General features: G+C 61.7%; 52 protein-coding genes, 1 tRNA gene and 5 pseudogenes (2 of these 58 only partly in view). 28 read left to right on the plus strand and 30 right to left on the minus strand.

Annotated features, from left to right (window positions below):
- The 3 genes and pseudogenes from ELX51_RS16260 to ELX51_RS16270 all read left to right on the plus strand — a co-directional run.
- Positions 1-907 carry the 3' portion of an aldehyde dehydrogenase family protein gene (locus ELX51_RS16260; RefSeq protein WP_127754498.1) on the plus strand. It extends 593 nt beyond the left edge of the window, so the window shows 907 of its 1500 coding nt (coding positions 594-1500); the start codon falls outside the window, past its left edge; it ends in the stop codon at positions 905-907.
- A gap of 9 nt (positions 908-916) precedes the next feature.
- Entirely contained in the window at positions 917-2284 is a 1368-nt protein-coding gene (locus ELX51_RS16265; protein WP_127754499.1) for a VOC family protein, read from the plus strand.
- 93 nt (positions 2285-2377) lie between these two features.
- A pseudogene (locus ELX51_RS16270) lies at positions 2378-3245 on the plus strand (LysR family transcriptional regulator).
- Positions 3246-3359: 114 nt separating this feature from the next.
- On the opposite strand, the gene ELX51_RS16275 reads toward ELX51_RS16270, so the two are convergent.
- The 8 genes from ELX51_RS16275 to ELX51_RS20100 all read right to left on the minus strand — a co-directional run bounded on the left by ELX51_RS16275 (position 3360) and on the right by ELX51_RS20100 (position 10826).
- Positions 3360-4352, minus strand: a complete 993-nt coding sequence (locus ELX51_RS16275; protein ID WP_127754500.1) for a succinylglutamate desuccinylase/aspartoacylase family protein — start codon at positions 4350-4352, stop codon at positions 3360-3362.
- A 12-nt stretch (positions 4353-4364) separates the two neighbouring features.
- The gene (locus tag ELX51_RS16280; RefSeq protein ID WP_127754501.1) at positions 4365-5342 is read right to left on the minus strand and encodes a succinylglutamate desuccinylase/aspartoacylase family protein; all 978 of its coding nucleotides are present in this window, start codon (positions 5340-5342) and stop codon (positions 4365-4367) included.
- Positions 5343-5384: 42 nt separating this feature from the next.
- Positions 5385-6242: an ABC transporter permease gene (locus ELX51_RS16285; RefSeq protein ID WP_127754502.1), complete on the minus strand. Its 858-nt coding sequence runs from the start codon at positions 6240-6242 to the stop codon at positions 5385-5387.
- Positions 6235-7086, minus strand: coding sequence for an ABC transporter permease (locus tag ELX51_RS16290; protein ID WP_164854900.1), 852 nt, complete (start codon positions 7084-7086; stop codon positions 6235-6237). The genes ELX51_RS16285 and ELX51_RS16290 overlap by 8 nt, the downstream gene beginning before the upstream one ends.
- Positions 7076-8158 carry an ABC transporter ATP-binding protein gene (locus tag ELX51_RS16295; protein ID WP_127754504.1) on the minus strand — a complete coding sequence of 361 codons (1083 nt, stop codon included), beginning with the start codon at positions 8156-8158 and terminating at the stop codon, positions 7076-7078. Before ELX51_RS16295 ends, ELX51_RS16290 begins: the two co-directional genes overlap by 11 nt.
- Positions 8159-8192: 34 nt before the next feature.
- Positions 8193-9275 (minus strand): extracellular solute-binding protein, encoded by a 1083-nt coding sequence (locus ELX51_RS16300; protein WP_164854901.1) that lies wholly within the window; start codon positions 9273-9275, stop codon positions 8193-8195.
- A 38-nt stretch (positions 9276-9313) separates the two neighbouring features.
- Entirely contained in the window at positions 9314-10102 is a 789-nt protein-coding gene (locus tag ELX51_RS16305) for an IclR family transcriptional regulator (RefSeq protein ID WP_248305364.1), read from the minus strand.
- Between the two features lie 553 nt (positions 10103-10655).
- Positions 10656-10826, minus strand: coding sequence for a hypothetical protein (locus ELX51_RS20100; protein WP_164854678.1), 171 nt, complete (start codon positions 10824-10826; stop codon positions 10656-10658).
- A gap of 72 nt (positions 10827-10898) precedes the next feature.
- On the opposite strand from ELX51_RS20100, the pseudogene ELX51_RS20505 reads away from it, so the two are divergent.
- From ELX51_RS20505 to ELX51_RS16320, 3 genes and pseudogenes are all read left to right on the plus strand, one after another.
- Positions 10899-10991 (plus strand): annotated as a pseudogene (locus tag ELX51_RS20505) (IS3 family transposase); the annotation flags it as partial.
- Positions 10992-11173: 182 nt separating this feature from the next.
- Positions 11174-11452, plus strand: a complete 279-nt coding sequence (locus ELX51_RS20370; RefSeq protein WP_248305365.1) for a hypothetical protein — start codon at positions 11174-11176, stop codon at positions 11450-11452.
- A gap of 169 nt (positions 11453-11621) precedes the next feature.
- Positions 11622-11992: pseudogene (locus ELX51_RS16320) on the plus strand (transposase); the annotation flags it as partial.
- A gap of 453 nt (positions 11993-12445) precedes the next feature.
- Here the strand turns inward: ELX51_RS16320 and ELX51_RS16325 are convergent.
- Positions 12446-13378 carry a LysR family transcriptional regulator gene (locus tag ELX51_RS16325; RefSeq protein ID WP_127755343.1) on the minus strand — a complete coding sequence of 311 codons (933 nt, stop codon included), beginning with the start codon at positions 13376-13378 and terminating at the stop codon, positions 12446-12448.
- Positions 13379-13498: 120 nt separating this feature from the next.
- Here ELX51_RS16325 and ELX51_RS16330 point away from each other — a divergent pair, with 120 nt between their 5' ends.
- The 3 genes and pseudogenes from ELX51_RS16330 to ELX51_RS16340 form a co-directional block, all read left to right on the plus strand.
- Positions 13499-14878 (plus strand): VOC family protein, encoded by a 1380-nt coding sequence (locus ELX51_RS16330; RefSeq protein ID WP_127754508.1) that lies wholly within the window; start codon positions 13499-13501, stop codon positions 14876-14878.
- 10 nt (positions 14879-14888) lie between these two features.
- On the plus strand, positions 14889-16181 hold the full coding sequence (locus tag ELX51_RS16335; RefSeq protein ID WP_127754509.1) for an FAD-binding oxidoreductase: 1293 nt from the start codon (positions 14889-14891) through the stop codon (positions 16179-16181).
- Between the two features lie 4 nt (positions 16182-16185).
- Positions 16186-16792: pseudogene (locus ELX51_RS16340) on the plus strand (histidinol dehydrogenase); the annotation flags it as partial.
- Between the two features lie 324 nt (positions 16793-17116).
- Here the strand turns inward: ELX51_RS16340 and ELX51_RS16345 are convergent.
- Together ELX51_RS16345 and ELX51_RS16350 are read right to left on the minus strand one after the other, a co-directional pair.
- Positions 17117-17623 (minus strand): ester cyclase, encoded by a 507-nt coding sequence (locus ELX51_RS16345; RefSeq protein ID WP_127754510.1) that lies wholly within the window; start codon positions 17621-17623, stop codon positions 17117-17119.
- The gene (locus ELX51_RS16350; RefSeq protein ID WP_127754511.1) at positions 17620-18498 is read right to left on the minus strand and encodes an SDR family oxidoreductase; all 879 of its coding nucleotides are present in this window, start codon (positions 18496-18498) and stop codon (positions 17620-17622) included. The genes ELX51_RS16345 and ELX51_RS16350 overlap by 4 nt, the downstream gene beginning before the upstream one ends.
- 88 nt (positions 18499-18586) lie before the next feature.
- Between ELX51_RS16350 and ELX51_RS16355 the strand changes: the two genes are divergently transcribed.
- The gene (locus ELX51_RS16355) at positions 18587-19489 is read left to right on the plus strand and encodes a LysR family transcriptional regulator (RefSeq protein WP_127754512.1); all 903 of its coding nucleotides are present in this window, start codon (positions 18587-18589) and stop codon (positions 19487-19489) included.
- 294 nt (positions 19490-19783) lie between these two features.
- Here ELX51_RS16355 and ELX51_RS16360 read toward each other — a convergent pair whose 3' ends face one another.
- Genes ELX51_RS16360 through ELX51_RS16385 form a run of 6 tightly spaced genes read right to left on the minus strand, consistent with a single transcriptional unit; the run spans position 19784 to position 25252 of the window.
- Positions 19784-21043, minus strand: coding sequence for a TRAP transporter large permease subunit (locus ELX51_RS16360; protein ID WP_127754513.1), 1260 nt, complete (start codon positions 21041-21043; stop codon positions 19784-19786).
- The gene (locus tag ELX51_RS16365) at positions 21040-21573 is read right to left on the minus strand and encodes a TRAP transporter small permease subunit (protein ID WP_127754514.1); all 534 of its coding nucleotides are present in this window, start codon (positions 21571-21573) and stop codon (positions 21040-21042) included. The genes ELX51_RS16360 and ELX51_RS16365 overlap by 4 nt, the downstream gene beginning before the upstream one ends.
- Before the next feature lie 14 nt (positions 21574-21587).
- Entirely contained in the window at positions 21588-22592 is a 1005-nt protein-coding gene (locus tag ELX51_RS16370; protein ID WP_127754515.1) for a TRAP transporter substrate-binding protein, read from the minus strand.
- A 50-nt stretch (positions 22593-22642) separates the two neighbouring features.
- Positions 22643-23602, minus strand: coding sequence for a transketolase family protein (locus ELX51_RS16375; RefSeq protein WP_248305156.1), 960 nt, complete (start codon positions 23600-23602; stop codon positions 22643-22645).
- A 38-nt stretch (positions 23603-23640) separates the two neighbouring features.
- Positions 23641-24495, minus strand: a complete 855-nt coding sequence (locus ELX51_RS16380) for a transketolase (RefSeq protein ID WP_127754517.1) — start codon at positions 24493-24495, stop codon at positions 23641-23643.
- 4 nt (positions 24496-24499) lie between these two features.
- The gene (locus ELX51_RS16385) at positions 24500-25252 is read right to left on the minus strand and encodes an SDR family NAD(P)-dependent oxidoreductase (protein ID WP_127754518.1); all 753 of its coding nucleotides are present in this window, start codon (positions 25250-25252) and stop codon (positions 24500-24502) included.
- Between the two features lie 159 nt (positions 25253-25411).
- On the opposite strand from ELX51_RS16385, the gene ELX51_RS16390 reads away from it, so the two are divergent.
- The 5 genes and pseudogenes from ELX51_RS16390 to ELX51_RS16410 all read left to right on the plus strand — a co-directional run bounded on the left by ELX51_RS16390 (position 25412) and on the right by ELX51_RS16410 (position 32913).
- Positions 25412-26290, plus strand: a complete 879-nt coding sequence (locus ELX51_RS16390) for a LysR substrate-binding domain-containing protein (protein WP_127754519.1) — start codon at positions 25412-25414, stop codon at positions 26288-26290.
- Positions 26291-26725: 435 nt separating this feature from the next.
- Positions 26726-27793, plus strand: coding sequence for an HlyD family efflux transporter periplasmic adaptor subunit (locus tag ELX51_RS16395; protein WP_127754520.1), 1068 nt, complete (start codon positions 26726-26728; stop codon positions 27791-27793).
- On the plus strand, positions 27790-30549 hold the full coding sequence (gene rbbA / locus ELX51_RS16400) for a ribosome-associated ATPase/putative transporter RbbA (RefSeq protein WP_127754521.1): 2760 nt from the start codon (positions 27790-27792) through the stop codon (positions 30547-30549). The genes ELX51_RS16395 and rbbA overlap by 4 nt, the downstream gene beginning before the upstream one ends.
- Entirely contained in the window at positions 30546-31655 is a 1110-nt protein-coding gene (locus tag ELX51_RS16405; protein WP_127754522.1) for an ABC transporter permease, read from the plus strand. The genes rbbA and ELX51_RS16405 overlap by 4 nt, the downstream gene beginning before the upstream one ends.
- A gap of 227 nt (positions 31656-31882) precedes the next feature.
- Positions 31883-32913: pseudogene (locus ELX51_RS16410) on the plus strand (IS110 family transposase).
- Positions 32914-33270: 357 nt separating this feature from the next.
- Here the strand turns inward: ELX51_RS16410 and ELX51_RS16415 are convergent.
- A complete protein-coding gene (locus ELX51_RS16415) occupies positions 33271-33942 on the minus strand; it encodes a hypothetical protein (protein WP_127754523.1) in 672 nt (223 codons plus the stop codon).
- A gap of 371 nt (positions 33943-34313) precedes the next feature.
- Positions 34314-34403, minus strand: a tRNA-Ser gene (locus ELX51_RS16420).
- A 269-nt stretch (positions 34404-34672) separates the two neighbouring features.
- On the opposite strand from ELX51_RS16420, the gene ELX51_RS16425 reads away from it, so the two are divergent.
- The 7 genes from ELX51_RS16425 (at position 34673) to ELX51_RS16455 (ending at position 41508) form a co-directional block, all read left to right on the plus strand.
- Positions 34673-35131 (plus strand): GNAT family N-acetyltransferase, encoded by a 459-nt coding sequence (locus ELX51_RS16425; protein WP_248305157.1) that lies wholly within the window; start codon positions 34673-34675, stop codon positions 35129-35131.
- Positions 35132-35133: 2 nt separating this feature from the next.
- Positions 35134-36159 carry a beta-N-acetylhexosaminidase gene (nagZ, locus tag ELX51_RS16430; protein WP_127754525.1) on the plus strand — a complete coding sequence of 342 codons (1026 nt, stop codon included), beginning with the start codon at positions 35134-35136 and terminating at the stop codon, positions 36157-36159.
- A gap of 36 nt (positions 36160-36195) precedes the next feature.
- A complete protein-coding gene (locus ELX51_RS16435) occupies positions 36196-37848 on the plus strand; it encodes an ABC transporter substrate-binding protein (RefSeq protein WP_206524760.1) in 1653 nt (550 codons plus the stop codon).
- Positions 37849-37929: 81 nt separating this feature from the next.
- The gene (locus ELX51_RS16440; RefSeq protein ID WP_127754527.1) at positions 37930-38907 is read left to right on the plus strand and encodes an ABC transporter permease; all 978 of its coding nucleotides are present in this window, start codon (positions 37930-37932) and stop codon (positions 38905-38907) included.
- 11 nt (positions 38908-38918) lie between these two features.
- On the plus strand, positions 38919-39797 hold the full coding sequence (locus tag ELX51_RS16445) for an ABC transporter permease (RefSeq protein WP_127755344.1): 879 nt from the start codon (positions 38919-38921) through the stop codon (positions 39795-39797).
- Positions 39794-40612: an ABC transporter ATP-binding protein gene (locus ELX51_RS16450; RefSeq protein ID WP_127754528.1), complete on the plus strand. Its 819-nt coding sequence runs from the start codon at positions 39794-39796 to the stop codon at positions 40610-40612. Before ELX51_RS16445 ends, ELX51_RS16450 begins: the two co-directional genes overlap by 4 nt.
- Complete coding sequence (locus tag ELX51_RS16455; RefSeq protein WP_127754529.1) at positions 40609-41508, plus strand: ATP-binding cassette domain-containing protein; 900 nt, start codon at positions 40609-40611, stop codon at positions 41506-41508. Before ELX51_RS16450 ends, ELX51_RS16455 begins: the two co-directional genes overlap by 4 nt.
- Before the next feature lie 10 nt (positions 41509-41518).
- Here the strand turns inward: ELX51_RS16455 and ELX51_RS16460 are convergent, their stop codons facing one another.
- Positions 41519-42343 carry an NlpC/P60 family protein gene (locus tag ELX51_RS16460; protein WP_127754530.1) on the minus strand — a complete coding sequence of 275 codons (825 nt, stop codon included), beginning with the start codon at positions 42341-42343 and terminating at the stop codon, positions 41519-41521.
- A gap of 242 nt (positions 42344-42585) precedes the next feature.
- Here ELX51_RS16460 and ELX51_RS16465 point away from each other — a divergent pair, with 242 nt between their 5' ends.
- On the plus strand, positions 42586-42816 hold the full coding sequence (locus ELX51_RS16465) for a hypothetical protein (RefSeq protein WP_127754531.1): 231 nt from the start codon (positions 42586-42588) through the stop codon (positions 42814-42816).
- A gap of 26 nt (positions 42817-42842) precedes the next feature.
- Here the strand turns inward: ELX51_RS16465 and ELX51_RS16470 are convergent, their stop codons facing one another.
- Both ELX51_RS16470 and ELX51_RS16475 read right to left on the minus strand, forming a co-directional pair.
- On the minus strand, positions 42843-44072 hold the full coding sequence (locus ELX51_RS16470) for an FAD-dependent oxidoreductase (RefSeq protein ID WP_127754532.1): 1230 nt from the start codon (positions 44070-44072) through the stop codon (positions 42843-42845).
- A gap of 20 nt (positions 44073-44092) precedes the next feature.
- Entirely contained in the window at positions 44093-44812 is a 720-nt protein-coding gene (locus ELX51_RS16475; RefSeq protein WP_248305158.1) for a GntR family transcriptional regulator, read from the minus strand.
- 272 nt (positions 44813-45084) lie between these two features.
- Between ELX51_RS16475 and ELX51_RS16480 the strand changes: the two genes are divergently transcribed.
- The 3 genes from ELX51_RS16480 to ELX51_RS16490 all read left to right on the plus strand — a co-directional run bounded on the left by ELX51_RS16480 (position 45085) and on the right by ELX51_RS16490 (position 48206).
- Positions 45085-46119, plus strand: coding sequence for a proline racemase family protein (locus tag ELX51_RS16480; RefSeq protein WP_127754533.1), 1035 nt, complete (start codon positions 45085-45087; stop codon positions 46117-46119).
- 10 nt (positions 46120-46129) lie between these two features.
- Positions 46130-47143, plus strand: a complete 1014-nt coding sequence (locus tag ELX51_RS16485; protein WP_127754534.1) for an Ldh family oxidoreductase — start codon at positions 46130-46132, stop codon at positions 47141-47143.
- A 100-nt stretch (positions 47144-47243) separates the two neighbouring features.
- The gene (locus ELX51_RS16490; RefSeq protein ID WP_127754535.1) at positions 47244-48206 is read left to right on the plus strand and encodes a dihydrodipicolinate synthase family protein; all 963 of its coding nucleotides are present in this window, start codon (positions 47244-47246) and stop codon (positions 48204-48206) included.
- 93 nt (positions 48207-48299) lie between these two features.
- Here ELX51_RS16490 and ELX51_RS16495 read toward each other — a convergent pair whose 3' ends face one another.
- From ELX51_RS16495 to ELX51_RS16525, 7 genes are all read right to left on the minus strand, one after another.
- Positions 48300-48488 carry a 2-hydroxymuconate tautomerase gene (locus ELX51_RS16495; protein ID WP_127754536.1) on the minus strand — a complete coding sequence of 63 codons (189 nt, stop codon included), beginning with the start codon at positions 48486-48488 and terminating at the stop codon, positions 48300-48302.
- 2 nt (positions 48489-48490) lie between these two features.
- Positions 48491-49531: a proline racemase family protein gene (locus tag ELX51_RS16500; protein ID WP_127754537.1), complete on the minus strand. Its 1041-nt coding sequence runs from the start codon at positions 49529-49531 to the stop codon at positions 48491-48493.
- Complete coding sequence (locus ELX51_RS16505) at positions 49531-50643, minus strand: cis-3-hydroxy-L-proline dehydratase (RefSeq protein ID WP_127754538.1); 1113 nt, start codon at positions 50641-50643, stop codon at positions 49531-49533. The genes ELX51_RS16500 and ELX51_RS16505 overlap by 1 nt, the downstream gene beginning before the upstream one ends.
- 26 nt (positions 50644-50669) lie before the next feature.
- Positions 50670-51392 carry an amino acid ABC transporter ATP-binding protein gene (locus ELX51_RS16510; RefSeq protein WP_127754539.1) on the minus strand — a complete coding sequence of 241 codons (723 nt, stop codon included), beginning with the start codon at positions 51390-51392 and terminating at the stop codon, positions 50670-50672.
- Positions 51385-52038, minus strand: coding sequence for an amino acid ABC transporter permease (locus tag ELX51_RS16515; protein ID WP_127754540.1), 654 nt, complete (start codon positions 52036-52038; stop codon positions 51385-51387). Before ELX51_RS16515 ends, ELX51_RS16510 begins: the two co-directional genes overlap by 8 nt.
- Before the next feature lie 10 nt (positions 52039-52048).
- Positions 52049-52714, minus strand: a complete 666-nt coding sequence (locus ELX51_RS16520; protein ID WP_127754541.1) for an amino acid ABC transporter permease — start codon at positions 52712-52714, stop codon at positions 52049-52051.
- 105 nt (positions 52715-52819) lie between these two features.
- A complete protein-coding gene (locus ELX51_RS16525) occupies positions 52820-53635 on the minus strand; it encodes a transporter substrate-binding domain-containing protein (protein WP_127754542.1) in 816 nt (271 codons plus the stop codon).
- A gap of 365 nt (positions 53636-54000) precedes the next feature.
- On the opposite strand from ELX51_RS16525, the gene ELX51_RS16530 reads away from it, so the two are divergent.
- Together ELX51_RS16530 and ELX51_RS16535 are read left to right on the plus strand one after the other, a co-directional pair.
- Positions 54001-54444, plus strand: coding sequence for a GyrI-like domain-containing protein (locus ELX51_RS16530; RefSeq protein WP_127754543.1), 444 nt, complete (start codon positions 54001-54003; stop codon positions 54442-54444).
- A gap of 101 nt (positions 54445-54545) precedes the next feature.
- Positions 54546-55847: a hemolysin family protein gene (locus ELX51_RS16535; RefSeq protein WP_127754544.1), complete on the plus strand. Its 1302-nt coding sequence runs from the start codon at positions 54546-54548 to the stop codon at positions 55845-55847.
- A 37-nt stretch (positions 55848-55884) separates the two neighbouring features.
- Here the strand turns inward: ELX51_RS16535 and ELX51_RS16540 are convergent, their stop codons facing one another.
- Positions 55885-56639: the 3' portion of a sugar kinase gene (locus ELX51_RS16540; RefSeq protein ID WP_127754545.1), read on the minus strand. 145 nt of this gene lie beyond the right edge of the window; the window shows 755 of its 900 coding nt (coding positions 146-900); its start codon lies off the right edge, out of view — the gene reads right to left on this strand; the stop codon is at positions 55885-55887.

The following is a 56639-nucleotide window of genomic DNA, read 5'->3' on the forward strand; positions in this document are numbered from 1 at the left end:
CGATGCCCCGGCAGACTTGCTGCAGCTCGCCATCGGCGAGCAGGAGGTCGGTGAGGTGCTGGTGAAATCGAAGGATGTGCCGATCGTTTCGGCGACGGGCTCGACCCGCATGGGCCGCGCCATCGCGCCGATCATCGCCGAACGCTTCGGCCGCAGCATTCTTGAACTGGGCGGCAACAATGCCATGATCGTTGCCCCCTCGGCCGATCTCGACAATGCAATTCGCGCCATCGTCTTTTCCGCCGTCGGCACCTGCGGCCAGCGCTGCACCAGCCTGCGTCGCCTCATTGTGCACGAAACCAACCACGACAAGTTGGTCGAGCGTCTGCGCGGCGCCTATGCTGGCCTGCCGATCGGCAATCCGCTCGAAGCGGGGCGCTTGGTTGGCCCGCTAATCGACGAACATGCTTTTTCGGACATGCAGAAAGCCCTCGATGCTGCCCGCCAGCAGGGCGGCGCCGTTACCGGCGGCGAACGCGTCACTCCGGAAGGCATTGCCGGCGGGTTTTACGTCAATCCGGCGATCGTCGAGATGCCGGGCCAGACCGCGATCGTTCATCACGAAACCTTTGCGCCCATTCTCTACGTCATGAAATACAGCACGCTCGACCAAGCCATTGCCCTTCAGAACGAGGTGCCGCAGGGCCTTTCGAGCTGCATCTTTTCCACCGATGTGCGCGAAACCGAGACCTTCCTGTCTGCCGTCGGTTCCGATTGCGGCATCGCCAATGTCAATATCGGGCCTTCCGGGGCTGAAATCGGTGGCTCCTTCGGGGGCGAGAAGGAAACCGGCGGCGGGCGCGAAAGCGGCTCGGATGCGTGGCGCGGCTATATGCGTCGCCAGACCAACACGGTGAACTATTCCAGCAAGCTGCCGCTCGCCCAGGGCATCCAATTCGACTTCTAGGAGCCTGTTATGACCACCTTTGCCGATCCCAATGACATCCGCGCCCGCTTCTGCCGCGCCATGTCCGAGATGTACCGCCAGGAAGTGCCGCTTTATGGCGATCTCGTCGACCTCGTGGAAACGACCAATGCGGCAGCGATTGCGGCTGACCCGGCCCTGAGGACGCGCCTTGAAGCCACCGACGGGCTCGAGCGCATTTCCGAGGAACGCCACGGCGCCATCCGGCTTGGCACGGCGGAAGAACTCCACACCATGTGTCGGCTCTTTGTCGTCATGGGCATGCACCCGGTGGGCTACTATGATCTTTCGGTTGCCGGGATCCCGGTGCACTCCACCGCGTTCCGCCCGGTCGATGCGGATGCCCTCAAGCACAGCCCGTTTCGCGTCTTCACGTCCCTGCTCCGTAGCGAACTGATCAGCGATCCGGAGCTGCGCGCAGAAGCCGAAGCGATCCTCGCCGACCGCGACATTTTTACCCCATTGGCACGCCAGTTGATCGACAAGCATGAGGCCGAGGGCGGCCTCAGCCTCGAAGATGCCGAGCGTTTCATCGAGGAAGCGCTCGAAACCTTTCGCTGGCACGCCGATGCCCGGGTTTCTGCCTCGACCTATCAGCGCCTGCATGACGCCCACCGCCTCGTGGCAGACGTCGTCTCGTTTCGCGGGCCACATATCAACCACCTGACGCCCCGCACGCTCGATATCGATCAGGTGCAGGCCGACATGCCGGCTCGCGGCATCACGCCAAAGGCGGTCATCGAAGGCCCGCCGCCGCGTCAATGCCCGGTGCTGCTGCGGCAGACAAGCTTCAAGGCGCTCGAAGAAGAGATCGCCTTTGCCGGCGACGACACGCGCGGCAAGCATACTGCCCGTTTCGGGGAGATCGAACAGCGCGGCATTGCCCTTACGCGCAAGGGCCGCGCACTCTACGACGAACTGCTCGATCGCGCCCGCGGGCTGGCCCAACCCAAGGCCGATGGCTCCAATGCGGGCGACTATATGCGCGCCCTGTCTGACGTGTTCCGGCCCTTGCCGGACGACTACGCGCAGTTGCGCGACCAGGGCATGGCGTTCTTTCACTATTCGCCTACCGGCAAGCCTTTGGACAACCGGACCGGCGTCACGATCGATGAGCTGATCGCTTCGGGCCACGTGCGCTTCGACCCCATCGTCTACGAGGATTTCCTGCCGGTCTCTGCAGCAGGCATTTTCCAATCCAACCTGGGCGATAACGCGGCCGCCGACCGGCTGGCCCATTCCAACCAGGCAGCCTTCGAGGCCGCGCTCGGGCGTCCAGTAAAGGACGAATTCGCTCTCTACGGAGACATCGAGCAAAAGTCGCTGGCAAACACGCGCGCCGCCCTTGGGCTTGCCTGAAGCAGGGGCGCCGACAGCGACAATCCCTGTCAAACTCGCTAACACTGTCCCCATGCTGCCGGGAGGGCTATACCCAGTCGTTTTCTGCCCTCGATGTCGCTGCTGACCGCGTTCGAGGCCGCCGAGCGCCTCAACAGCTTCACCGCTGCTGCCGGAGAATTGTCGATCACGCAAAGCGCCATCAGCCGGCAGGTACGGCTGCTTGAAGAACGGCTCGGCTGTCAGCTGTTCGTGCGCGAAAAACAGGAGCTCACCGAAGCCGGGCCCTTTATGCCAATGAAGTCCGTGATGCCTTGCAGCGGCTCGGCAGCGCTTCCCTCAACCTCAGAGTCAATCCCGGGGGCGGCACCCTCAATCTGGCGATCCTGCCGACTTTTGGAACGCGTTGGCTCGCACCGCGCCTGCCGCAGTTCCTGAGTGCCAATCAGGGCATTACCCTATCGCTAACCACAAGGCTGATCCCGTTCGACTTCGCCGGCGAGGCGCTGGATGCAGCGATCCATTTCGGCGAGAGCCCGTGGCCGGGTTCCGACGGGGTTGAGCTTATGGGCGAAACGGTCCTGCCGCTATGCTCCCGCGCCTTGCCGAAGCGCATGCAGGTGCGACTGCCAAGGACCTCATGAAACTGCCTTTATTGCACCTGGCCAGCCGCCCGGACCAGTGGCGCCGCAGGTTCGCCGCCCAGGGTGAGGATGGGGGCATGGTGCAGGGCATGGTCTTCGACCAGTTCGCCACCGCCGCTCAGGCCGCGTGGTCTGGCCTGGGCATTGCCCTGCTGCCGACTTTCCTCTGCGCCGATGAAATCAAGCGGGGGAACCTGGTGCCCATAGTCGATGCCCCGATGAGCAGCCATCAGCGCTACTGGCTGGTCTGGCCGGACGATTGCGAAATGGGTCCTCCCCTGAGGGCATTCCGAGGCTGGCTGCTTGGCGCGAGCAGGAGGGAAATCGGCGGCCGTTAACGCCCCCTGGTCGCCACCCATCCGAGCTCGCGGCGAACCGCCATGCCGCCCCATCGATAGCTGTCCCACGCGGGACGATCCGGTCGCTTTCTAGGGCGACCGGATGAGGGAAACCTAGCTCAGGCGCGGCGCTGGCTGTGGATCAAGACCGATATGGATCAATGTCTCGCCAGACGCCATGACCGGCCCAGAATGGATTGCCAGCACGATGCCGGAATTGGGGCTGATTGCATCGCCCTGGAACTGTCCATGCCCGTTATAGAATTTGCCGATCACGTCACCCTTGGCAACCGGATCACCACACTTGATAGACCGCTCGAACAGGCCGCCCTGTGTCGCGGTAACCCAGTCGAAGTTCGAGAAATAGGTCATCGGACCATAGTCGGTGACGTCCCCCTCGATCATGCCTAGGGCGCGCAGCACATTGTTGAGTCGCTCGGCTGCATCGGTCACCCGATCCTGGGTGAACGAACGTCCTTTTCCACCGACCTCGGCAATGAAGCTAGCGATGCCATCCTTGGGCGCCTGCATAAAGGCCGAACCAACCAGGATGTCGGTGGGCGCCGGCAAGGTGTCGCGATAACCGAAAGCATGCGCCACCCGCTCCGAGAGCTTGCCGACCTCACCCTCGACCTTGGGGAACAATGCCCAACGAACATCCGGCGTCAGGGCCGTGTGAAAATCGATCAGCACGTCGGCATATTGCTTGAGCGGCGCATAGAGTTCGTGGGCGATCTGCTGGGTCAGGCTGCCGTCGGTAGAACCGGGAAACTGCCGGTTGAGGTCGCCCCCGTTGAAACCCTCGAAGGGGCTCATGCGGCGCTTGCTCTGGAAGGCGCTCACATTGAGCACCGGAATGGCGACCACGGTTCCCTTGAGCGTATCGGTGTCGATGCTGTTGAGGAATTCGTGGATGACGAAGGTGCCGCAATATTCGTCGCCATGCACACAGCCATGCAGCCATAGCACGGGACCATCCTGTGCGCCGCGCTTGATGACAACCGGCGCGTTGACCGGCGATCCGTCGGTCAGCGAGGCGACTTGCAACCAGCCCGTCGTGGTGCCGGCAGCGCTGGAACGGGCCGAGCCGATGATGATTTCTTCCATGATTGCTGGCTCCTAGTTCTGTGTGGGGTTGAGACCGACATGGATCAACACGTCGCCCTGTGGGATGATCGGACCGGGGTGATAGGCCAGCACGATCCCCGACGCCGGAGAGGTGACGCTGCCGTCCGCTTCTCCGAACAGATTGTAATAGGTGCCAACCACGTCGCCTTCGTTGATCTGCTGGCCGGAGCTCACCGCCGGCTTGAAGATGCCGCCGCGAGGCGCAGTCGCCCAATGGAAGTTGGAGAACAGCGTCAACGGGCCATAGTCGGTCACCTCGCCAGGCAGAAGCCCGACGGCGCGACACAGATTGCGCAGGCGCTCGGCTACGTCATCGACGATTTCCCGTGAGAAAGCCGTCTCGATCCCGCCCGCTTCGATGATGAAAGCCGGAATATTGTCGGCCGCCGCGGTCATCATGGCCGAACCGACAAGGGTGCCGGCGGGGGTCGGCAGGCAATTGGCATAGCCGAACGCCCGCGCCATCTTGTTCCCTTCCTCGGCAACGCCATCGACACCGGCATACAGTGCCCAGCGCGTGTCCTGGGTATAGGCGGTGTGGAAATCCACCAGATGCGTCGCGTACTTCTTGAGCTCCTGATAAACCGCAAAGGCCATCTGTTCGGTGAAGCCGCCATTGGCTTTGCCCGGGAAGCACCGGTTCATATCGCCGTTGTTGAAGCCTTCCAGCGGACTCATGCGACGGTGATCGCGAAACGCGGTGATGTTGAGCGCGGGCAAGGCGATGACGGTGCCCGACATCTCTTGCGGATCGAGCGTGCGCAGGAATGCGTGGATGTTGAAGGTACCGCAATATTCATTGCCATGCACGGCTGCATGCATCCACAGGACCGGACCGTCCGCCTTGCCGCGCACGATGACCACTGGCGTTTCGACCGGCTGGCCATCGGGGAACACGCCCAGCTTAAGGGTGCCGTCGAACCGGCCCGGCTGCTCGGCGCGTGCAGAACCGACCTCGATAATAGTCATTGTTGATCCTTTCAAAGATGGCGGAGGTTTTCGTGCTTAGCGCTACATCCGCATGATCGAGCGCAGACCGACCAGGCGTTCGATCAGGAGACCGAAGAGGACGATCATGACGATCTGCACGGTGGTGATCGCAGCGATGACGGGAGAGCTTTCCCACTGCACGAAATTGTAGATTTCGATGGGAAGCGTGGTCGCGCCGGGACCGGCAATAAAGAGCGCCACGTAGACATCGCCAAACGAAATGATGAAGGCAAAAATGCACGCTGAGAGTACGCCTGGAGCGATGAGAGGTATGGTCACCTCCCAAAGCACACGCCAGCGCGTGGCACCCAGGGTATGTGCCGCTGCCTCGAGATCTGAGTCGACGCCTTCGAGGCTGGCGGTGATGCCGGCAATGGTGAAGGGAAGGCAGATCAGCACATGCCCAATAACGAGGGCGACCATTTCGGGAAGCGGGAAGCGGGTCAACAACAGCAACAGCGCCAGGCTGATCAGGATATGTGGCACCATCATCGGCAGCATGGCCAGTGATTGCAGGCTGGACCGGCGCTTGGAGGTGAACCGGATCAGGCCGTAGGAGGTGACAAAGCCGATCGCAGTAGCGATCACCGACGCGACGAGGGCTAGGCCCAGGCTGAACTGGAATGCCGAAACGAAGTTGCGGTTGTCCAGAAATGCGCTGTACCAGCGCAGCGAGGCTTCCCCGATCGGATAGCTGTTGCGCATATCCGGGCTGAAGGAGGTGAAAACCACGATTAGGATAGGAACCAGCAGGAACACATAGAGCCCGGCCACAAGTGCCAGCAACAGCACGCGCATCAGGCCATCGATCTGTAGCTTGGGGGTCTTGATGCGCTCGATTTTGACCAAGGGTGTCGCAGCAGCGGTGGAATTAGGCACGACCGTTCCTCCGGAAGATAAGGGACAGGATCACGAACTGAGTCATCACCAGCAGGGCCCCCACTGCTGCGCCGAGCGGCCAATTGAAGGTCGAAAGGATCAGGTCGTAGATGAGCGGTCCCATCATGCTCAGATCGCGGCCACCAAGCAGATCGGCAGTTACGATGGACCCCGATGTCATGGTGAAAACCAGGGCCGAGCCCATGATTATGCCGGAGCGGCTGAGAGGCAGCGTAACCTCGAAAAAGGCCCGCGGTTTCCCGGCGCCCAGCGTGGTCGCGGCGGGCACCAGATTAGAATCCTGGCTGACCAGCGATGAAAAAATCGGGAAAACCATATAGGGCAGCATGATGTGGACCAGCGCCACCACCACAGTGCCTTCGCTATTGAGCATGGACAGCGGGCGATCAATGATGCCCAAGCCTATAAGAATCGTGTTGATTAGTCCGTCACTGCCCAGCAACACGATCCAGCCATAGGTGCGGACGATTACGCCCGTCATCAGCGGCGCTATAACGAGAAAAAGCAGCACACCCCGCCAAACGCTGTTCAGCCTCGATAGAAAATACGCAAGCGTATAACCCCCAAGGGCAGCCAAGGCTGTAACGGTCAGCGACACGCGCAGGGTCGAATAGATGATGGAACGATAATGGTCGTCCAGAAGCAGGCGCCCGTAATTGTCCAGTGTCAGCGGCATCGCAAACATCTGCATGGGCGAGTAAGTCATGAAGCTGAGCGCCAGAAAGAAACCGATCGGCGCGATCAGGAACACGACATAAAGCAGTGTTACCGGGGTCAGCAGCGCGGCCATGAAAGGCCGCTGTGCCTTGCTGCTAAGCTGCATGCGGGCTCTCCAAGATGGCTCGGCATTCATGAAGAATTGCGCCGACCTTCTGTCCCGGCCGCAATGCGCGATTATGCGCGACACTGGGAAGAGAGGCGCGGAAGGACGTGCCCCCACTCGTCGACAGCTCAACCAGAATACGTTCGCCCTGGAAGACTCGGCTTACAATGGTCATTGGCAAGGCATTGGGTGCGTCTATTGCCGACAGTTCGATTCGCTCCGGACGCGTCATCAGCAGCACCGATTGGCCGACCTGGGAAACAGGAGCCACGGCCTGGGCTTCGACCTGCGAGTCCTGGCCGAAATTGAGCAGCACCTTATCCCCGTCGATGCTGGCGACAGTTGCGGGATTGAGGCTGGCTTCGCCGATGAACTCTGCGGCAAACCGCGTTTTCGGCTTGTCGTAGATGTCTTCGGGGGCACCGACCTGCTGCACCGTGCCGGCATGCATGAGGATGACCCGGTCGGACATTTCGAATGCCTCGTCCTGATCATGGGTCACAAACACCGTCGTGATCCCCAGCCGCTGCTGAATTTCACGCAGCTCGTGTCGCATATGCTTGCGCAGAAGGGCGTCAAGGTTGGAGAGGGGCTCATCGAGCAACAAGATGGATGGCTCGATCACCACTGCCCGGGCAACGGCGACACGCTGTCTTTGCCCACCCGAAAGCTGATGCGGATAGCGATCTTCGACGCCGGGAAGCCCGACGACGTCCAGCATCTGCCGGACGCGTCGCGCGATGTCTTCCTTGGGGACTTTGCGCATGCGCAACCCGAAAGCGACGTTCTCGGCGATCGTCCGGTGTGGAAACAAGGCGTAGTTCTGAAAGACGAGGCCGATATCCCGGTACGGTGGGGCGAGGCTGGTAATGTCTCGCCCCTTGAGCAACAGTGTGCCTTCGGTGGGCTGATTAAGCCCGGCAATGATCTGCAACGTGGTGGTCTTGCCGCAGCCAGAGGGACCCAGCAGGGTCAGGAATTCCCCTTCGGCGACGTCGATATCTACCGGCCCTAGAGCTTGGGTGTTGGCATAACGCTTAACAATGCTTTCGAGGCTGAGAACCGGCTGCACGTTGCTATCCCTTTGAAAAGTTCGGGGTGTCGACTTAGGCGCCGAGAACCTCTTTACGCCAGCGCTCGGCGTACTCGTCGCGATAGGCAAACAGCACCATCGGATCGAGCTGCGATTGCAGCTTGCCCAGCAGTTCCAGCGAGGTTTCGCTCAGCTCGAGATGAGCCAGTTCTGGCGGTAGGTTGGCCATGGCTTCCATGTTGGTTGGCGGATAGCCGGTCAGCTTAGCAAATTCGATCTGCTTTTCCGCATCGAGCGTCGTGTCAAGAAACGCCAAGCCGCGAGCCGTGTCGGCTTCCGGCCGGTTGGCGATCGAAGCAAAGTTGAAGATCCAGGAGAGCCCACCCTCTTCGGGGATAACGAATTCCACCGGCACGCCGGCGGCCGCAGCCTGTGCGGTCCGGCCATCGAAATAGGGCAGCAGCCAGATTTCGCCCGATTCCAGCAGCTGACGGGTGTGCTCGACATTGTTGGCGACGATTGCGCCATTTTCGACGAACAGCGCCTTGAGCTTTTCGATGCCGGGATTGATGTCCTCGGACGTGCCGCCAAACACCTGATTGAGTGCATAAAACACTTCGTCGCCATTCCAGCCCCAATCCGGGAAGGCCACGCGGCCCTTGAATTCGGGATCCCAAAGGTCGTTCCAAGACGTGATCGGGCGGGTAATCTGCTTTGTGTTGACGCAAAGGCCATAGGGCGTGTGACACTTGCCGACGAGATAATCGTACTTGAACGAGGGATGGATGTTGGCGACGCCCGGCAGGTTCTCTTCTGTCAGCTTGTTGTAGAGGCCCATCGCCCCGAGTTGACCGGCACGCATCTGGCCCGACTGCATCAGGTCCCATTGCGGACGCGATTGCTGTGCCATGACCAGTGGCTCCTGGCTCAGCGCATAGCGCCAGCTAAACTGGATACCGGTTGCATCGGTATAAGGCGTCGCAAAAGTCTGATCGACCCATTCCCCCCAGGAGCCACCCGACATGATGATGCGGATTTCTTCGGCAGCGAAAGCGCCGCGCGTTCCTAAGCCCATAAGGGCTGCGGCACCGGCCATAGCGGCGCCCGACTTCAGCACCGTCCTACGGGAGAGGCCGTTGTTGGTAAGCTTGGTCATAGACATAACTCCTGCAATCAAGAAAAACTTGGATGGGGTCAGGCGGACTCAAGGCCATTCGGCCAGGGTGTTCCCGTTTTTCGGGTACTCCAGAAGATGTCACCCATGCGGCTTCCGATCTGGAAGGCCTCTTCACGCAACGCATCCAGCATCTGCTGGCATGTGGCGTGATCGGCAGCATTGGTTGGATATGAAATGGAAAAAGCGAGCAGCTTGTCGTTGCGCGGATCGCGGATGCAAGCGGCCATTGCCGAGATGCCTGGAACGACCGTATCGGACGTCACCGACACGCCTGTTGCCCGAACCGATACGAGCGTTTCGATAATCTCATCATCGGATAACCCACCGGAGCCAACCAGCGCCAGCGCTTCCCAGTCGGTTAATCTCGCCAAGGCGGCACGTCCAACCGATGTGTCGAAAGCAGGAACTGGCACCCCAACATCGACAATGTGACGGACCGGATAAGTGCCCTGAAAAGAGCGGATGATGACGACATCCGATCCCTGCAAGGTCGAGGCATAGCCGGTGAATCCGAATTGTTCAGTCAGGCGCTGCAGTGCCGGCTCGATGAGATCGAGCAACGTGTGTTGGGAAAGATAAAGCTCGCCCAGAAGAAGCGAGCGCGCACCAGCGACATAACCTACGTCGTCCGGAGCCTTCTCCAAAATCTCGAATTCGCTGAGCTGCCGAAGCAAGCGCGACACCGAACTTTTGGGCAGCTCTAGTGCGCGGCACACTTCGCCCACACGCAGAACGCGATAATCGCGATCGAGCAGAGCGATAATTCGCAGCGCATTCTCTAAAGAGCTCACTAAATAATGTTCCATATACAGCAACAGTGTTGCCCCTAATGATACGGGGCAGAAATTGGCTGTCAACGCCTAAAGGATGACCACTTATAAAAATTGCGTACGATCAGGCCACCGCCACGCAGCGGGCAGAGATTTGAGACGCCTAGCCGTGGTGGAAGTCCCTCGTGTGTTGGATGTCGCCGCACCGACAATGGATTCACCATGCCCGGGCTGGCGGCTCGGCCGTGCCGCTCATCAAGCAAGCCATGGCAGCGGGTGAGCTCTTCCGAGCTCATGCCTTTGGTGAAGCGGCGAGCGCCGGCGCTTGGCTTGGCTGCGGCGGTAGGCGTCATCGGGCTTGGAGCGACTGATTGGACGCTAAATAGCGCGGCGCTGATGCGGTCAATGCCGCGAGCAGCCGGCAACTCATCGTCTTAGATTGGGCAATCACCGGCAGGTGATGCAAAATGTCCGCCATGAACTTTCCTCTTGTAGCTTCTTCGAAGCTGCGAGGTGTCGGGTGAAGGTCACTTAGAGGACCGCGTCGATGATCCAATCCACAATCTGCTGATCACCGACAGTGGCGCCGTCACCACTCGCCCAGGGCATCTTTCCCAGACTGGCCGACCTTTGGGTTGAACATGTTCAACAAGCCAAACTGCAGCACGTTCTGCTTGTCGTCTTCATCCGAAAGCACCGCGGGCAAATGATCCCAGACAGACCCTGTGCCCACTTGCCCGACGCCTTCGGAAAAAAACAAGGCGGATCACAGCTCCAGGTGTTTATCGTGCCGACAGGTCTCGAGAAGCGTCAAAACAGCAGAATCCGTTCCGATTACATCGAGATGTTCTACAATCCGACCCGTAAGCATGTCCGCAACGGCATGCTATCGCCCGTCGAGTTCGAGAAACGGCACCAAATCTAACCCCGAAGGTGTCTACAGAGCATGGGGCTATTTAGACCTCCGGGCTTGTGGGTGGCTTTGGAGGCGAGCAAAGCCCAGCCAACCTCGCCTCTAGTTACCCCCTTGGCTCGAGTCCACCTCCGGGCATCAAGTACAAGGCCGCACTTGGGGTCGCCTATGGCGCGGGCCTGCGCGTCTCCGAGGTGGCGCACCTCAAGGTCGACGATAACGACAGTGCCCGCATGCTGATCGGGATCGAACAGGGCAAAGGGCGCAAGGACCGCAACGCCATGCTCTCGCCCCAGCTCCTGGAGCTTCTGCGACTGTGGTGGCGCGAGGGCAAGCGGCGGCGCGTGATGCTGCCTCACGGCTGGACGTTTCCGGGCCGCTCCCCGACCGATCCGATATTTCGCGCAATTGCATCCTGCGGTGCAAGATGCGGCCGAGGTCCCCGGCATCCGCATACGCGTCAGCCCGCATAACGGCACAGGTTTGCCACGCACCTCCTTGAGCAGGATGTCGACATCCGTCATCCAGGTGTTGCTCGGGCATAGCAAGCTCCACACCACGGCACTCTACACCAAGGTCTCGACCCGCACGATCCAGGCGGTCGCCAGTCCTTTGGACCGGCTGATGGCCTTGATGGAGCACCTGCTCGACGTCGTGCGGCATGTCCCCGTGTGCAGGCGGTTAATGACGGCACCGGGTGTCGGCGCTGTTGTTGCGTTGACCTACCGCGCGACTGTCGATCAGCCGCAGCGCTTTGTTCATTCCAGAGCAGTGGGTGCCCATGTCGGGTTGACGCCTCGTCGTCATCAGTCGGGTGAGATCGACTACAATGGCGACATCTCGAAGTCCGGCGACACCATGCTGCGCACGATGTTGTATGAGGCAGCACAGACGCTGCTCAAGCAGAGCGGTAAGTGGTCGTGGCCCGCCGCCTGGCGGTAATCCTGCACCGGATGTGGACTGACGAGACCGACTTCCGCTGGGGCGGCGAACCCGCAGCAGCGGCCGCCTGATTACCCATCTAGAAGAGCTTTAACGGTTCTGCCTCGGCAGGAAAGAGGTCCTCACGGGGACGAAGGTGGCGTGAGATCGTAGCGGCAGCGGCCCGCAAGATGGCAGGGCGCCCAAAAGATTGATCCACGCCGCCTTTCTTACCCCCATCGTGGGGCGGCCACTGCGCCAACCCCGAAGAGAAGCGCGAGCCCCGTGTGGCACGTCCTCATGCCAAGCAGTAGAGCCTGACCGAGTACGCGCGCCGCTCGTCGGCGCTCTTCCAAGCCCACCAATGCCGCCTCTCGGCGGCAGATGACGCCGTGCGGCCCTTGACACGAACCGCGATAGAGAAGCTGCCGTTCGCTGTGGCCCTTAACGCCTGTTTGGGGGTGGGTAGCCGAATGGCAGCTGATGGCTGGGATCTTGATAAAGCAGATACATGCACGTCGGACTAGCAGCTATCGCGCAGCGACTTATTGCTGTCCTACCATGGTGCCTGTTCCCGTTTCGGCCTGGAAGGCGCTTGCTTCCTGCCTGAGCCAGCTCTTGAAGGCGATGAGCGGGGGCAGCATGGCCCGCTCGCTCGGCCACACCAGATAGTAGCTCTCGGCGCTGACCATCGGCAGATCAAGCGCCGGAACAAGCTCTCCCCGGTCGAGTTCGGATTGAATCAGGAAACGCGGCAGCAATGCCACGCCCATCCCTGATACCGCGGCCTGGGCGGCCGTCGCAAACTGATCGATCAGCATCCCGTGCACGTGCTCGGCACCGACGTCCTGCAGCCTAAGCCACTTCTCCCAGGCGTCGGGTCGGCTGGTGAGGTGCAGCAGGGGCACGGCGCGCAGATCGGCCGGAACCGAGAACCTGTGCTGGGCAAAAAATTGCGGACTGCAGGCTGGAATGACCTCTTCGCCCATCAGCAGTTCGTGGCTGGCGCCCGGCCAGTTGCCGCGGCCAAAATGAATGGCGCAGTCGAAGGTTTCGAGGTCGAAGTCGAACGCCGAAAGGCGCGTCGACAGATTGATGGTGATGCCCTGATTGCCGTCGAGAAAGCGCGGCAGACGTGGCGCCAGCCAGCGCGTCCCGAATGTGGGGAGGATGGCCAGGTTGAGCGTGCCGCCGGCGGGATTGGCGCGCAGGCCCAAGGTGGATGAACTGATGCGGTGCAATGCGTCCCGTATGTCGCGCGCATAGACCTCGCCGGCGGCCGTCAGGCGCACGGTCTGCTTTTCACGCAGGAACAGCTCAACCCCCAGTTGATCCTCGAGGGCACGAATTTGGCGGCTGACGGCACTCTGGGTCAGGCTGATCTCGACGGCCGCTGCGGTGAAGCTGCCGAGCCGGGCCGCGGCCTCAAACGAAACCAGCAGCGACGTGTGGGGTAGGAAGCGTCTGGGAACGGACATGTCATTCCATTTGAGAATGATCTTCAATGGTTCTATCGCTTGTCGCTGCTTTGGGGTCAAGGCTAGCTGTAACGAGAGCGCGGGCCGTGGCTGGCCCAGCTATGAAAAGAGTGAATGACCATGCCGGAATTTGTATCGAGCGATGTCATCCGCACCGCATTTTCCCGCGCCATGTCGGACATGTACCGCAACGAGGTGCCGCAATATGGCACGCTGATGCTGCTGGTGCGCGACGTAAACCGGAATGTCCTGGCGGCCCACCCGCAACTGAAGCGCGACATGGAGCGCGCCGGCGAGTTCGACCGTCTCCATATCGAGCGCCATGGCGCGATCCGCCTGGGCACGGCGCAGGAACTGGCCGATACTGCCCGCATATTTGCGGTTATGGGCATGCAGCCGGTGGGTAATTACGATCTGTCCGTGACGGGCGTACCGGTGCACTCCACCGCCTTCCGGGCGGTGGACGAAGCGGCGCTGTCGCGCAATCCGTTCTGGGTTTTCACCTCGCTGCTGCGGCTTGAACTGATCGACGACGAAGCGCTGCGCGCCGAAGCCGAGCGCATCCTTTCGGCGCGGCAGATCTTTACCGCCAGCGCGCTTGAACTCGCAACGCGGTACGAGAAGCAGGGTGGCCGAACGGCGGCCGAAATAGCGGTGTTCGTTGCCGAAGTGCTCAAAACCTTCCGCTGGCACCGCTCCGCGAGGGTGAGTGCCGCAACCTACAAGGCGCTCCATGATGCGCATCGGTTGATCGCCGACGTGGTCAGCTTCCCCGTACCCCATATCAACCACCTGACGCCCCGCACTCTCGATATCGATACGGTGCAGGCAAAGGTGCCCGAGTGCGGCATCACGCCCAAGGAAACGATCGAGGGGCCGCCCCGGCGGGCCTACCCGATCCTCCTGCGCCAGACCAGTTTCAAGGCGCTGCAGGAGCAGGTGAGCTTTGCCGATGACGTGGCCGGCCGCGCCGGGCATCACACCGCCCGGTTCGGCGAAATCGAGCAGCGCGGCGTGGCCCTGACGCCAAAGGGCCGCGCGCTTTATGATCGCCTGCTCGACGAGGTACGTCGGAAGACCGGCGGCGGTACGGATGCTCAGTACGACGATGTGCTCATGGCGGTGTTTGAAGCCTTTCCGGATGCTTATGAAGAGATGCGGCGGCAGGGACTGGGCTTTTTCCGCTATTCCCCGGTTGAAGGCCACCTGGCCTCGCCGCCTAAGACAATGAGCCTTGATGAGCCGGTGGCGGGCAAATATGTGCGGATCGATCCCATCATCTACGAGGATTTCCTGTCCGTCAGTGCTGCCGGTATTTTCCAGTCGAACCTGCAATCCAATTCCAAGACGGATTACGGTTCGCAATCGAACCGCGACGCCTTCGAGGAGGCGCTCGGCCGCAAAGTCCATGACGAGATCGCGCTTTATGATGCCATGCAGCGCGCTTCCATCGAAAACTGTCTCGCCGCGCTCGGCCTCCCCGCCGCCGCTGCTGCCTAACGGAGCCATCATGCTCGGCGACCATCGTACACACGGCCTATGGGAGCGCTCCGCGCCACCTGCTCTCCACACCTGTCCACTGACGCAGGATCTTGCCGCCGACGTCGTCGTGGTGGGCGCCGGCTTTACCGGCCTCTCGGCGGCGCTGCATCTGGCCGAAGCCGGCGTCAGCGTCGTCGTGCTCGAAGCCAAGGAAATCGGCTTCGGTGGCTCGGGGCGCAATGTGGGCCTCGTCAATGCCGGCATGTGGCTGCAGCCCGATACGGTCGTCGCCCGGCTGGGCAGCGAGTTCGGCGAGCGCGCCCTTTCATTGCTCGGCGACGGGCCTGCTGCGGTCTATGGACTGGTCGAGCGTTTCGGCATTGCATGCGAGCCGGTGCGCAACGGCACGCTGCATCTGGCGGTGGGGCAGGCAGGCCTGCGCGACATCGCGGATCGACATGCGCAATGGGCACGACGCGGGGCCGATGTTCGGCTGCTGGACAAGGCCGAGACCGCCAAAAGGGTCGGCAGTTCTGCCTATGAGGGGGCGCTGCTGGACATGCGCTCGGGCACCATCCAGCCGCTGGCCTATGTTCGAGGCCTTGCCGCAGCCTGCCTTGCCTCGGGCGTGCGCATTTTCACCGGTGCGCCCGTGCTGGGTTCGGAACGCGCTGACGAGCGCTGGGCGGTCAAGACCGAAAGCGGGACGGTCACAGCCGACTGGGTCGTCGTGGCCACCAACGCCTATAGCGACCCGGCCGGCGCCTGGGGCACGATCGCAAGCGAGATCATGCCGCTTCCCTATTTCAACTTCGCCACGACGCCGCTCAGCGGTGCGCAGCTCGACAGCATCCTGCCTGGGCGCGAGGGCACTTGGGACACCGAGACCGTGCTGAGCTCGTTCCGGCTCGATCAGGCCGGTCGACTGGTGTTCGGCAGCGTCGGGGCCCTGCGCAATACCGGCACGGGTGTCCACCGCAGCTGGACGCGGCGCGCCATGCAGCGGATCTTCCCGCAATTGCGCGGCGTGAGCTTTGAGTTTGAGTGGTATGGCCGCATTGGCATGACCGAGGACGACCTGCCGCGCTTCCATGTCCATGCGCCCAAGGTGATCAGTTTTTCGGGCTATAATGGTCGCGGCATCGCGCCCGGCACAGTGTTTGGCCGGATACTGGCGGATTATATCCGCAGCGACGGCGCTGCGGATATGCCCCTGCCGGTGAGTCAGGTGCAGCCCGTGCGCCTGCGCCAGGTACGCGCCATGAGCATCGAGGCCGGCGCGCAACTGGTGCATTTCATCCGGGATCGCTTTCCCGGCTGAGGCCGCCGTTGCGGCGCTTGACCCGCAGACACGTCCGACACCGAGTTCGCGATTGCTAACGTGCGCTCATTTGCGGAAGCGCAGCTCAAGACGTTGGCCCCGCTCGAGATCGAATTGCTTCCGGGTCTCCACCTCGGACACCGCCTCATCCCGATCGAAACCGTGGGTTGCTATGTTCCGGGCGGACGCTACCCACTGCTGTCGGCGCCGATCATGACGATCGTTCCACCCCGCGTTGCCGGTTGCGATACCGTCATCGCCTGCCTTCCGCCCAATGCGCATGAAGCTATGGTCGCCGGCTGCCACCTTTCCCGGGCCGACCGCATCTTCCGCGTTGGCGGGGCACAAGCAATTGCCGCCATGGCCTTGGGCACCGAGTCGATTCCAGAGGTGGACAAGATCTTCGGGCCCGGAAATGCCTTCGTGAATGAGGCCAAGCGCCAGGCCTTCGGCCAGGTCGGTATCGATCAGCTCGCCGGCCTTCGGAGATCTACGTGGTTGCCGACGACACCGGGGACGCTGAAGTGATTGCCACCGATCTTCTGGCTCAGGCCGAGCAGGACATCCGCACCCGGGTGGGACTTATCACCACCTCACGTCGCTTAGCCGAGGAATCGGCAGTAATGGGGTGGTTTCCAGACTGGCGGCTTTTAACACAGCTGATGGAAAAGCAGACGAACGTCGCTAGTGATTGCACCAATTCCAGTCAGACGTCTGCCGCTTACGGATTGGCGGACTTGCTGGGCCGCGGTGTTGCCAGCAGGGCGCCGAGGGCCGAACGACACAGGCGGTTTTCAACAGCATCGACCGGGCACCCGGGTCTTTCGAAGCCCTCGTACACCGGACAGCAGCGGTGTGGATGACGCCCACCTGATCAAGGGGCCGGCCCTGGCGATCGAACGGGCGCGCTTCGAAGCGGCCGCGCCTGTCCAAGGTCAACCCAGCATCTTGAGTTGGGTCATCAGCTCCAGCTGATCCGAACTGAGCCAGTACTCCGCCACCTTGCCGTTTTCGATGCGCAGGAAGTCGGCGCCGGCAAATCGCACCGCTGTGCCGGGCTCGGCCTGGGCACCGGGAAAACCGCCTTGGTAGACACCGCTCGCCAACCACCGTCCGGCAATCATGCCATCGCGGAAGAGTGGCGGAACCTGGACATCGAAGACGAAAGGTCTGATCGCCGCATGAAGCTGGCCGATCCAGCCCGCCATCCCGGCCGCGCCGGCATAAACGGATAGGTCGCCGCCACCGATGGGGTACATGTTGAGCTTGTAGTCTTCGGCCATGATCTGCTCGGCCGTTGCAAGATCGCCATTCCACATGGCAATCCACTTGTCCCAGAGGGCCACTAGTTCGCTTTCCCGGGACTGTGCCAGGCTCATTGATGTCATTCCCAACAGCGGCACTGCGGCAAGGCTGGCAGTCATCATCGTACGTCGTTTCATTGTTCAGCTCCTGGCTTGATGGTGAAAGCAGTCTTGTAGTCGGCGAGGAAAGCCGCGAATGAACGGGCCTCACGCCCCGTCACCGCTGACACTGCCGGGCCAACCCCGTCGGCCTCGTGGCGGGCGTAGTGGGCGTAATCCTCGATCAGGCCATCGGCTTGCCATTGGGGGAAGCCCGCCGTGAGCGCGGCATCGCGCATGACATCGGGCGAGATCTCGACAAAGGTGACGGGTTGGCCGATGGCCATGCCGATCTGCATTGCCATATCCTCATGGGTCAGCGCCTGCGGGCCGGTGAGATCATAGACTTGGCCCTCGTGACCGGAGGTGGTCAGCACGGCGAGGGCGACAGCGGCAATGTCACGGTTGTCGATCAGGCTGACCCTGGCGTTGCCGATGGGCGCAAACAGCTTGCCCGTGGCGGCGATGGCGCCGCCGAAACCCACAAATCCCTGCATGAACAGATTGGGCCGCAAGAAGGTAAAGGTCATGCCGCTGTCGCGGATCGCCTGCTCCACCGCCGCGTGATAGCGCAGGAAGCGCACCGGGGAACTGGCTGCGGCATGCAGTTGCGACAGCTTGGTGATATGCCTGACCCCCGCCCGCTGGGCCGCAGCGACAAAGGTTAGTTGCTGCTGCTCGGCCCGCTCGGTGGAATTGGTGAGCAGGAAGGCCCGCTCAACGCCCTGCAAAGCCGCCCCAAGCGAGGCCAGGTCGTCGAAGTCACCAGTGACCGGCGTGATGCCCGCAAGGCCTTTGAGCTTGTCGGCGGCGGCGGCGGAGCGTGTCATGGCCCTGGCCGCTAGACCCTGGGCGGCAAGCTGTTTCGCCAGTTCAAGGCCGACCTGCCCGGTGGCACCTGTAAGAAGGATCATCGTCAGCTCCTGTTGTGTCCCACCAATATGAATGCGGACAGCCATCAAGCAAATTGACAAGAGCATTCAGGCGGTCAGTATATAATGTATGAGCATAAGTGCCCCGAGTGCGAGCATCGACTGGGAGCGGCAGCGGGCCTTCATGGCCGTGATGCGCGAGGGCAGTCTGTCGGCTGCGGCCCGGGTCCTCAATGTCGCCCAACCCACCGTTCGGCGTCGCATCGAGGATCTGGAGCGCGAGCACGGCATCGTGCTGTTCACCCGGTCGCCCACTGGACTGCTGCCGACCGCCATTGCCCATGAGCTGACCGCGCATGTCGAAGCCATGTCGAGCGCCGCCCAGTCCTTTGCGCGTGCCGCCTCTGCCGAGGCTGGATCGCCCGCCGGTGCGGTGCGGATCACCGCCAGCGAGGTCGTGGGGGTCGAAGTTCTGCCGCCAATGCTGGCGGCGCTGCGGGCGCGGCATCCGGGACTGGTGATCGAACTGGGGCTCAACAATCGCACCGAGAATCTGCTCGATCGCGAGGCCGATATAGCCATTCGCATGGTGCGTCCGGTGCAGGAAGCGCTGGTGGTCAAGCGCATCGGCGCTATACGGCTCGGTCTTTACGCCTGCCGGAGCTATCTGGCCGCCCATGGCACGCCCACCTCGTTTGAAGAGGTCAGATCCGCCGGACTGATCGGCTTTGAAAGCGAGACGCCTGGCATCCGCACCTTGCGTCAGCGCGGCCTTTCATTCGGGCCCGAGGATTTCATCTTCCGCACCGACAGCGACCTTGCCCAACTAGCGGCGATCCGCGCGGGCGTTGGGATCGGCGTCTGTCACGTCGGGCTGGGCGAACGCGACCCCGAGCTGGTCCGGGTGTTGCCGGACGCGTTCAGGATGGAGTTTGAGACATGGGTGGTCACGCATGAGGACCTGCAGCAGGTGCGGCGGGTGCGTCTCGTCTTCGACGCCCTGGTCGAGGGCCTGACAGCCTACGCCCTGTGAGCCGGCTCGCGACAGCTCGCTGATTGTACACGGCAGGCGCCAAGCCGTTCGGGTGACCCGATGCGTCGACCGAATGCTGGCCATGCGAAAACCGACTTCCGCATCGCGTCATCGAGGTCATTTGCATAATGAGCTGCTTCCTGCCTGCCACTGTGACGGTTGCCGCGGCGTGAAGGAACGGCGGCTTCCGGGAAATGGAGGCGCTGACGCTCACCGCCGATAAGGGGTCGACCTCTGCCGCTCCCAAAATCCCCACGCTGACAGAGCGTTGGGCTCTCGATTTGGCCTGCTGGCTCAATAGATCGTCAGAGCTGGGATGAAGCTCACGGCCATCAGTAGCGCCATGGCGACGGCAAAGAACGGCCAGAGTTCGCGCGTCGTGGCGCCCAGACTTGTCTTTGCGATCGATGACGAAATGAACAGAGTCGTCCCGATCGGTGGCGTGTAGAGGCCGATACCCAAATTAATGACCATGATCAGACCTAGCTGTACCGGGTCCATGCCGATCGCCGCAGCCAGTGGCACAAAGATGGGACCTAACAGCAGGATCGACGGCGGCAAATCCAACGGCATGCCAACCAGCAGCATCAGGGCATTCATCAACAGCACGATGACGATCGGGTTGGAGATGTTGGCCGAGACCCAGAAGGCAAAGTTCTGAGGCACCTGATCAAAGGTGAGGATCCAGCCCACAGCCGCACTGCCCATAATCACCAACATCACCATGCCGGTGGCGACGCCTGCCTCAACGACGTTAAGATAGAAGCGGCTCCAGGTCAGGTCACGGTAGAAGACAAGGCTCAGAACCAGCGAATAGACCACGGATAGCACCGCGACCTCAGTCGGCGTGGCGAAGCCAAAGCGCAATCCCAAGATGATTAAAACCGGCAGCAAAATGGCGGGCATGGATCGGAGCAGGACGCGAACCAGTTCGCTGCGGGCAACGCTCTCGCGCTGTACAGGATAATTGCGCTTCTTGGCAATGGCCCAGCACACGACGATGAAGCCGCCTGCCATGAGCAGCCCGGGCAAAATTCCTGCCACGAACAGGTCCGCCACGCTGGTACCACTGACCAGGGAATAGAGGATCATCGGGATCGAGGGCGGGATGAGCACGTCGATCACGGCCGAGGTCGCATTGTTGGCAGCGCACAGCCCCGCGGGATAGCCCTTTTTCGTCTGCCATGGGATCAGCACAGACCCAAGGGCGGAGGCATTGGCCACCGCGGAACCGGAGACGCCACCAAAGCCGACAGAAGCGAGGACCGTGGTCGACAGCGGTCCGCCGCGGAACCGGCTCATCGCTAGGGACGCCAGCCGTAGTAGGTCTTCACCTAGCTTGCCGCCTAGCATCAGCGTGCCGGCCAGCATGAAGAAGGGCAACGCCAGCATCGGGAAGGATTGGGTTTGATCGAAGATCTGCTGAGCGACGATCGAGAGCGGCAGGAACCCGTTGGTCAGAATAGCGAGGCCCGCGGCGATAATCAGGCCGTATCCGACCGGAACGCCCAGCACCATGAGGCCGCAGAATGCGGTGACCATAACAAGGGTCATACCGGAAGATCCTCAGTGTTGGCCGGTTGGCGTGCTTCCCATCCCAGAAGGCCGACGCGCAGCGCTTGGGTCAGGGTAACCACGGTCACCAGCGCGGCCATCACCGCCACCGAATAATAGCCGATGCTATTGGGCAAGCGCAGGATGGGGCTGCGCTCGGCGCTAGCGATCTCGGCCACCGACAGGGCCTGCCAGCACAGGATGACGAAGCAAGCGGAAACCATCACGCTCATGGCGACGAATAGCGCCTGGTTGCCGCGTGACGAGAGCTTGCCATAGATCCATTCGACCGCCATGTGCGTGCCGGAAATCGCGGCCAGCACGATGCCGGCCGCGATGAACCATGGGAAGAACAAGGTCGGGAGCTCCTGTGCGAAAGAGAACCCGCCGGTGGTGAGGAGATACCGTGCCACGACATTGGCCGTCATGACGACGGTCAGGACGACAGCAGTGACTAGGACCACGACCCTGCAAAGACCCGCGACGATCCGATCCACAACATCGGCCGCGGTCAGCAATGCGCTTCCCATAACGTTTCCTTCCGTCACCCCTGCGCCGCGGCGAGGACTTCGTCGACCAACGAGCCGCCTTCGGGCTTCGCCCTCCAAACATCAGCCACACCCTTGGTCGCCTCGACGAAGGCGGCCCGATCCACCTCGGTCACCGTCAGATCCGCGTTTGCCTGGAACTCGGCCAGAACGTCGACGGCCGCCTGTTTGGACAACTGGCGCTGCACGTCACGCGCCTCGTTTGCCGCTGCAACGATATGCTCAAAGTCCGCACCGACACGACCACGGGCAATAGAGGACATCAGGAAGGGGTTGCATTCCCACTTATGCGCCGTGAGCGAGATGAAGGGATTGACCTCGAACAGCTTGGACGAAGCGATGTTGGCCAGTGGGTTTTCCTGGCCATCGACCACGCCCTGCTGCAACGCGATGTACAGTTCGCCGAAGGCGATCTGTTCGGTCGCACAGCCCAGCGCCGCGAAAATATCGGTGGTCATAGGGTCCGCAGGGGTGCGGATCTTGAGGCCGGCAATATCGGCCGGAGTGGCAACGGCCTTCTTAGAGTTGGTGACATGGCGGATGCCGTTGTCCCAGAAGCCCAGAGACACGACGCCGAGCGCCTCGAATTTGGTTGTCAGCGTTTCGCCCACCGGGCCATCGACGACGCGATATGCCGTATCGGCGTTCTGGAACGCGAACGGCAGGCCAAGAATGTTGAGCTCGGGCAGCAAGGCGGAGGTGGCGCCCTGACTATTGGCCGTGAAGTCGAGCGCACCCGTGCGCAGGCTGGTCAACATGGCAGAATCGCTGCCCAGCGTCTCCGAGCCGGCTACGTTGATGATGACCCGACCCTCTGTCTTAGCAGCGACGAGCTCTGCGAACTTGGCAGCGGCCACGGTGCGCGGGTTACCGGGAGCGGCGCCATGCCCAAGGGTCAGCGTGGTCTGGGCATAGGCCCGACCACCCGAAAGCCCTACCAGGGCGGGGGCAGCAATGAGCGCGCCCGTTGCTGCGAGTAGTTGGCGACGTGTGATCTGCATGATTTTCTCCTCCAGTGCGTTGTTACCGGACCGCTCCTCCAGCGGTCCTCCTATTCGTCCAGCCAGATCTTGACCTGTGCTGTTATCGCGTCCGTCGAAATGCCGTACCGATCGTGTAGCGTCGGCAATGCTCCGGCGGCCAGGAATTCGTCCGGCAGGCCGACCTGCCGGAATTTCGGTGCGACGCCATTGCGCAACAGCGCAGCGGCAACGGCCTCGCCTAATCCACCGATGACTGTGTGATTTTCGGCGACCACTACAAGGCGCGGCTTGCGGAGCACTTCGGCGAGAATAGTAGCCTCGTCCAATGGCTTGATGGTGGGTGAGTGCAAGACAGCGGCCGAGATATTGTCCTTCGCAAGCAGCTTGACCGCTTCAAGGGCACGCATAGTCATCAGGCCGGATGAGATAAACAGAACATCTTCGCCGTCCTGCACCAGCTTAGCCTTGCCGAGCTCGAAGCTGTAGTCGTGGTCATCAAGAACAGCCGGCACCTTGCCCCGCAACAGCCGCATGTAGACCGGCCCGGGATGATGGGCGATGGCTGGCACCGCTTGCTCGATATCGAGCGCGTCGCAAGGATCGACAATGGTCAGGTTGGGCATGCCGCGAAAAATCGCAAGGTCTTCCGTTGCCTGATGGCTCGGACCGTAACCGGTGGTAAGCCCTGGCAGCGCGCAGACAATCTTTACGGGCAGGTTCTCTTCCGCGATGGCCATGCAGATGAAGTCGTAAGCGCGGCGTGAGGCAAAGACGGCATAGGTCGTGGCGAAGGGGATAAAGCCCTCGCGTGCCAGTCCGGCAGACGCCCCCATCAGCAATTGCTCTGCCATGCCCATCTGGTAGTAGCGGTCAGGATAAGCTTTGGCGAAGACATGCAGGTCGGTATACTTTCCAAGGTCCGCTGTCAGCCCGATGATTTCCGGACGTTCAGCTGCGAGCTTGACCAGCGCTTCGCCGAACGGTGCGGTACGGGTCTTCTGGCCTTCGGCCGCGATCGAGGCGATCATCGCCGACGTCTTGAGGCGCGGCTTTGGCGTGGCTTGGCTCATAGCGGCTTTCCTGCATCAAGGACATCCAGAGCGAGTTGCCATTCGTTGGGTTCGACGCGGATGAAGTGGGTGACTTCGCGCTCTTCGAGGAAGGGCACGCCCTTGGCCATCCGCGTGTCGCAGATGATGATCGAAGGCTTGCCATTATCGGCATTGCGTGCGCGATCAAACGCGTCGCGTACCGCGTCTATGTCGTTGCCGTCGACTCGCTCGGCATTCCAACCGAATGCCGTGAACTTGTCCGGCACCGGCTCGGCATTGAGCGTCTTTGTCGAAGGGCCGTCCGCCTGCTGATCATTGAAGTCGACGATGGCAATGAGATTGTCCAGGCCATGATGTGCCGCAGACATCGCCGCCTCCCAGGTCGAGCCCTCCCCCAGTTCCCCATCCGACATGAGGTTATAGACAAAGGACTTGGAGCGCTTGCGCTTCAGCCCCAATGCCATTCCGATGGCGATAGGCAACCCGTGGCCCAGCGAACCGCCGGTAATTTCCATGCCCGGGGTATAGGCAGCCATGCCGGACATCGGCAGGCGGGATTCGTCGGACCCATAGGTCTCGATGTCCATTTCGTTCAGCACGCCAGCCTCGATCAGCGCAGCATATAGCGCGATGGCATAATGCCCGATCGAAAGGAGGAAGCGGTCGCGGCCTTCCCATTGCGGGTCATAGGGCCTGTAGTTCAGCGCGTGGAAATAAGAAACGGCGAGCACATCAGCAATGCCAAGGGCTTGCCCCACGTAGCCCTGCCCCTGAACCTCGCCCATCTGCACCGCATAGCGACGAATGCGCCAAGCGCGCTGGGCCAAGGAAACATTGGGAATATGTCCGGTGGGTTCGAGCGACATCATGGCCTCAGTGGATCAGCATACCGCCATTGACGTCGATCGTGGCGCCCGTGACGTACGAGGAAAGATCGGATGCGAGAAACAGATAGATTCGGGCGACGTCTATGGCATCGCCTAGGCGGGCCAAGGGAATGCCTTTGATGATGTCGGCACGCATCTCGTCAGTCAGCTTGCCACCGGTAATATCAGTCTGGATCAGACCCGGTGTTACGCAATTGAACCGGATGCCGGCAGGGCCGAATTCCCGGGCCATGGCCTTGGCGAGGCCGAGCACGCCAGCCTTCGCTGCGGAGTAGTGAGGGCCACCGAAAATGCCACCACCGCGTTGCGCCGATACCGAAGACATGCAGGCGACCGAACCACCGCCCTGTTCGACCATGTGGGGAATGAACGCCTGGCTGAGCAAGAGGACGCCTGTCAGGTTGACGTCAATGACCTTGGCCCAATTTGCCAGCCTGATTTCCATGGTCTTGAGCGGCTGGGTGATGCCGGCATTGTTGATCAGGATATTGATGCGGCCGAAGTGCTCGATAGCTTGCTGGGCTGCTGCTTGACATGAACCCTCTTCGCTCACGTCGCACTGAATTCCGATATGCCCGCTGCCTGGAAGTTCCTGGGCTACGGACTGACTTGCATGCCCATCAAGGTCGAGGATGGCAATCCGGGCGCCGTGCGACGCAAACAATTCGGCTGTGGCGCGACCAATGCCGCGAGCGCTGGCGGCGCCGGAAATGACTGCAGTCCTGCCTTCGAGCAGCATCGGGATGGATCCCCTCCATAGTGGCGGCCCCTCCTTTTTGGATAGTGGCAAGCCAGAAAACATCGCGACCTATGTCGCCTGCCTGCCAGATAACGTCAGTTGGTCGCGCCGCTCAAACGCGAACTTTACAGTCTTGGATGAACGGTGTTCATGTGAAACATGCTCAACAACGTTTCACTACCCGCTCTTCGCGCTTTTGAGGCTGCCAGCCGCCTAGGTTCGTTTCGCGACGCAGCGGGTGAGCTCGGCCTCTCCGCTAGCGCCATCAGCCACGCCGTGCTGGGGCTCGAACGCGCTCTGGGCGTGAGCCTGTTCGAACGTCATCACCGCGCAATCCGTCTCACCAGTGATGGCAGCATGCTGATGCGACATGCCACCGCCGCGTTCGAGGAATTGCGCATTGGTCTTGAGCAGGTTGCTTCGATCCGCTCCGGGCTTTTGCGGCTGCATTGCGCGCCGACTTTTGCCATCCAGGTACTGTCGCCGCGACTGCCACGGTTCCTCGCGGAAAATCCTGGCCTTGAGGTAAAGATCGCCGCAAGCACCGAATATGCTCGTTTTTCGGATGGGGAGTTTGACGCCGACATCGTCTATGGCCGGCCAAAAGAAGAAGGCATTACGATTCTGCCGATCGGAGAGGAAACCATCGGCCCGCTGTGCTCACCTGAACTGGCTCGCAGCATCAAAGCAGCTTCGGACCTGCGAAGCGTGGCACTGATCCGCAGCGATCTCAAACGCGTACAATGGGCTGACTGGTTCGACGCCAATGACCTCGACTCCGTGCCCAAGCCCCACATGAGCTTCGACCGGAGTTTTATGGCGATCGCGGCCGCCGCAAACGGGTTGGGCGTGGCGCTCGAGTCGCATTGGCTAGCTGAGCCCGAGATGCGCAGCGGACGTCTGGTGGCGCCGCTCCAGGGGTTTGCTAAGGATATCAGCTATGAGGGGCACTTCTTGTGCCACCCGAGATCGGGAGAACGACGTCAACTGGTTAGGCGGTTGTCGGAGTGGTTAGAACGGGAATTGGCTGATCACTAGAGATCTCGGATAGAGTTCGTCCCACTGCTCGGTGATTAGGAATGGCAGCTTTCGGGAGGTCACAGCTCGACAACGAATGACCGACATGGGGTCGTGAACTGCCGGACAGATACGCGCCCCGCTCCGGACGTTCAACCTATCCCGTCAAGATCCTAAGAGCCGCCATTCCTGGCTCCGCGGATTGTTGCTCTTGCAGCCCGCTTTGGCTGAAGAAGAAACGAAGTGCGTAGCTCACAGAAGATTCTGCAGCCGCAGGAGGGCCCGCTTTCTAAGCCGGCACGTCGCTCGCATGTGCAACCGAAACACCCTCAATAGCTCGATAAATCGTTAAATCGGGCTGCACCCCTTTCGGATATCTCTCCCGGGGAAAAGCCGAACTTGAAGAACTTAGAGTTGCGCAAGAACTCAGTCACTCCGTGATTTTAAGGGGGCGCGATGGCCAAGATCCGATCTTGGTGGGCACTGGCCTTGGTGGTCGTCGTCCTGGGTGCAGTGGGGTTTCTGGCCTGGCAAAGACTATCCGCCGAAGACGAGTTACAAGGCATCGCCTCGGGCAACGGACGTATCGAGGCGACCGAGATCGATATCTCGGCGCTGTCGGCAGGCAGGATAGACCGGATCGAGGCGGAGGAAGGCGAGTTCGTGCACCAGGGCGATGTCCTGGTGCAGATGGACCTCATGCAGCTCGAGGCCCGCAAGCACCAGGCTGAGGCAGAGCTGCGCCGTGCAACGATTGGCGTGGAAACGGCAAACAACCTTGTCACCCAGGCCGAGGCCGAGCAACGGGCGGCGGCTGCTGCCGTCGAACAGGCCGAGGCAGCGCGGGCAGCAGCGGCAGCGCGGCTAGCACGTACGGAGGCGCTGGCCGGAAGGGACGTCGCAACGCAACAGTCGCTGGACGATGCGACTGCCCAAAACCAGCAGGCCGAGGCCGCCGTCGCCTCGGCCGAGGCCTCGCTGGCGGCCAGCGAGGCCAAGATCAACACGGCCCGCGCCCAGGTCATCGACGCAGAGGCCGCGGTCGAGGCGGCGCAGGCTGCGCTTGAAGCGGTGCAGGTCTCCATCGATGACGCCACCCTCGAGTCCCCGCGTGACGGCCGGGTTCAGTATCGCATCGCCCAAGATGGGGAGGTTGTGGGAGCGGGCAGCCGCATCCTCAATCTCGTCGATCTCGAAGATGTCTACATGACCTTCTTCCTGCCAACCGCCGCAGCAGGGCAGTTGGATGTCGGGGCTGAAGCCCGGCTGGTTCTGGATGCCGCGCCTGAATATGTCATCCCGGCGCGCATCTCCTATGTCGCGGATGTCGCGCAGTTCACCCCCAAAACCATCGAGACAGCCGATGAGCGCGAAAAGCTGATGTTCCGCGTGCGCGCCCAAGTTGATCCCGCGCTGCTGGAAAAATACAGCAATTTCGTCAAGGCCGGCATGCCCGGCACAGCCTATGTCCGCATCGATCCCAATGTCGAATGGCCCCAATTCTTGGGAAATCTTCTCGAATGACCGGGCCGCAACGGCAATTGCCGCCGGTCGTTGCCGTCGCCGACGTGTCGCACAGTTTTGGCAAGACCATTGCCCTCGATCAGGTGACGCTCGACATACAGCCGGGCCGAATGGTCGGCCTGATCGGCCCCGACGGCGTTGGCAAGTCCACGTTGCTCTCGCTCATCGGCGGGGCGCGGACCATCCAGCAAGGAAAGGTCATCTGTTTTGGCGGCGACATGGCCGATGCCCGGCACCGTCGCCTAACCTGTCCGCAAATCGCTTACATGCCGCAGGGGCTTGGAAAGAACCTTTATCCGGCATTGTCGGTTAGCGAGAACCTGGATTTCTTCGGCCGGCTGTTCGGCCATGATCTGGCCGAGCGTGAGCGGCGCATCACCTCATTGCTGGCGGCGACAGACATGTCCCCCTTCCGCGACCGTCCGGCGGGCAAGCTTTCGGGGGGAATGAAGCAGAAGCTGGGTCTCTGCTGCGCGCTGATCCACGACCCCGATCTGCTGATCCTAGACGAGCCCACGACGGGGGTCGACCCGCTGTCGCGCCGCCAGTTCTGGGAGTTGATCAACCGCATCCGCCGGGAGCGCCCGACCATGGGCGTTATCGTGGCGACTGCCTACCTGGAGGAAGCCGAGAGCTTTGACTGGCTTATAGCCATGGACGCGGGGCGCATCCTGGCCAAGGGAACTCCTGGCGAACTGCTGGCAAGCACCGGGACCGACAACCTGGACGCTGCCTTCGTCGCGCTGCTGCCCCCAAGCAAGAGCGCGGTCCACGAGCCGGTGGCAATCGCTCCGCGCCTGCCCAGCCCGGAAATCGCCATCGAGGCGCAGCACCTGACCAAGCGCTTCGGCGACTTCACCGCCGTGGACGATGTCAGCTTCAGCATCGGCAAAGGCGAGATCTTCGGCTTTCTGGGATCCAATGGCTGCGGCAAGACCACTACCATGAAGCTGCTGACCGGACTTCTCGAACCTTCGCAAGGCAGCGCCGAGCTTTTCGGCGAGAAGCTGGACTCCGGGGACATGGCTGTCCGCCGCCGGGTCGGCTACATGAGCCAGTCCTTCTCGCTATACTCAGAACTGACGGTTCGGCAGAACCTTATTCTGCACGCCCGCCTGTTCGACCTCGCGGCGGACACAATTCCGCAAAGGGTTGAGACAGTGCTCGACCGGTTCGGCCTCAGGGAAGAGGCCGAAGATCTTCCCGGCGATCTTCCCCTCGGGATCCGGCAGCGGCTGTCGCTCGCTGTAGCGATGATGCACGGGCCCGAACTCCTGATACTCGATGAACCGACCTCTGGCGTCGATCCGATTGCCCGAGACGGCTTTTGGCGCATGTTGGGCAGGCTCTCGCGCGAGGATGGGGTCACGATCTTCGTATCTACCCACTTCATGAACGAAGCGGAGCTTTGCGACCGCATTTCGCTGATGCACGCCGGACGCGTCTTGGTCAGCGATACGGCGGACGCGATCAAGCAGAGCAAAGGGGCCAGCACGCTGGACGAGGCTTTCATAGCCTATCTGCAGGAGGCCATGGGCCCACAACTGGATGAAGGAGCCAAGGCGGAAGATGCCGCCCTGCCCTTGCCAGCCGGCGCCGCCCCCCCTGCCCTCGGTTCGAAGTCGCCCGGCTTCAGCCTGCGGCGGCTGTTCAGCTATTCATGGATCGAGGCGTTGCAACTGCGACGCGATCCCATTCGCCTGACCATGGCGGCGATCGGGAGCGTGATCCTGATGTTCGTGATCGGCTATGGCATCAACATGGATGTCAAGGACCTGAACTTTGCCGTCCTCGACCGCGACCAGACTAGCGCCAGCCGCGACTACATCCTCGACCTCGCGGGATCATCCTATTTCAACCAGACCGAGCCGCTGACGAGTTATGAGGACCTTGATGCCCGGATGAAGACCGGCACCCTAAGCCTTGCTATCGAAATCCCCCCGGGCTTTGCGCGCGACCTGGCTCGTGGCCGTCCGGTCGAGATCGGGGCCTGGATCGACGGGGCCAATCCAAGCCGCGCCCAAACGGTGCAGGGCTATGCGCAGGGGATTCACGCAGACTGGCTGACGCGACAGGCCCGCGCTTTGTACGGGGATGCGGCCGTGCAGGGCGATTTCGCGATCGAGGCACGCTTCCGCTACAATCCTAATGTCGCCAGTATCGTCGCCATCGTTCCGGCCGTCATTCCACTGCTGCTGCTGGTCATCCCGGCCATCCTGACCACCCTCAGTGTCGTGCGGGAAAAGGAACTTGGCTCCATCATCAATTTCTACGTCACTCCCGTGACCAGGGTCGAGTTCCTGCTGGGCAAGCAGCTTCCCTATGTGATCCTGGCCATGCTGAACTTTCTCGCCCTGACGGCTTTGGCCATGCTGGCGATGGGCGTGCCCTTTACCGGCAGCTTCGTTGCCTTCTCGCTGGCTGCCTTGCTGTACGTCATTGCCGCAACAGGGATCGGGCTGCTGACCTCGACCTTCCTGCGCAGCCAGGTGGCGGCGCTGTTTGCGACCGCGCTGATCACGATCATCCCGGCCGCCCAGTATTCGGGCATGATCAACCCGGTATCGTCCCTGCAGGGTGCGGGCCGGATCATCGGCGAAATCTTTCCGACGACCTGGTTCATCATCGTTTCGCGCGGTGCCTTTGCCAAGGGGCTGGGGCTGGACGATCTCGGAATGTCGCTTGTCGCCCTGGCAGCCGCAGTGCCGGTGATCCTGGGATTGAGCGTCCTTTTGCTGCGGAAACAGGACAGATGAGGCTGAGCAACGTTTGGAACCTGGGTGTCAAGGAGTTGCAGGGGCTGTGGCGCGATCCCGCACTGCTGCTGCTGATCGGCTATGCCTTCTCGCTCTCCATCTATACAGCCGGCCGCGCCTCCCCGGACAATCTGTCGAATGCCACTATCGGCATTGTTGACGAGGACCGCTCGACGCTTTCCGATCGCATCGCCGCCGCATTCATGCCGCCCCACTTCGTGCCGGAGCAGATCACCACGTCCGAGATGGACAGCCGTATGGACCAGGGCCGCGACACCTTTACGCTCGACATCCCTCCCGATTTCGAACGCGATCTGCTGGCAGGTCATGCGCCCGCGATCCAGTTGAACATCGATGCCACACGGATGAGCCAGGCCTTTACGGGCAGCGGCTATATCCAGCAGATCCTCAACGCGGAAGTCGCGGAATTCCTAGCGGGCTACCGCGCGCCGACCTCTCTGCCAGTGGCACTGGAGCTGCGGTCGCGCTACAACCCCGAGCTTGATCCAGGCTGGTTCGGGGCCATTTCCAGCGTGATCACCTCGATAACCATGCTGTCCCTCATCCTGACGGGAGCCGCCCTGATCCGTGAAAAGGAGCATGGCACCGTCGAGCATCTGCTCGTCATGCCCGTCGCGGCGGCCGAGATCATGCTGTCCAAGATCTGGTCGATGGGACTGGTTGTGCTTCTGGCATCGGCCTTTGCGATCATCGTCGTGGTGCAGATGCTTCTGCAGGTGCCGGTGGCGGGCTCACTGCCCCTGTTTATCCTTGCCTCGGTGCTGATGCTATTTGCCATGACCTCGATGGGCATCTTCCTTGCCACGGTCGCCGGCTCGATGCCGCAGTTCGGCCTGCTGATCATGCTGGTGCTGCTGCCGCTGCAAATCCTGTCGGGCGCCATGACCCCGCGTGAAAGCATGCCCCGGATCATCCAGGACATCATGCTCCTAGCACCCAACACGCATTTCGTCATTCTGTCGCAAGGCATCCTGTTTCGCGGCGCAGGCCTGAGCGTAGTCTGGCCCAATCTGTTGGGGCTTGCGCTCATTGGAGCCGGACTATTCGCCCTTGCCTTGCGTCAGTTCCGCCGCTTCTTGACGTGACCCGCGCCCAGCCGCTTTCAGACAAACTTGACAGTGCGCTATATCTTAAATGCGCTCATTTGCCGTCGGGCTGAAAGGCGCCCCATGCACGAACCCGCGTCGCGGGAGCGGTGGCCACCCACGATGTGGCAGTGGTGTTCGACATCTAGCCAGGTGGCTGTCCCCCGATAGGATGAAGAACGGGCTCACGATCGCAACCGGGCCCAAGCATCGCACGGAGGACAGCCATGAAGCAGTATATTGGTCTGGACGTTTCCATGAAAGAGACAGCAATATCGATCCGGCAGGACGGCAAGAGGATTTGGCGGGGCAAGTGTGCATCGAACCCGCAGCTGCTCGCGGCGGTGATCCGCAAACGCGCTCCACATGCCCAACGTGTGGTGTTCGAGACGGGGCCGCTGTCGGTGTGGTTCTACCATGCGCTGACGGCAGAGGAACTGCCGGTGATCTGCATCGATGCGCGGCATGCCAAAGCCGCACTAGACATGGCTGCGAACAAGACCGACGCGAACGATGCCGATGGCTTGGCACATCTGGCCGAGGTCGGCTTCTACCGAGAGGTTCGCGTTAAGGGTTTCGACAGCATGCTGATCCGGACGCTGATCACGGCGCGGAACCAGCTCCTCAAAATGCGTCTGCAGATATCCAACCAGATCCGTGGGTTGATGAAGACGTTTGGCCTGGTCGTGCCCAAGGGCGCCGGCAGCGTGTTCGAGCGCAACGTTCGCGACCTCTTGCAGGGCGAAGAGAAGCTGGCACACATCAATATTCCAATGCTTCAGGCATGGGTGATATCCGCCACCAATCAGCAACGCTGAGCAAGGAGCTGGTCGTGATGACGCGGGAGGACCAGCGCTGCCGTCTGCTCATGTCAGTGCCTGGTGTCGGCACCGTCACAGCCACCGCCTTTGCTGCTGCCGTGGAAGATCCGGCGAACTTCAGGAACTCTCGCGCCGTCGGCGCATGGGTAGGTCTGACCCCCAGGCGCTACCAGTCGGGGGAGGTCGATCATGACGGTCATATCTCGCGCCGTGGCGACAATCAGCTGCGCGGCCTCTTATATGAAGCGGCCGCGGTCATCCTGAACCGGTCGAGAGATACCAGTAGCCTGCGAAGCTGGGCGTTGGAGCTGAAAGAGCGGCTCGGCTTCAAGCGAACGGCCGTGGCCCTGGCGCGCAAGCTGGCCGTGATCATGCATGCCATGCTCCGGACGGGCGAACTGTTCGATCCGCACGCAGGAAGGCTGGTAGCCGCATGAGCCCACAGCCGCTTGCCTGCGACGATTTCTTTAGCTCGTTCAACCCATAGCGTCCTTACAGGACGCACCGTGTCGTCCCTGCCGGGACGTGGCTGAGATCATTCCGAGAAGCGGGAAGCAACTGCCTCGTTTAGCAGATTGCGTAACGAACATAGGAAGATCTCACCAGCGAAACTCATCCTGCGGCGATCCACCTTACATCGACCGCGTAGACGACCCTGTACCCGGCATACGAACGAACAAGCGTCGGCGATAAGGCGAAAAAGGAAGATTGCCTTGCACATACCCCCTTGACGGCTAGGCGATTAGACGACCCGCTTCGCGGGAGGGTGAGCGCGGTTGGTTCAGCGTCATCATTTAAGCCTTTGAGCGGCGCGCGATCGGCAACGCCGTACGGTCCCGGTTGCCCGCGATGATCTGGGCGGTCGACAGTTCAGCCATGCCGGCGCGCTTGCTGACATTGCCCGGCCAGTACTGCATTTCCGAAACATAGTCCTGCAGGTGCTTGCCGGTATACTGGTCGACAGGAAGGTCCCCCGCCAGCTCGAGGAAAGTCCTGGCACGCAGGCGCAACGACTTGAGATCGGCATGCTCCTCGCCGTCCGCCGCAATGCGCATTGTCAGATAGGCGGCCAAGTTTTCGCTGAAGGTGGGGACGCCGGACGCCTGATGGATTGCGGATGTAGCGGGCACCATTGGCGGCGGGGCCTGAACAAGGAGGGTGGCGCGAGAAGCGGTTGCGGTCAGCACGGCGGCAGCTCTTTCCGGGTCTCCGGCATGCTGCAACACATCCTGCAGCGCCCCGCGCACCAATGTATCGGCATTGCCGGTGACCGCGGCGATGCCTCCGGTGCCCTTGCCGACCTCGCCTTCCACTAGGCGGAGCGTATCGAGAGCGGCCCCAAGGCCCCGGGCAATGCCCAATGCCTGCGACGGCTCGGCCATGGCTTTGCCGATCGCCGCCTGGCAGGCCGCCACCACTTGGGCCAGAAGATCCTGGCCCTCGTCATCGGAACGCGTATTTTCCATCGCAACATGCTCCTTCTTCGACTCGGCCACTGCGAAGATCGCCCGACACATGGCGGCGAGCTGCAAGGCAAGACGCTCGGCAATCGCGGCGCGGACGCGCCGCGATTGCCACACGAAGGATAGGGGTAGGCCTCGCAAGAACAAACCGAGATTTTACCAGGCTTGCCGGAAGCCGGATCTGGAGGCGCCATCCGGCCGGCGATCCGGTCAGGTGCCGGGACAACCGTTGCCGCTTGGGCCGGTCCGGGGATGGTACATTGGGTGGTTCAATAGGCGAATGGGACACGAACGACACCGTTGTGAGGGCGTCTACATCGCGCGTAGTCCCGGAAAACGGGGACTTTTCAAACCGGGATCCCGGCTAGGAAAACTGGCGGAGAGGGAGGGATTCGAACCCCCGATGGAGTTGCCCCCATGCCGCATTTCGAGTGCGGTGCATTCAACCACTCTGCCACCTCTCCGCGAGGTCATTCGGCACGCAAGGCGCACCCGGTCGACGGGGCGGCTTATGCCATAGCCTGAACGAGGCTGCAACTCCCGTTGTGGAGCAACTTTGTTTCCCTGCTGTCAGATGCAAGTGGGTAATGAACCGCTATTTCCCCAGCACCGTGCCCGGCACAGCTGAAGGTGGGTGGTCCTTTGCCTTGGGCCCGCGTATTGGTAGTTACGATTCAACGCTTTGGTTCGCTGCATTTCCATGGATTGTCTCGTAAATCTTTATGCTCGACCGATGGCAGAGCTGGCGAAGCGGGTCGAGGACGTGCAGGCCACCATTCGCGTGGCGCTGCCCCCCGAGCAGCACATCATCAAGGACTGGGTGCGCCGGCACTTCAGCGAATATTGGGTCAGCGAGGTCAGCGCCGCCATGGCTCACCAGCCGCCGGGATGCCTGATTGCCGTGTCTGACGGGGAACTGGTGGGCTTTGCCTGTTATGACGCCACTGCTCGCGGGTTCTTTGGCCCCACCGGGGTCGCCGAACAGCAGCGCGGCAAGGGCATCGGGCTGGCGCTCCTGTCGGCAACGCTCCAGGCCATGAAGGCGCAAGGCTATGCCTATGCGATCATCGGCGGTGTGGGCCCGGTCGAATTCTACAGCAAGGCCGCAGGAGCGATACCCATCTTCAATGAGGGGGAAGACATCTACCAGGGCCTGCTGCGTCTCAAGCCAATCGCGGAGTTGCAGAACTGAGCATGTCATCCACCCCACCGCTCGCCCTGTTTGTCGGCATGCCCGGCCTTGAGCTTTCCGCTGACGAAATCGCCTTTTTCCGGGAAGCCGATCCCTATGGGTTGTTCCTGTTCCGGCGCAATCTCGATACCCCTGAGCAGGTGCGCCGGCTGTGCGCCCAGTTTCGGGATGCGGTGGGAAGGGCGGATGCGCCGGTTTTCATTGATCAGGAAGGGGGCCGCGTGCAGCGGCTCAACAATGGCAACTGGCCCAATTTCCGCAGCCTGGGCAGCTTTGGCGCCCTGGCACGCCAGGACCTGGAGCTGGCCAAACGGGCCCTGCGCCTGTCGACGCTAGCCATGGGAACGATCATGGCCGAGCTCACCATCGATAGCGGCACCACGCCAGTGGTCGATCTCGCCCGCCCCGGCACCCATGACGTCATCGGCCAGCGCGCCTTTGGCGATGACCCCGAACTGGTTATCACCATGGCCCGCGAGGTTATCGATGCCATGCTGGAGGTCGGCGAACTGCCGATCATGAAGCATATTCCAGGCTATGGACGGGTGACGGTCGATCCGCACTTCCAGTGTCCGGTGGTGGATGCATCGATTGAAGATCTGCGCCAAAGCGATTTCCGCCCCTTCATGGCGCTTCGCAACACGCCCTGGGCCATGGTTGCCCATCTCGTGTTCACGCAGATCGATCCCGACCACCCCGCGTCGGTGTCTCCGGCCGTCTACGAGCTGATACGGGACGAGCTCGATTATGACGGGGTGCTGATCACCGATTGCCTGACCATGGAAGCGCTGGCGGGCAGCTGGGCGGAGCGCGTGACGGCGGCCCTGGCAGCGGGTTGCGATATCGCGCTGCATAGCCAGGGCGACCTCAAAGCGAGCGAGGCGGCCGCCAACGCAGCGCGACCGCTGAGCGAGGCTTCGCTGCGGCGAATTGCGCGAGGAGAAGCGATGCGGGGCACATTGCGGGTGGACGCTTTGGCGCTCCACGCCGAAGTTGAACAGATTTTCAGGGAAAATGGCATCGCCTAAGGCGCTGCCTGGAGCAAACAAGGGAGTTGAGACGTGCTGAACAAAACACTGCTCGCGGCGACGTCCGCCGCAATTCTGGTCATGGCAGCACCCGCAAGTGCGCAAGTGGTGGTGACGGTCAGTTCGGAACAAACCACCACCTGGGTGCGCAACTTCAATCCGTTCAACCAGACTTCGGCGCGTGCCACCACCAAGGACTTCATCTACGAGCCGCTCGCGATCTTCAATCGCCTCAAGAACCAGACCGAGTTCCGTCTCGCGGAAAGCTTCGAGCTGGCCGATGATCTGAAATCCATCACCTTTGTGCTGCGCGATGGCCTCAAATGGTCGGATGGCGAGCCGCTGACTGCCGACGACGTGGTGTTCACCTATGGCTATCTCAAGCAGTTTCCGGCGCTCGATTTCAACTCGGTGTCAGCCCTCCTCGACTCCGTCGAGAAGATTGACGAGCGCACGGTGCGCTTCAACCTGCTGCAGCCCAATTCCCTGATCGCCAATACCATTGTCGGCATGCCGATCGTTCCCGAGCATGTTTGGGCCGAGATCACCGATCCGGTGACCTTCACCAATGAAACGCCCGTTGGTTCGGGTCCGCTCACCGAGATCAGCCGCTTTACGCCCCAGGTCTACGAGCAGTGCCGCAACCCCAATTATTGGGATGCGGAAAGCCTCAAGGTTGATTGCATCCGCCTGCCCCAGCTCGCGGACAACCCACAGGTGCTGGCCGCACTGGCTGACGGGACGCTGGATTGGGCAACGAGCTTCATCCCGGACATCGACAACACTTTTGTGGCCAAGGACCCCGAGCACAACAAGTACTGGTTCAATCCTTCGAGCCTCGTGTCCTTCCAGCTCAGCATGATTACGCCCGACGAGAACAACCGGAAGGCGTTCACCGATGTCAATTTCCGGCGTGCTCTGAGCATGCTGATCGACCGGCAGACCATTGTCGACATCGCCGGCTATGGCTATCCGCTGATCAACGAAGATCCTTCCATGCTTGGCGAGCTCTACAAGGCCTTCGCCAATCCTGAAGTCCAGGTGCAGTTTGGCCAGTTCGGCAAGTTCGACCCCGAAGCGGCAACGGCCCTGCTCGATCAAAGCGGGTACGTCGACAAGAACGGCGACGGGATGCGCGACAACCCCGATGGCACGCCGATCGCCATCGATATCGAAATCCCCAATGGCTGGACCGACTGGATCGACGCTGTCCAGATTGCCATGGAGTCCCTCCAGGGTGCTGGCCTCAACGTCAAGATGAGCACGCCCGAGGAATCGGTGTGGAGTGCCGATCTGATCGCGGGCAAGTACTCGATGACGCTCAACGCCCTGGCTTCGGCCGCCAATCCCTACTTCCCCTATATCCGCTCCTTCAACCCCGAGGATTTCGGCAAGTCGCGCTTCACGGCCCCCCATTGGGAGAACGCGGAGGTGATGGATCTGCTTGGCCAATACACCCAGATCAAGGATCCGGCGCAGCAACAAGAGATCATGAACAAGCTCCAGATGATCGTTGCCGAAGCCATGCCCGTGATCCCCGTCTACAACAGCCCGGCCTTCTATCAGTACAGCACCAGGCGCTTCACCGGCTGGGCGAGTGCCGAAAACCCGATCGTCTCCCCGGTGGTATCCAATGCCAATCCAGGACGACTGATCCAGCTGCTGGCCTTGCGCCCAGTGCAACAATAAGCTGGCCGAGGGTGCGTCACCTGACGCATCCTCCCCCTCGCCCCTGGCAGCGGGTTCTTTTTCCAACACGGACGAACATCGATGGCATTTCTGCTCCGGCGCGTTGGCTTTTATCTCGCAGCCTTTCTTGCCGCCGCCACGGTCAACTTCTTCCTGCCCCGACTGATGCCGGGGGACCCGATCCAGATCATGTTCGCCAGCGCCGGATCGAACCTGTCCATGGAGAACCTCAACGCGCTCAAGCTGACCTTCGGGTTTATCGATGCGCCGGTTGGCGAGCAGTACCTGACCTATCTCAAAAGCGTCTTCACCGGTGATCTGGGTGTCTCGATCAAGTACTTCCCCCTGCCCGTGACCGAACTCCTGGGGCGCGCCCTGATCTGGACCGTGGGCCTGGTTGGCTCGGCCACCCTGCTCGGTTTTACGCTTGGCACCCTGCTCGGCATCATGGCGGCGTGGCGCCGGGGCACGATATTTGACACTGTGGTTTCGCTGCTCGCCATCTTTTCGAGCTCCGTGCCGGCCGTCGTGCTTTCGCTCATCATGTTGTTCGTGTTCGGCTATACGCTGGGCTGGTTCCCCAGCGGCTATGCGGCCGACCCCATGCTCGATCCGGCGTTTAGCTGGCAGTATATTTCGTCCGTGCTGTATCACGGCTTCTTGCCGATGATCACGCTGGTGGTTGCGCTGACCGGGGGCTTTGCGGTGACCATGCGCAACAACATGATCAACCTGCTGGGCGAGGACTACATCGTCATGGGCCGCGCCAAGGGCCTTTCCGATCAACGGGTCATGATTTGGTACGCGGCACGCAATGCGCTGCTGCCGACGGTGTCGAGCCTGGCCATTTCGCTGGGCAGCGTGCTTGGCGGCTCATTGGTGATCGAAGTCGTGTTCAACTATCCCGGCGTTGGCAACATGCTGTACCAGGCGATCCTCGCCCGGGATTATCCGGTGATCCAGGGGCAACTGCTGATCATGACCGCCGCCATGCTCATCTCCAACTTTGCCGTCGATCTGAGCTATCTGATGCTCGATCCGCGCCTCAAAAAGGCCTGACCGTGCCGCTCATTGCTCAGCTTGCCCATAACAAGAAGGCAGTCGTCGGCCTCACCATTCTGACGATCATCATCCTGGTGGCGATCTTTGCGCCGGTGCTGACGGAATACTCCCCCACTCAGCGCGTGGGCCGCCCCCACCAGCCCCCATCAAGCGAGCATTGGCTGGGCACGACGCGGCTGGGTCATGACGTGTTCACGCGCCTGGTCTATGGCGCCCGCATCTCGCTCGCGGTTGGCTTTGGCGCGGGCCTCCTCATCACCCTGATCGGCACCGTCCTCGGCATCCTTGCCGGCTACAAGGGCGGCGTCGTCGATGAGGTCATCAACTTTTTCACCAATATGGTGCTGGTGGTGCCCAACCTGCCGCTGCTGCTGGTGATCGCAGCCTTTATCGGCCAGGCGAATCCGCTCGTGATCGCACTGATCCTGGGCTTCACCTCCTGGGCCTGGGGTGTGCGCGTCACCCGTTCGGAAACCCTGTCGCTGCGCCAACGCGACTTCGTCAAGTCGGCCGAGATGCTGGGCGAGCCAAGCTGGCGCATCATGGCCTTCGAGATTTTTCCCAATCTCGTCTCGATCGTCGGCATCAATTTCATCGGCAGCGTGATCTTCGCCGTGGTCACCGAGGCGACGCTCGAATTCCTCGGCCTCGGTGATCCCAACACCGTTTCCTGGGGCATCATGCTCTACAATGCGCAGAACGCCTCGGCTCTTTCGGTGGGCGCCTGGTGGGACCTGCTGTCGCCCTGCCTCGCGCTAGCCCTGCTCGGACTTGGCCTGGCGCTGCTGAACTTTGCCATCGACGAAATCGCCAATCCCCGCCTGCGCACCGGCGGCATGTTGAGCCGCTGGACAGCGCGCGTGCGGGCCGGAGAGGGCAAGCTATGACCGATCCCGTCCTGTCCATTCGCACCCTTTCCATCGACTATGTTGGCGCCGAGGAGGATTTCCGCGCCGTCAAGGATGTCAGCTTCGACATCATGCCCGGTGAGTTCTTCGGGCTTGCCGGGGAATCGGGTTGCGGGAAAAGCACCATTGCCTTTGCCATCAGCCGCCTGCATCGCCCGCCCGCGCTGATCCTGAGCGGCAGCCAGATCCGGCTTGCTGGCCGTGACGTGCTGGCTCTGAACGAGGAGGAGTTGCGCAGCTTCCGCTGGCGCGAGGTTGCCATGGTTTTCCAAAGCGCCATGAACTCGCTCAATCCCGTCCTCACCATCGAGCGGCAGTTTTTCGATGTGCTGCGCACCCATACCGGCATGTCGCGCGCCCAGGCCCGCGACCGGGCAGCCGAGCTGCTCGCCATGGTCGATATCTCGCCTGATCGGCTATCCTCCTATCCGCACCAGTGCTCGGGCGGAATGCGCCAGCGCATCGTCATCGCCATTTGCCTTGCGCTCAATCCCAAGCTGCTGATCATGGATGAGCCAACCACCGCGCTCGATGTGGTGGTGCAGCGTGAGATACTGGGCCGTATCGATGTTCTGCGCCAGCAACTAGGCTTTTCCGTCCTTTTTATCACCCACGACCTTGCCCTGATGGTGCAGGCCTGTGATCGCATCGGCATCATGCTTGAAGGGGAGTTGGTGGAGGTGAATGCGGCGCAGACCATCTACCAGTCGCCCCAGCATGCCTATACGCGCCGGCTTTGGGGCTCCATGCCCAAGCTCTCCGGCCAACAGATTGGCGCGAGCGCAGCCCTATGACCCAGACCGAACCGGTTCTCGCCCTCGACAATGTTTCCAAGACCTTTGGTCGCGCGGACCAGCCGGTTTATGCCGCGCGTTCCGTGTCGTTTGCGCTCCATCCCGGCCGCACCCTCGCCCTGGTGGGCGAATCGGGGTCGGGAAAGACCACCGCGGCGCGCCTGATCATGCGAGAATACCGGCCTGATGCGGGGCAACTCCTGTTCCGCGGCATGCCAGTCACCAGCAGCGGTCTCAAGTCTTACCGCGCCGCGGTGCAGATGGTGTTCCAGGATCCGTTTGCCTCGCTTAACCCAGCGCACACGGTGCGCCACCATCTGGAGCGACCACTCCGCCTTCACCGGCCCAAGATGAAGGGCGCCGAACGCCGGGTTGCGATTGATGAACTCCTCTCGCGCGTCAAGCTTGATCCAAAACTGGTCGCGCCGAAATATCCGCACGAATTGTCAGGAGGCCAGCGCCAGCGCATCAGCATCGCCCGGGCATTGGCGGTTGACCCAGCGGTGATCGTTGCCGACGAACCTACCTCCATGCTCGACGTGTCCGTTCGCCTGGGCATTTTGAACCTGCTCAACGACATGAAGCGCCAACTAGGGCTGGCGCTCCTGTACATCACCCATGACATCGCCACGGCGCGCTATGTCGCTGAGGACATCATGGTGATGTATGCCGGACAGATTGTGGAATGGGGCGAAACGGATAAGGTGTTGAGCAATCCCCAGCATCCTTATACGCGCCTGCTGCTCTCGGCTGTTCCCGATCCGGACCAGCGATTTGCCGACACCTCTGGCGCAGCCGAACTCACGCATGTCGAGGAGATCCGGCGACGATCGGCCCTGCCGCAGCCGGAGGTACGGCAGGTGGCGCCCAACCATTTTATTCGGCCACTGCCCTAAGCGGCAGGGCCTAGTCGAGGCGCCGAAAAGCGGTCGGCTCGCCACCACCGCGACTGCTGATCCGCGCCACGGCCTCGGCCAATGGCTCGATTACCACCGCCATGTGGAAGGCGTTGGCGTGGATCATGTCCCTATCGCTGGTCATCATGGCAACATGGCCACGCCAGAACACCAGGTCACCCCGGCGCAGGGCGTCAACCGGGTGGCCGAGCGCGACCTGCTGGTCGGTATCGCGCGGACAATCGCGCCCGCAGGCATAGAGCGCCTGTTGCACCAGCCCCGAACAATCAAGCCCCAAGCTCTCGCGCCCGCCCCAGAGATAAGGCGTCCCCACAAATCGCTGCGCCACCGCGACGGGATCTGTTTCAGCTTCCTGCACAGGGGCGAGATGCTCCTCAACAAACCAGCCGCCTGCGGTTTGTACGAAGCGACCCTCGCGGCCCTCAGCGACCAGCAGCGCATTCATGGAATAAAGCCCGGTTGGCGCGGTCTTGATGCTGGGGCCGCTAAACGCATAGGTGCGGAGCGCCCTCACTTTGTGGGTAGGGGTTCGGGGAGCGCCGCTCAGGGCGCTCGCCGCCACAAAACCCACATAGCCATCGCGCATGGCGCGCCCGAACGCCCAGCCATCCGCCACATCGAGCACCTCGAACAATTCCCCGAACAGCACCTGATCGAGCTGTTCGGCGGACGGCGACGGCTCCCGGCGCAACGGGGCACAAGCCACCGCGATCTGGTGGATGGTCGTATCAAGATAGCGATCAGCAGGAACAATGCCCTCGAGGGATCGGGCTGCGACGCCGTCGCGCGCCAAGGTGAGGCGATGATCAAGCAAGATGGTGTCCTGTCCTGGTGGAAGGCTCGGGGATATTACGGCTCCCGCGAAGCCCGGAGCCACTATGCGCGTGCTGAATGGTAGCGCGCTCGCTTTCTCCTGTCACGCACCCGCGAAGTGCCAGCCTTCCGCCAAGCTTGATCGGCATCACCGACAGCTGCTTCTCTCCCGCTTGTGAATCCAAGCGGGGAACAGACGTTCCGCGCAACTCGTTGGGGAGGAACGATAACGAGGTGGCCCAAATGCCGAGGTTCTTTTTCAATCACCAGTCCGACCGCGGACCGCTCGACGTGGATATCGACGGCATCAAGCTAGAGTCCCTCAATGCAGCGATCGAGGAGGCATCCTTTGCGGTCAAGGGGGCCGTTGCCTTGGCCGATGAGCCAACGCGGGGCGAGTTCCAGATTGAAGACGAAGGCCGGGTCGTTCTGGCCCGGGTCCCTTACGCGGTAGTGGATGACGAAGCAGACTAGGCGGTAACGAGCCTTTTTCCGCCAAGCTACTGGAAGCGGGTGATCGAGAACGGCTGCGGTGCCGAACTGGTGCCCTCCACCATCCCGGCAATCAAATTGGCCGTGACGGCGCTCAACGTCAAGCCCAGATGACCGTGGCCAAAAGCATAAAGTATGCGCGGATCCCCTGGATGGATGTCGATTACCGGCAGTGAATCGGGTGTGGAGGGCCGCCGGCCCATCCATTCCTTGCCCCCTTCGGGCAGCGAAGGCACGTAGCGCCGCATCTTCTCGCGCATCGCCTCGGCGCGGGCAAAATTGGGCGAAGTCTCGGGCTTGGCCAGTTCCACCGCACCGCCCACGCGCAGCCCATCTACGAGGGGCACCGCCACAAAACCATGATCGGCAAAGCCCAGTGGCAATGCCAGGTTCCAATTCAGGTCCGTGAACGTCGTGTTATAGCCGCGCTCGTTCTCGAGCAGCACTTTGAGGCCCAAGCCGCGCACAAGATCGCGCGACCACACTCCGGCAGCAACAACCACCCTGTCGAACACCTGCTCCTCGCCACCCTGCAGCATGACGCCAATGCCGGCCTCTCGCTGGGTCAGGGAAAGCACCCGGCCCTGCTGCAGTTGGCCGCGCCCACGAATAAAGTCCTGGAAGTGCCGCAGGACGCTCAGCGGGTTGGAGACCATCCAATAGCCAGGCTGGTGCACTGCGCCAAAGAACCTGCCCTCGAGCTGGGGCACCATGGCTCGGGCCTTTTGAGGAGTTATTGCCTCGAAGTCATAGCCAAGCGCAGCCCGCACCTGCCCGGCCTCGCGCACCGCGGCGTCCAAACTGGCATGGCTGTCGTGGAGCGAGATAAACCCGGTTTGCCGCAGGTGCCCTGCCAACCCGGCACTAGCAGCCAATTCTTGGTGATCCGCCAAGGCCGTTTGCATCAGGCCCGTCAGAGCCTCGCGGGCGAGCGCACCGCGTTGTGGCGTCGAGGCCGCCAGAAAGGCGACCAACCAGGGCATCAATGCCGGGACATCCTGCCAGCGCAAGGTCAGTGGCCCCAGTGGATCCATCAGCCATTTGGGTACTGCGGTCAGCATGCCTGGGCTGGCTATCGGCGCAATTTCGGGCAGGGCAATCAGCGCCGCGTTTCCCGACGAGGCTGGCAAGCCCCCCGGTTCGGCATCAAACACCGTTACAGCATGTCCCTGGCCAATCAGTCGGGTCGCAATCGCCGCGCCAACAATACCTGCGCCTACGACGCCGATCTTTTTCATCTTGCCCCTGCTCTTGAACGCTACAATGTGATTTTGGATACCGTTTCACGGTTGATGTAGCTTTGGATCTGCTTGACGATCTGTGCCGCGTGCTCGGCGGCCAAGGCATCCGCCCGATCGGCGTGGCCCGCTTCAATCGCCTCCACCATCAGGCTATGGGCTTCCACATATTGCTGCGGCAGCTTGTCATCAAACGAGCGGTAATAGATGCGCAGGATGCGTCGGCCTTCATCGAGGAGGCGCGCAAAGAGATTGGTGAAATAGCTGTTGCCGCCCGCTTCGGCGATGGCGACATGGAAATCCCGATTGGACTGGATCATGGCCAGCGCGTCGCGACGCGCCACGGCTTGCGCATATTGGGCCTCGAACTTGCGTATCGTCTCGATCTGCTCGGGCGCGTGATGCACCGCCGCTGCCCGCGTCGTTACTCGATACATCAGCGTCAGCGCCTCGAAGTAAACCGGAAGCTGGGCGAAATCGATGGTGGCAACCACGGTGTTGCGATTGGGCAGTGTCTTGGCCAGCCCTTCCGCCACCAGGCGCACCAAGGCCTCGCGGATTGGCGTGCGCGACATCTGGAACTGCTCGGAAAGCGTCACCTCATCGAGCGGACTGCCGGGATCGAGGGTAAGGTCCAGGATGGACTGTCGCAGCGTTTGATAGACTTTTTGCGCGCCCGACCCCCGGATACGACCGGGTTCGCCGGCAATCTTGGCCGTTTCGCTGGCTTTGGTTTTCACGGCGCGGCTCCCGGCATTCGCGGCGCACAAGGGCCGGCAACAATCACGAACCGTTGTGCCGGCGTATTGCCCAACAAGGGGGCCGGCCAGCACGTCGACGATGATCAGCGATAGGCGAGCTTAGCGGAGATTGCGGTTCCGGTTCAACGCCGGAGAAGGCCCCTTGAGCAGCTTTGACTGTCGACAGATTGGATATAGCGCCGGTATGGTGTCAGGTGGCCGGAACTGCAGATGCTCGGCCGGGTGGCTCAATCTGCAAAGGAAATCCTCCCATGCGCTGGTCCAAGACCGTAACCCTTGTCGAAGCCCATGCGGAAGGGGAAGTTGGCCGCATCGTCACGGGCGGGGTTATCGATGTTCCAGGCGCCACCATTGCCGACAAGCTGCGCCATATCAACGATGTCGACGATAGCCTCCGGCGCTTCCTCGTTTTCGAGCCGCGCGCTTCGGCCCAGATGAGCACTTGTCTCATTTTTCCGCCAACACGTCCGGACGCTGATATCGCCTTCATGATTTTGCAGGGCGACAAGGCTCATGCGATGTCGGGATCCAATAGTATTTGCCTCACCACCGTTCTGCTCGAGACCGGCATGCTGCCCATGGCCGAGCCCGAAACCATCGTGCGGATCGAGACGGCGTCGGGCCTCGTGACGGCGCGGGCCAGTTGCCGTAACGGCAAATGCGAACGGGTTACGCTCACCATGAACCCGTCCTATGCCCACCAGCTCGACGCCGTGGTCGATGTGGCGGGGTTCGGCAAGGTCAAGCTCGACATTGGCTATGGCGGGATTTTCTATGCGCTGATCGACCCGGCGCAACTCGGCCTCGAGATCAGGCCGGACCAGGCCAAGAAACTGGTGGAGGCGGGCAGCGCCATCCACCGCGCCGTCAATGCCCAGCTCGAGATTGCCCATCCCGAGATCGAGGCCATCAAGGGCATATCCTACACTATGTTCACCAGCTTCAACGAGGCGGGCGAACTCAAGGGCGCCACCATCATGCCACCTGGCCGGATCGACCGGTCACCCTGCGGCACTGGCAATTCCGCCCGTCTTGCCGTCGCGGCAGCGCGGGGCCTGGCCAAGCCTGGCGACAGTTTTACCGCCCGATCCATCATCGATTCCACCTTCGAGGTTACTTATGCCGGCGACACCACGGTGGCCGGCCGCCCGGCGGTGCAGCCCATTATCTCGGGCCGCGGCTGGATCCATGGCATCCACCAGATCGGCGTTGATCCTAGCGACCCCTATCCACAGGGTTACTCGGTTGCCGACACCTGGGGTGATGCCTTCGACCTGATGAACTAAGGGCATTGCTGTGACAGAAACGTCCACCCTGCGGCTTGACGAAGCCTTTGACCTCAGCGTTGCGGTGCTGGTCCGCAACGGCTTTGCCATCGATCACGCGACGGCGGTCGCCACCGTGGTTTGTGCGGGCCAGCGCGACGAGTGTCATTCGCATGGCCTTTATCGTCTGCTGGGCTGCGTCCGGTCCATCCGGGCGGGCAAGGTGGATGGCGTGGTGCAGCCTGAACTGTTCGACCATGCGCCCGGTATTGTGCGCGTCGATGCTAAAGGCGGCTATTCGCTGCTGGCCTTTGAGGCCGGCCGCACCATGCTGGTCAACAAGGCGCGGCAGAATGGCATCGCGGCGCTGGTGATCAATCACTGCTACCACTTTTCGGCATTGTGGCCCGAAGTCGAGGCCTTGGCGGCGCAGGGTGTTGTCGCCATCGCCATGACCCCTAGCCACAACTGGGTTGCGCCATTTGGTGGCACCAAGCCCGTGTTTGGCACCAATCCGCTGGCTTTCGCCTGGCCGCGTCCGGGCAAAGATCCCTATGTGTTCGACTTCGCCACCTCCAGCGTGGCGCGGGGGGAAATCGAGCTGCATCGCCGCGCCGGCAAGCCAATCCCGCTCGATTGGGCCGTGGATGAGAGCGGGGCTCCGACCGACAGCGCAGAAAAGGCGCTTAGCGGCGCCATGACGACGTTTGGCGGCCACAAGGGCTCGGCGCTATCTACCATGATCGAGTTGATTGCGGGGCCGTTGATCGGCGATCTCAGCAGTATCGAGTCCAAGCAATTCGATAACGGCGCTGGCGCAGCACCCTATCACGGCGAACTGCTGCTTGCCTTCGACCCCAAGGTCTTCACCGGAGTGGAGGCGTCACGCCATGCCGAACGGGCCGAGATCATCTTCGATGCCATTATCGATCAAGGCGCGCGCTTGCCGTCGCAGCGGCGCTATGCTGCGCGGGCCCGTTCGCTTGCCAGCGGCGAGGTTGAAGTTCCCAGTGCCTTGCTCGCCGATATCCGCGCCCTGTTGTAGGCAGGCTTGCCCTGTCGACAAAAAGGATACAACGTGGCATGAATGGTAGGTGAACCGGGCAGGTGCGTTGACGCCTGCTCGTTTGCTGGACGAGGACACGATGCAAACCGAAATTTTCACGGGCGTAATTCCCGCACTGATGACGCCGTGCAAGGCGGACCGTAGCCCCGATTTCGACGAACTGGTCCGCAAGGCCACCGAGCTCGTCGCTGCCGGCATGTCCGCCGTGGTGTATTGCGGCTCCATGGGCGATTGGCCCCTGCTCACCGATGCCCAGCGCATGGAAGGCGTGGCGCGCCTGGTCGCGGCGGGCCTGCCCGTGATTGTTGGCACCGGTGCAATCAACACGGCCTCAGCCGTCGCTTTGGCTACACACGCGCAACAGGTCGGCGCGGCTGGCTTGATGGTCATTCCCCGGGTGTTGTCGCGCGGCAATTCCCCCATCGCCCAGCGCCACCATTTCGAGGCTATCCTCGCCGCCGCACCAACTCTGCCAGCAGTAATCTATAACAGCCCCCATTACGGCTTCGAAACCAAGGCCGACCTGTTCAACGCCCTGCGCGCCAAGCACACCAACCTTGTCGGCTTCAAGGAATTTGGTGGCCCCGCAGCCATGACCTATGCGGCCGAGCACATCACCAGTGGCGATGCCAATGTGGTGCTGATGGCCGGCGTCGATACCGGCGTTTACCACGGCTATGTCAAAGCGGGCGCCACCGGCACCATCACCGGCATCGGCAATGCCCTGCCCCGGGAGATCCTGCATCTGGTGGCCCTGTCGAAGGCCGCCGCGGGCGGCGATCCCGATGCCCGCCTCCGTGCACGGGAATTGGGCGAGGCGCTGGAAATCCTCTCCTCCTGGGATGAAGGCACCGATCTGGTGCTCTACTACAAGTTCATGCTCGAGCTGCAGGGGGAGGACGCCTACAAGCTCCACTTCAACTCCACCGACGAGCTTTCACCCAGCCAACGCGCCTGGGCCGAACGGCAATTCAACCAGTTCAAGGCCTGGTATGCCCAGTGGAGCACCCTGCCCGGCGCCGTGCAGAACTACACGCGCTGAGGCGCTCACCACAACGAGCAAGGCTCCCCAATGGGGAGCCTTCTTGTTTTTGGCCCGATACGACGCGCCGGGGGGCGGTGCTCTAAATGCCTATCAGGCGGGCTTGTCCAGCAATTCGCCGGCGACTGCCCAGTTCTGTCGCGCCACATCATCAAAGACGATCCAGACACTCTCCCGCTTGGCCCCGGCATGCTCCACGACGGCATCGGTGATGGCCCGCGCCAAAGCAGCCTTCTGCTCGGGCGTGCGCCCTTCGTTCATTTCGATCTTGATGTAAGGCATGCTTAGAAACGGCCCTCCACTGGCCAGGTATCCGAAAGGCGATAGCCGGTTGGATAGGGATCGGCGGGATCCAGCATGTGCTGGTGCGTGCCGGTGATCCAGGCGCTGCCGGCGATGATGGGCACGATGGCCTTGCGATCGCCCAGCATGGTTTCGCTGTCGATACGGCAATCAAAGCGCGAGCCGATAATGGACCGGCCGATAAACGCCTCGCCCACCTTGATTTGCCCCTTGGCATGCAGCACCGCCATGCGCGCCGAACAGCCAGTGCCACAGGGGGAACGGTCAATCTTGCCCGGGCGGATGGCCACGGCGTTGGCGGCAGTCAGCACGCCGTTTTCGTCCCGGGTTACGGGCGCGGCGATCTGGCAAAAGGAAAAGTGGCTCCATTCGGCATGTAGCGGGTGCTGGAACCCCAATTGTTCATTAGCGGCCTTGGTGATCTTCATGCCCATCAACGCAATGTCGCGCGCCTCATCAGGCGCAATGGCGAAGCCCAGGGCTTTGCTGTCGACGATCACGAAACTGTCCCCGCCATAGGCGGTATCGACGGTGAGCGTTCCCACGCCTTCGACTTCCAGGGTGGCGTCGAGTTTGTCGGCAAAGGAGGGGTGGTTCTTGATGGCGACCCGTTCCGCCTTGCCGTTGCGGCACTGGGCGACGACCTCGATCAACCCGCCCGGTGCTTCGAGCACCATGCGCGTTTCCGGCTCCGTCATCGGGATAATGCCCGCATCGAGCAAGACGGTCGAAACGCACATGGAATTGGAACCCGACATGGGCGGGGTATCCTGCGGCTCCATGATGATCCAGCCCATCTGCGCTTTTGGGTTCTTGGGGGGCACCAGCACATTGACGTGCCGGAACACCCCGCCCCGTGGCTCCTGCAGCATGAAATTGCGCAGCGTTTCGTCGGTAGCAAGGAATGTGCGCTGCTCCCAGATCGTGTCACCCGGCGGTGGCAACACGCCGCCGGTTATCACATCGCCCACTTCCCCCTCGGCATGACAGGAGACCGTCTGGATGATCTTGCTGGTGCGCATCAGGCAGCCTTTCCGATCACCAGCACCGGCTCGCCCAACACGTCGAACTTGGGCGTAACGCCGAGACCAGGCTCGTTGGACGCCGACATATTGCCGTTGACGCGCTGCGGCGCACCATCGGCGATAAACACGGTGCCGTAGGAATTGAAATCGGTGGCCGACAGGTAGAACTTTTCGGGCGTGGAGCAGGCCAGATGCGCGATGGCGGCGGTGACAATGTCGCCGCCCCAAGTATCCTCGATGGTCATCGGAATGCCCGAGGCGACGCACAGGTCGCGCATCAGCTTGGCCTTAGTGAGCCCGCCGACCTTGGATATCTTGAGGTTGATCGCGTCCATCGCGTCTTCGGCAATGCCCTTGAGCAGGGTATCGGCCCCACCGATCACTTCGTCGAGCACGAAAGGCAGGCTGGTGCGCCGACGGATGGAGACGCTTTCCTCATAGCTCATGCAGGGCTGCTCGATGTAAACATCGAGGTCTCGGACAGCATTTACGACGCGAGCGGCATCGGCCATGGTCCAGCCGGTATTGGCATCGCATACCAGAATGTCGGTGGGCTTGAGGATGTCGCGGCAGGCGCGAATGCGCTCGATATCGTCATTGGCATTGCCGCCGACCTTGAGCTGGAACTTGGTATAGCCCTCGGCGCGGTAGCCATCGATCTTGCGGGCCATGGCCTCGGGATCTTCCTGCGAGATGGCGCGGTAAAGGGCGACTTCCTCCTGCTCAAGACCGCCGAGCAATTTATAAACGGGAAGCCCCGCGACCTTGCCCAGAATATCCCAGCAGGCAATGTCGATGGGCGCCTTGGCATAGGGGTGTCCGCGCAGCACCGCATCCATCTGGCGATTAAGTGGCCCCAGATCGGTCGGGTCCATGCCAATGAGCTTGGGCCCGATTTCGCTGATGCCGGCGCGCACGCCCGCAGCATAACTCGGCAAATAGGCTGAGCCCAGGGGGCAGCATTCAGCATAGCCGGTGATGCCGGCATCGGTCTCCACCGCCACGACTGTGGAGTCGAACACCTCCATGAAATTGCCGCCCGACCAGCTATAGCGACCTTCCTTGAGTGGCAGATCAACCTGCCACGTTTTGATAGCGGTAATTTTCATCTGGATCGCCCTGCTGGTGAGTTCGGCTAAAGCACCGAAGCTAGGAATTCTCTGGTTTCCGGACGCTGGGGATCGCCGAAAATCTGCTCGGGCGTCCCGATCTCATGCACCTTGCCGGACTTGAAAAAGGCGACACGGTCGGAGACTTCGCGAGCAAAGGCCATTTCATGGGTGACGAGGATCATCGTCATGCCTTCCTTGGCGAGCAGACGCATGGTGTCGAGCACCTCACCCACCAGTTGCGGATCAAGGGCGGATGTGACCTCGTCGAACAACATGTATTGCGGGCTCATCGCCAGGGCGCGCGCGATGGCCATGCGCTGCTGCTGCCCGCCGGAAAGCTTGCCGGGATAGGCGTCGAGCTTGTCCCCAAGCCCCACATGCTCAAGTTGCTGACGACCGATCGCCTCGGCCTCGGCGCGGCTCTTGCCCAGCACTTTGCGGGGGGCCAGTGTGACGTTTTCCAGTACGGTGAGGTGGGGAAAGGCGTTCCACTGCTGAAAAACGATGCCGATCTTGGTGCGCAGCTTGTTGAGGTCGGTCCCCTTGGCATGCACGTCCACGCCATCGACGCTGATCTTGCCACCCTGGATCGCCTCGAGGCCATTGATGCACATCAGCAGTGTCGACTTGCCCGATCCGGAGCCACCGATGATCGACACCACCTCGCCCTTGGACACGCTCAGGCTCACGTCATCCAGGACCCGCAGCTCGTTGTAGGATTTCTGGACGTTCTCGATCTCAATCATTCTCGCGCCATTTCTTTTCCAGTTTGGCGCCCAGGCGCGAAATCGGGAAGCTGATAATGAAGTAGATCAGCCCGGCTATGCTGAGCACAAATAGCGGCTCCTGAATGCGGGTGACGATGATCTGCGATGAGCGCAGCAACTCGATGATGCCGAGCCAGGACACCAGCGCCGTATCCTTCATCACCCCAAGCGTCAGGCCGATCCAGCTGGGCAGCATGATACGCAGCGCGATGGGATAAACGATATTGGTCATGTCCTGCCACCAGGTCATGCCCAACGAGCGCGCCGCGCGACGCGTCGTCACCGGCACGGCGGCAATACCGCCCCGGACCAGTTCGGAACAATAAGCGGAGGTGTAGAGCGCCAGCACCACGCAAGACACGATAAAGGCGCTGATGTTGAGCCCGGCGATCGCCTGGAACGCGTTGACCAGAACGAGCTGGATCAGCAGCGGCACCGAGCGAAAGATATCGAGCAGAAAGGCCAGCGGAGCGCTCGCCCACCAAGGCGTAGTCGCCCGGAACACGCCGAACACGATGCCGAGGATCGTGCCGCCGAGCATGGCCCAGAAGGTGATCAGGAGGGTGACACCAGCCCCCTGCAGCAAAAAACCGATATCGTTGAGGCTCAAGCCAGTTTGGAACATGACTGCCCCCTCAATATCGGAACAGTCGGTAGGCAAGAAGGCGGGCACCCAGCGTGACCGCCTTGGCAAGCAGGTAATACATTACCGCGGCCAATGCGAAATACTCAAAGGTTCGGAACGTCTTGACGTTGAGTTGCTGGGTGATGCCAGTGAGATCGGTATTGAGCCCCACCACGACGCCCAGCGAGGTCATCAGGATCGCCCACACCATCTGGTTGGTCACCGGGTAGAACACGGCACGAAACATCTGCGGCAACACGATGAGCCGGAAAGCACTGATCGGGCCAAAGCCGAGGGATCGCGCGGCGCGCACCTGAGTGGCGGGAACGGCCCGCAGCCCACCCCGGAAGGTCTCGGCAAGATAACCGGCATTGTTGAAGGCAATGCCGGCCAGCAGCGCCACGAAACTGTCGAGATGGATGCCGAACTGCCCGAGGCCGAAATAGGCCATGTAGATCTGGAACAATGCCGGTGTATTGCGGGCAATCTCGATCCAGGTGCTGGCAAGGGCACGGAGAAACTTGCTGCCCGAGCCACTCATCAGTGCCAGCAACACGCCAATGATGATGCCGATGATCATGGAAAGAATGGCGAGCTGCAGCGTCACCACGGCTCCGCCCAGCATCTGCGGCAACGCTTGAAGCGCCGGACGCCAGTGGAAGGTATAATTAAACATCAAGGGCGCGTTCTAACCATCAGGGCTACAATTCTCGAAGCGCTAGAGCTCACCGTAGTGCGCAGAAAAAAAGGAGCGCCTGCCCAAGCGCTCCTTGCCAGATCCTTAGTAATAAACACCCGGGACGGTCAGGTTCGGCGGCTCGCCTTCACCAACCCACTTGGCGTAAAGCTCGGCATAGCGTCCGGTGCGAACCTGCTGATTAACAAAGAGGTTGAGGTAATTGAGCAAGCCCTGCTCATTGCGCAGGGTGATGAGACCAACATAATCGATTTCGTACGGCGCCTTGCCGCCCATGACGAAACCGGGGAAATTGCCGGTGGCGATGGTGGAAGCAGCAACGGTGGAGGTTACGACGGTTGCATCGATCTGGCCCTGCGAAAGCGCCAGCATCACGTCCGCCTGGGTCTGGTAGGAGCGGAACGAACCGGCCGGGTCAGCCCATTCGTTGACGCTTTCTTCCAGGGCCAAAGCCTCATAGGTGCCAGAGGTGGAGCCCACCTTCTTGCCTTTGAGACTGTCGTAATCGGCGATACCCAGGCCTTCCTTGGTCAAGACCACCATTTCGAAAGCAAAATAGGGAATGGAAAAACCAACGGTCTTGGCGCGCTCGAGCGTATCGGAGGTCGAGGCAACGCCGATATCGACGCGCCCTGAAACCAGCGCGGGGATGCGGTCGGGAAACGGGGTTTCGACGATTTCTGCCTGCACGCCGAGCACCGCGGCAAGGTCGTTGCAAGTATCGACGTCAAATCCGACCGGGTTGTTGTTTTCATCGCGAGATCCCATCGGCGGGAAATCCAGCACCACGGCGCAACGCAGGGTGCCCGATGCAATAATGTCATCGAGCTTGTCGGCATAAGCAGGATGCACGGTCGTCAAGGAGGCAAGCGCCAAGGCGGCGGTAAGCAAGAGTCTCATGGTGTCCCCTTCTCGTACAGCCGAGCATGGCACTCGACGTGTCGATCCTAAGTAAAGAAAGCGTATACCAACGCTTCGAAGCGTCAATACCCCTGAGAGGTCTTTTGTGCGCAAGCTGTCGACAGCAACACTGCGGATGGCTTTCGGTGTCTCGGCGTGTGGAGGTCTTGGTGCTTAGTCCCTCATCCTAAAGCCAGCGAGCACTCACTGCGGCGAGGATATGAGCTCATCGCCTTGCCGCCAGGCCGACGGGCTGTGCTATGTAAGGGCTCTGACCAACAAGCGCTCAGCAGCAAAGAATGCAGTTTCGCGCTGACGAGGCGCGCTGCAGCCGCGCTCGCTCAAACCGCCTGGACCGGTGACCAATGATCGAACTCATCGAACTGCCCGAACTCACTGCCATCGGCATCATGGTCGAGGCGCCCGAGCCAGAACTGGCACAAGCAATCTCGAGGGCATGGACCTGGCTGTTTGAAACCGAGACCGGAGCGTCGAGCTTTCTTGCCGCCTCGATCGGCGTTGAGGGCGCTATCCATCGTGAACTCGTGGGCTTTCTGGCCGCCCGCAAAACCGATGTGCCTGCCGGGATGATCCTCCATGAGATCCCGGCACAACGCTATCTGCGGATCGGATATGAGGGACCTGTGAGTGGCATAGCCGATGGGTTTGCCCAGCTTTATGCGTACGCCGCCGCACGCGGCCTAACCGCCACAGAGTTCAAACTCGACTTCGGCTACATCCCTGGACTACCAGCGGTGCGGCATGAACTGCATGTTGCGCTCGCCCCGGAGATCCTGCGCCTCGGCTAAGAGCTTGAGCCGTGCGGCCCCGCTTGGAAGACATGCCCCCTGCCGATTGGACGTTCAGTGGGCGTGTCGCTATGAAGACCCGGCATTAACTGGAAAGCAATATGACTCCCATCCTCGGCGTCTTGCTGATCATCGGCCTGATCGGCGTCAGCGTGATCGTGTCGCTGTCGGAAATCGCCTTCGCCGCAGCGCGCGAAGTGCGCATCCGCGCGCTGGCTGAAGGGGGCGACAGCAGGGCCCTGCGGTTCGTCGCGCTGCGGGGCGAGGCGGGCAGCGTAATCACCGCATTGCAGATCGTGACCAATGCCGTGTCGATCTTGGCGGGTACGCTCGGGCATGATGCGTTTGGGCCGGCTTTCGCCGACGCCCTGCGGCTGGTGGGCGTCGCCCCCGACCTGGCCCTGCCGATCGGCTCCGTGCTGGCCTTCTTGCTGGTCACCATGCTGTTTGTGCTGCTGGCCGACCTGACGCCCAAGCGCATTGCCATGCTGGTGCCCGAACAGGTTGCCCTCTCGCTGGTGTGGTTTCCCGAAACCTCGGTCAAGGTGCTCAAGCCCCTGGTCTGGTTCTTCGGCAGATTGTCCGACGTGATCATCGGCTGGTTCAACATCGAGTCCAAAGTGGCTGCCGACGAAGTCACGGCCGAGGACTTCCGGCTTATCCTGGCCGGCGGTGCCGCGTCCGGCATGCTGATGAAAAACGAACATCGGCTGATCGAAAATGTCCTGGCGCTCGAGTTGCGCAGCGTCACCTCGGTGATGACCATTCGCGATGACATCGTTTATCTCGACATCAGCGACCCCCATGAGGTGCAGCAGGACAAGGTGCGCCGGCGGCCGTTTTCGCATTACCCCATCTGCGACGGGGGCATCGACGCGGTGATTGGCTGTGTTCGCGCCGAGGACGTGCTGGTCACCGCCATGGACAAGCATGGCGAGGTGGATTTCGCCAAGGCCCGCCGCGACGTGCTGTCGGTGCCCGACACGCTCAATGTTTGGGAGGTCCTTGCCGAGTTCCAAGCCCAGAGCACGGGCTTTGCCCTCGTGGTCAGCGAATACGCCCATGTGGTTGGCGTGGTCACCTTCAAGGACCTAATGGGCGCGCTGATGCAAGGCCTGGCCAACCCCTTCGAAGAGCAGGCAATTCTCAAGCGCGATGAGCAGAGCTGGCTTGTCGACGGCGTAGCGCCGTTCGTGGATGTCACGCGCACCTTGGGGATCAAGCACCTTGAAGCCGAAGCGGCCTATGAAACCATTGGCGGCTTCATCGTCCATCGGCTGCGCCGGGCGGCCCGCAAGGGCGACAAGGTGGAAGCAGCCGGCTATGTCTTTGAGGTGGTGGACGCCGACAAGATGCGGCTCAACCAACTGCTGGTGACCAAGACAGGGAAGGCGAAAGGCTGACTCCCGCCGCCTTGGCACCGGGCACGGCCGCAATCAATCAAGCTTCAGTCCGCAAGCTCCCGACGCCGCCTGAAGCCTGAACAGAACGGCTACCGGCATCGATTGCTGCGGCCAGGCATGCTTGCGGATCGGCGCCGCTGAGCCAGGCGTGCAGGAACCCGGCGTTGAAGGCATCACCAGCGCCGGTGGTGTCGACCACCTCTACCTTGGGGCTCGGCAGACGGAGAACCTGGCCATCAACGGCAAGCAAGGCGCCCCCCGCGCCGCATTTCAACGCGACGCAAGGAAAATACCGGGCCAACTCTACCAGCGCCACTTGAGGATCGGATTGGCCGGTCAGCGCTTCGGCTTCTTCCATATTGGGCAGGAAGATATCGGCTCCTGAGCTGAGCGCGAAAAAATCAGGATCCCGGATCAGCTGGTCGTCCCAACTCGGATCGAGCGAGACCGTGAGGTTATGCTGCTTGGCAAGGATGATGGCATCGCTTGCCTCGTGCAGGGTCGCGTATTCTGCGATGTGCAAATGCGCCGCTTTGCGCCACGCCAAGGCCGCCTCCAGGGTCTGGGGACGAGCCTGCCCCGCCCGCTTGGACAAGAATGCACGATCCCCGTCCTGCACCATTACCACCGTTAACTGCGGACCGGCCGCTGCATTTCGGTCGAGAAACTGCAGGTCAAGCCCGAGAGCCTTGATCGTGGCTTCGAGCGACAGGGATAAATCGTCAGTGCCGAACCGCGCCAACAAGGCCGAGGGACGCCCCAGGCCCGCCAGATGTGCCGCGGTAATCAGGG

The organism is Devosia sp. 1566 (genome assembly GCF_004005995.1).
Classification (GTDB): Bacteria; Pseudomonadota; Alphaproteobacteria; order Rhizobiales; family Devosiaceae; genus Devosia.

Bases quoted from the DNA above. Each gene is read 5' to 3' on its own strand.
- ELX51_RS16480 (WP_127754533.1), top strand. From the start codon at position 45,085: ATGCGCTGGTCCAAGACCGTAACCCTTGTCGAAGCCCATGCGGAAGGG.
- ELX51_RS16405 (WP_127754522.1), top strand. From the start codon at position 30,546: ATGAGGCTGAGCAACGTTTGGAACCTGGGTGTCAAGGAGTTGCAGGGG.
- ELX51_RS16395 (WP_127754520.1), top strand. From the start codon at position 26,726: ATGGCCAAGATCCGATCTTGGTGGGCACTGGCCTTGGTGGTCGTCGTC.
- ELX51_RS16495 (WP_127754536.1), bottom strand. From the start codon at position 48,488: ATGCCTTACATCAAGATCGAAATGAACGAAGGGCGCACGCCCGAGCAG.
- ELX51_RS16510 (WP_127754539.1), bottom strand. From the start codon at position 51,392: ATGATTGAGATCGAGAACGTCCAGAAATCCTACAACGAGCTGCGGGTC.
- ELX51_RS16535 (WP_127754544.1), top strand. From the start codon at position 54,546: ATGACTCCCATCCTCGGCGTCTTGCTGATCATCGGCCTGATCGGCGTC.
- ELX51_RS16375 (WP_248305156.1), bottom strand. From the start codon at position 23,602: ATGATCGCCTCGATCGCGGCCGAAGGCCAGAAGACCCGTACCGCACCG.
- ELX51_RS16455 (WP_127754529.1), top strand. From the start codon at position 40,609: ATGACCCAGACCGAACCGGTTCTCGCCCTCGACAATGTTTCCAAGACC.
- ELX51_RS16265 (WP_127754499.1), top strand. From the start codon at position 917: ATGACCACCTTTGCCGATCCCAATGACATCCGCGCCCGCTTCTGCCGC.
- ELX51_RS16505 (WP_127754538.1), bottom strand. From the start codon at position 50,643: ATGAAAATTACCGCTATCAAAACGTGGCAGGTTGATCTGCCACTCAAG.
- rbbA (WP_127754521.1), top strand. From the start codon at position 27,790: ATGACCGGGCCGCAACGGCAATTGCCGCCGGTCGTTGCCGTCGCCGAC.
- ELX51_RS16415 (WP_127754523.1), bottom strand. From the start codon at position 33,942: ATGGAAAATACGCGTTCCGATGACGAGGGCCAGGATCTTCTGGCCCAA.
- ELX51_RS16385 (WP_127754518.1), bottom strand. From the start codon at position 25,252: ATGCTGCTCGAAGGCAGGACTGCAGTCATTTCCGGCGCCGCCAGCGCT.
- ELX51_RS16500 (WP_127754537.1), bottom strand. From the start codon at position 49,531: ATGCGCACCAGCAAGATCATCCAGACGGTCTCCTGTCATGCCGAGGGG.
- ELX51_RS16440 (WP_127754527.1), top strand. From the start codon at position 37,930: ATGGCATTTCTGCTCCGGCGCGTTGGCTTTTATCTCGCAGCCTTTCTT.
- ELX51_RS16525 (WP_127754542.1), bottom strand. From the start codon at position 53,635: ATGAGACTCTTGCTTACCGCCGCCTTGGCGCTTGCCTCCTTGACGACC.
- ELX51_RS16425 (WP_248305157.1), top strand. From the start codon at position 34,673: ATGGCAGAGCTGGCGAAGCGGGTCGAGGACGTGCAGGCCACCATTCGC.
- ELX51_RS16300 (WP_164854901.1), bottom strand. From the start codon at position 9,275: ATGACCAAGCTTACCAACAACGGCCTCTCCCGTAGGACGGTGCTGAAG.
- ELX51_RS16450 (WP_127754528.1), top strand. From the start codon at position 39,794: ATGACCGATCCCGTCCTGTCCATTCGCACCCTTTCCATCGACTATGTT.
- ELX51_RS16390 (WP_127754519.1), top strand. From the start codon at position 25,412: ATGCTCAACAACGTTTCACTACCCGCTCTTCGCGCTTTTGAGGCTGCC.
- ELX51_RS16350 (WP_127754511.1), bottom strand. From the start codon at position 18,498: ATGATCCTTCTTACAGGTGCCACCGGGCAGGTCGGCCTTGAACTGGCG.
- ELX51_RS16365 (WP_127754514.1), bottom strand. From the start codon at position 21,573: ATGGGAAGCGCATTGCTGACCGCGGCCGATGTTGTGGATCGGATCGTC.
- ELX51_RS16355 (WP_127754512.1), top strand. From the start codon at position 18,587: ATGAGCATAAGTGCCCCGAGTGCGAGCATCGACTGGGAGCGGCAGCGG.
- ELX51_RS16325 (WP_127755343.1), bottom strand. From the start codon at position 13,378: ATGTCCGTTCCCAGACGCTTCCTACCCCACACGTCGCTGCTGGTTTCG.
- ELX51_RS16520 (WP_127754541.1), bottom strand. From the start codon at position 52,714: ATGTTTAATTATACCTTCCACTGGCGTCCGGCGCTTCAAGCGTTGCCG.
- ELX51_RS16305 (WP_248305364.1), bottom strand. From the start codon at position 10,102: ATGGAACATTATTTAGTGAGCTCTTTAGAGAATGCGCTGCGAATTATC.
- ELX51_RS16280 (WP_127754501.1), bottom strand. From the start codon at position 5,342: ATGACTATTATCGAGGTCGGTTCTGCACGCGCCGAGCAGCCGGGCCGG.
- ELX51_RS16530 (WP_127754543.1), top strand. From the start codon at position 54,001: ATGATCGAACTCATCGAACTGCCCGAACTCACTGCCATCGGCATCATG.
- ELX51_RS16370 (WP_127754515.1), bottom strand. From the start codon at position 22,592: ATGCAGATCACACGTCGCCAACTACTCGCAGCAACGGGCGCGCTCATT.
- ELX51_RS16360 (WP_127754513.1), bottom strand. From the start codon at position 21,043: ATGACCCTTGTTATGGTCACCGCATTCTGCGGCCTCATGGTGCTGGGC.
- ELX51_RS16330 (WP_127754508.1), top strand. From the start codon at position 13,499: ATGCCGGAATTTGTATCGAGCGATGTCATCCGCACCGCATTTTCCCGC.
- ELX51_RS16275 (WP_127754500.1), bottom strand. From the start codon at position 4,352: ATGGAAGAAATCATCATCGGCTCGGCCCGTTCCAGCGCTGCCGGCACC.
- ELX51_RS16515 (WP_127754540.1), bottom strand. From the start codon at position 52,038: ATGTTCCAAACTGGCTTGAGCCTCAACGATATCGGTTTTTTGCTGCAG.
- ELX51_RS16380 (WP_127754517.1), bottom strand. From the start codon at position 24,495: ATGATGTCGCTCGAACCCACCGGACATATTCCCAATGTTTCCTTGGCC.
- ELX51_RS16470 (WP_127754532.1), bottom strand. From the start codon at position 44,072: ATGAAAAAGATCGGCGTCGTAGGCGCAGGTATTGTTGGCGCGGCGATT.
- ELX51_RS16465 (WP_127754531.1), top strand. From the start codon at position 42,586: ATGCCGAGGTTCTTTTTCAATCACCAGTCCGACCGCGGACCGCTCGAC.
- ELX51_RS16490 (WP_127754535.1), top strand. From the start codon at position 47,244: ATGCAAACCGAAATTTTCACGGGCGTAATTCCCGCACTGATGACGCCG.
- nagZ (WP_127754525.1), top strand. From the start codon at position 35,134: ATGTCATCCACCCCACCGCTCGCCCTGTTTGTCGGCATGCCCGGCCTT.
- ELX51_RS16345 (WP_127754510.1), bottom strand. From the start codon at position 17,623: ATGAAACGACGTACGATGATGACTGCCAGCCTTGCCGCAGTGCCGCTG.
- ELX51_RS16335 (WP_127754509.1), top strand. From the start codon at position 14,889: ATGCTCGGCGACCATCGTACACACGGCCTATGGGAGCGCTCCGCGCCA.
- ELX51_RS16290 (WP_164854900.1), bottom strand. From the start codon at position 7,086: ATGCAGCTTAGCAGCAAGGCACAGCGGCCTTTCATGGCCGCGCTGCTG.